Annotated in this window: 45 protein-coding genes and 3 pseudogenes (1 of these 48 running past the window's edge); 32 read left to right on the top strand and 16 right to left on the bottom strand. The window is 59.2% G+C overall.

What is annotated here, in order from left to right; translation table 11 throughout:
* The 3 genes from BW43_RS02725 to BW43_RS02735 form a co-directional block, all read left to right on the top strand.
* Positions 1-1,101: ribonucleotide-diphosphate reductase subunit beta (locus BW43_RS02725; protein ID WP_032891080.1), on the top strand; the 1,101-nt coding region annotated here is incomplete at its 5' end.
* Between the two features lie 196 nt (positions 1,102-1,297).
* A complete protein-coding gene (locus BW43_RS02730; protein ID WP_032891079.1) occupies positions 1,298-2,014 on the top strand; it encodes an HNH endonuclease in 717 nt (238 codons plus the stop codon).
* A 71-nt stretch (positions 2,015-2,085) separates the two neighbouring features.
* A complete protein-coding gene (locus BW43_RS02735; protein WP_032891078.1) occupies positions 2,086-2,730 on the top strand; it encodes an HAD-IB family hydrolase in 645 nt (214 codons plus the stop codon).
* Between the two features lie 410 nt (positions 2,731-3,140).
* On the opposite strand, the gene BW43_RS02740 is transcribed toward BW43_RS02735, so the two are convergent.
* Positions 3,141-4,100 carry a LysR family transcriptional regulator gene (locus BW43_RS02740; protein WP_032891077.1) on the bottom strand — a complete coding sequence of 320 codons (960 nt, stop codon included), beginning with the start codon at positions 4,098-4,100 and terminating at the stop codon, positions 3,141-3,143.
* Positions 4,101-4,293: 193 nt separating this feature from the next.
* Here BW43_RS02740 and argH point away from each other — a divergent pair, with 193 nt between their 5' ends.
* The 7 genes from argH to BW43_RS02775 all read left to right on the top strand — a co-directional run bounded on the left by argH (position 4,294) and on the right by BW43_RS02775 (position 11,151).
* Complete coding sequence (gene argH, locus BW43_RS02745; RefSeq protein WP_032891076.1) at positions 4,294-5,721, top strand: argininosuccinate lyase; 1,428 nt, start codon at positions 4,294-4,296, stop codon at positions 5,719-5,721.
* A gap of 106 nt (positions 5,722-5,827) precedes the next feature.
* The gene (locus BW43_RS02750) at positions 5,828-6,706 is read left to right on the top strand and encodes an amino acid ABC transporter permease (protein ID WP_025859372.1); all 879 of its coding nucleotides are present in this window, start codon (positions 5,828-5,830) and stop codon (positions 6,704-6,706) included.
* A 24-nt stretch (positions 6,707-6,730) separates the two neighbouring features.
* Complete coding sequence (locus BW43_RS02755; RefSeq protein WP_010208290.1) at positions 6,731-7,495, top strand: amino acid ABC transporter ATP-binding protein; 765 nt, start codon at positions 6,731-6,733, stop codon at positions 7,493-7,495.
* Between the two features lie 25 nt (positions 7,496-7,520).
* Positions 7,521-8,342, top strand: a complete 822-nt coding sequence (locus BW43_RS02760; RefSeq protein ID WP_032891075.1) for an ABC transporter substrate-binding protein — start codon at positions 7,521-7,523, stop codon at positions 8,340-8,342.
* A 150-nt stretch (positions 8,343-8,492) separates the two neighbouring features.
* Positions 8,493-9,662, top strand: coding sequence for an MFS transporter (locus BW43_RS02765; RefSeq protein ID WP_032891088.1), 1,170 nt, complete (start codon positions 8,493-8,495; stop codon positions 9,660-9,662).
* A gap of 54 nt (positions 9,663-9,716) precedes the next feature.
* The gene (locus tag BW43_RS02770; RefSeq protein ID WP_032891074.1) at positions 9,717-10,664 is read left to right on the top strand and encodes a hypothetical protein; all 948 of its coding nucleotides are present in this window, start codon (positions 9,717-9,719) and stop codon (positions 10,662-10,664) included.
* Positions 10,665-10,770: 106 nt separating this feature from the next.
* Positions 10,771-11,151 (top strand): helix-turn-helix transcriptional regulator, encoded by a 381-nt coding sequence (locus tag BW43_RS02775; RefSeq protein WP_032891073.1) that lies wholly within the window; start codon positions 10,771-10,773, stop codon positions 11,149-11,151.
* Between the two features lie 108 nt (positions 11,152-11,259).
* On the opposite strand, the gene BW43_RS0127815 is transcribed toward BW43_RS02775, so the two are convergent.
* Together BW43_RS0127815 and BW43_RS02780 are read right to left on the bottom strand one after the other, a co-directional pair.
* The gene (locus BW43_RS0127815) at positions 11,260-11,778 is read right to left on the bottom strand and encodes a hypothetical protein (protein WP_081797863.1); all 519 of its coding nucleotides are present in this window, start codon (positions 11,776-11,778) and stop codon (positions 11,260-11,262) included.
* A gap of 339 nt (positions 11,779-12,117) precedes the next feature.
* Entirely contained in the window at positions 12,118-13,179 is a 1,062-nt protein-coding gene (locus BW43_RS02780) for an MBL fold metallo-hydrolase (protein ID WP_032891071.1), read from the bottom strand.
* A gap of 123 nt (positions 13,180-13,302) precedes the next feature.
* Between BW43_RS02780 and BW43_RS02785 the strand changes: the two genes are divergently transcribed.
* From BW43_RS02785 to BW43_RS02800, 5 genes and pseudogenes are all read left to right on the top strand, one after another.
* The gene (locus BW43_RS02785) at positions 13,303-13,929 is read left to right on the top strand and encodes a TetR/AcrR family transcriptional regulator (protein ID WP_032891070.1); all 627 of its coding nucleotides are present in this window, start codon (positions 13,303-13,305) and stop codon (positions 13,927-13,929) included.
* Between the two features lie 191 nt (positions 13,930-14,120).
* Positions 14,121-15,179, top strand: coding sequence for a diguanylate cyclase (locus BW43_RS02790; protein WP_032891069.1), 1,059 nt, complete (start codon positions 14,121-14,123; stop codon positions 15,177-15,179).
* Positions 15,180-15,329: 150 nt separating this feature from the next.
* Positions 15,330-16,136, top strand: a pseudogene (locus tag BW43_RS29695) (PAS domain-containing protein); the annotation flags it as partial.
* A gap of 18 nt (positions 16,137-16,154) precedes the next feature.
* Positions 16,155-16,736: a methyl-accepting chemotaxis protein gene (locus BW43_RS29690; RefSeq protein ID WP_371260759.1), complete on the top strand. Its 582-nt coding sequence runs from the start codon at positions 16,155-16,157 to the stop codon at positions 16,734-16,736.
* Between the two features lie 84 nt (positions 16,737-16,820).
* A complete protein-coding gene (locus BW43_RS02800; protein WP_032891067.1) occupies positions 16,821-17,339 on the top strand; it encodes a DUF1003 domain-containing protein in 519 nt (172 codons plus the stop codon).
* Here the strand turns inward: BW43_RS02800 and BW43_RS02805 are convergent.
* Positions 17,336-18,220, bottom strand: a complete 885-nt coding sequence (locus BW43_RS02805) for a LysR family transcriptional regulator (RefSeq protein WP_032891066.1) — start codon at positions 18,218-18,220, stop codon at positions 17,336-17,338. The genes BW43_RS02800 and BW43_RS02805 overlap by 4 nt on opposite strands.
* An 80-nt stretch (positions 18,221-18,300) precedes the next feature.
* Here BW43_RS02805 and BW43_RS02810 point away from each other — a divergent pair, with 80 nt between their 5' ends.
* Both BW43_RS02810 and BW43_RS02815 read left to right on the top strand, forming a co-directional pair.
* Positions 18,301-19,002: a CTP synthase gene (locus BW43_RS02810; protein ID WP_032891065.1), complete on the top strand. Its 702-nt coding sequence runs from the start codon at positions 18,301-18,303 to the stop codon at positions 19,000-19,002.
* A complete protein-coding gene (locus BW43_RS02815) occupies positions 18,999-19,322 on the top strand; it encodes an antibiotic biosynthesis monooxygenase (RefSeq protein WP_032891064.1) in 324 nt (107 codons plus the stop codon). The genes BW43_RS02810 and BW43_RS02815 overlap by 4 nt, the downstream gene beginning before the upstream one ends.
* Here BW43_RS02815 and BW43_RS02820 read toward each other — a convergent pair.
* On the bottom strand, positions 19,319-19,642 hold the full coding sequence (locus BW43_RS02820) for a DUF2025 family protein (RefSeq protein WP_032891062.1): 324 nt from the start codon (positions 19,640-19,642) through the stop codon (positions 19,319-19,321). The genes BW43_RS02815 and BW43_RS02820 overlap by 4 nt on opposite strands.
* A gap of 232 nt (positions 19,643-19,874) precedes the next feature.
* On the opposite strand from BW43_RS02820, the gene BW43_RS02825 reads away from it, so the two are divergent.
* The 3 genes from BW43_RS02825 to BW43_RS02835 all read left to right on the top strand — a co-directional run bounded on the left by BW43_RS02825 (position 19,875) and on the right by BW43_RS02835 (position 22,766).
* Positions 19,875-21,002, top strand: a complete 1,128-nt coding sequence (locus tag BW43_RS02825) for a glycerophosphodiester phosphodiesterase family protein (protein ID WP_032891060.1) — start codon at positions 19,875-19,877, stop codon at positions 21,000-21,002.
* Positions 21,003-21,097: 95 nt separating this feature from the next.
* On the top strand, positions 21,098-21,412 hold the full coding sequence (locus BW43_RS02830; protein ID WP_032891059.1) for a PepSY domain-containing protein: 315 nt from the start codon (positions 21,098-21,100) through the stop codon (positions 21,410-21,412).
* A 181-nt stretch (positions 21,413-21,593) separates the two neighbouring features.
* A complete protein-coding gene (locus BW43_RS02835) occupies positions 21,594-22,766 on the top strand; it encodes a GAF domain-containing sensor histidine kinase (protein WP_032891057.1) in 1,173 nt (390 codons plus the stop codon).
* Here the strand turns inward: BW43_RS02835 and BW43_RS02840 are convergent, their stop codons facing one another.
* Complete coding sequence (locus tag BW43_RS02840) at positions 22,767-24,395, bottom strand: methyl-accepting chemotaxis protein (protein WP_032891055.1); 1,629 nt, start codon at positions 24,393-24,395, stop codon at positions 22,767-22,769. It abuts the gene before it with no gap.
* A gap of 260 nt (positions 24,396-24,655) precedes the next feature.
* On the opposite strand from BW43_RS02840, the gene BW43_RS02845 reads away from it, so the two are divergent.
* A complete protein-coding gene (locus BW43_RS02845; RefSeq protein WP_032891053.1) occupies positions 24,656-25,675 on the top strand; it encodes a transporter in 1,020 nt (339 codons plus the stop codon).
* Positions 25,676-25,939: 264 nt separating this feature from the next.
* A complete protein-coding gene (locus BW43_RS02850) occupies positions 25,940-27,556 on the top strand; it encodes an inorganic phosphate transporter (protein WP_032891052.1) in 1,617 nt (538 codons plus the stop codon).
* 63 nt (positions 27,557-27,619) lie between these two features.
* Here BW43_RS02850 and BW43_RS02855 read toward each other — a convergent pair whose 3' ends face one another.
* From BW43_RS02855 to BW43_RS02865, 3 genes are read right to left on the bottom strand one after another with little or no spacing between them, the layout of a single operon-like run.
* On the bottom strand, positions 27,620-28,594 hold the full coding sequence (locus tag BW43_RS02855; RefSeq protein WP_032891050.1) for a biotin-dependent carboxyltransferase family protein: 975 nt from the start codon (positions 28,592-28,594) through the stop codon (positions 27,620-27,622).
* Positions 28,591-29,469 carry an allophanate hydrolase subunit 1 gene (locus BW43_RS02860; RefSeq protein ID WP_032891048.1) on the bottom strand — a complete coding sequence of 293 codons (879 nt, stop codon included), beginning with the start codon at positions 29,467-29,469 and terminating at the stop codon, positions 28,591-28,593. The genes BW43_RS02855 and BW43_RS02860 overlap by 4 nt, the downstream gene beginning before the upstream one ends.
* A gap of 59 nt (positions 29,470-29,528) precedes the next feature.
* Positions 29,529-30,284: a 5-oxoprolinase subunit PxpA gene (locus BW43_RS02865; RefSeq protein ID WP_032891046.1), complete on the bottom strand. Its 756-nt coding sequence runs from the start codon at positions 30,282-30,284 to the stop codon at positions 29,529-29,531.
* Positions 30,285-30,389: 105 nt separating this feature from the next.
* Between BW43_RS02865 and BW43_RS02870 the strand changes: the two genes are divergently transcribed.
* A complete protein-coding gene (locus tag BW43_RS02870) occupies positions 30,390-31,307 on the top strand; it encodes a LysR family transcriptional regulator (protein ID WP_032891044.1) in 918 nt (305 codons plus the stop codon).
* On the opposite strand, the gene BW43_RS02875 is transcribed toward BW43_RS02870, so the two are convergent.
* Positions 31,304-32,200 (bottom strand): LysR family transcriptional regulator, encoded by an 897-nt coding sequence (locus tag BW43_RS02875; protein ID WP_032891043.1) that lies wholly within the window; start codon positions 32,198-32,200, stop codon positions 31,304-31,306. The genes BW43_RS02870 and BW43_RS02875 overlap by 4 nt on opposite strands.
* A 108-nt stretch (positions 32,201-32,308) precedes the next feature.
* On the opposite strand from BW43_RS02875, the gene BW43_RS02880 reads away from it, so the two are divergent.
* Positions 32,309-33,067: an SDR family NAD(P)-dependent oxidoreductase gene (locus tag BW43_RS02880; RefSeq protein WP_032891041.1), complete on the top strand. Its 759-nt coding sequence runs from the start codon at positions 32,309-32,311 to the stop codon at positions 33,065-33,067.
* On the opposite strand, the gene BW43_RS02885 is transcribed toward BW43_RS02880, so the two are convergent.
* Positions 32,966-33,478 carry a multidrug/biocide efflux PACE transporter gene (locus BW43_RS02885; RefSeq protein ID WP_032891040.1) on the bottom strand — a complete coding sequence of 171 codons (513 nt, stop codon included), beginning with the start codon at positions 33,476-33,478 and terminating at the stop codon, positions 32,966-32,968. The genes BW43_RS02880 and BW43_RS02885 overlap by 102 nt on opposite strands.
* 88 nt (positions 33,479-33,566) lie before the next feature.
* On the opposite strand from BW43_RS02885, the gene BW43_RS02890 reads away from it, so the two are divergent.
* From BW43_RS02890 to BW43_RS02900, 3 genes are all read left to right on the top strand, one after another.
* Positions 33,567-34,424 carry a LysR family transcriptional regulator gene (locus tag BW43_RS02890; RefSeq protein ID WP_032891038.1) on the top strand — a complete coding sequence of 286 codons (858 nt, stop codon included), beginning with the start codon at positions 33,567-33,569 and terminating at the stop codon, positions 34,422-34,424.
* A gap of 124 nt (positions 34,425-34,548) precedes the next feature.
* Entirely contained in the window at positions 34,549-35,058 is a 510-nt protein-coding gene (locus tag BW43_RS02895; RefSeq protein ID WP_032891036.1) for an N-acetyltransferase, read from the top strand.
* Between the two features lie 175 nt (positions 35,059-35,233).
* Positions 35,234-36,415, top strand: a complete 1,182-nt coding sequence (locus BW43_RS02900; RefSeq protein ID WP_032891034.1) for a hypothetical protein — start codon at positions 35,234-35,236, stop codon at positions 36,413-36,415.
* Positions 36,416-36,456: 41 nt separating this feature from the next.
* On the opposite strand, the gene BW43_RS02905 is transcribed toward BW43_RS02900, so the two are convergent.
* Positions 36,457-36,936, bottom strand: coding sequence for a GyrI-like domain-containing protein (locus tag BW43_RS02905; protein ID WP_032891033.1), 480 nt, complete (start codon positions 36,934-36,936; stop codon positions 36,457-36,459).
* A 195-nt stretch (positions 36,937-37,131) separates the two neighbouring features.
* On the opposite strand from BW43_RS02905, the gene alaC reads away from it, so the two are divergent.
* A complete protein-coding gene (gene alaC / locus BW43_RS02910; protein ID WP_032891031.1) occupies positions 37,132-38,343 on the top strand; it encodes an alanine transaminase in 1,212 nt (403 codons plus the stop codon).
* A gap of 158 nt (positions 38,344-38,501) precedes the next feature.
* On the opposite strand, the gene BW43_RS02915 is transcribed toward alaC, so the two are convergent.
* Positions 38,502-39,854: a GntP family permease gene (locus BW43_RS02915; RefSeq protein WP_032891030.1), complete on the bottom strand. Its 1,353-nt coding sequence runs from the start codon at positions 39,852-39,854 to the stop codon at positions 38,502-38,504.
* Between the two features lie 84 nt (positions 39,855-39,938).
* Positions 39,939-40,472, bottom strand: coding sequence for a gluconokinase (locus BW43_RS02920; RefSeq protein WP_032891028.1), 534 nt, complete (start codon positions 40,470-40,472; stop codon positions 39,939-39,941).
* A 212-nt stretch (positions 40,473-40,684) separates the two neighbouring features.
* On the opposite strand from BW43_RS02920, the gene BW43_RS02925 reads away from it, so the two are divergent.
* From BW43_RS02925 to BW43_RS02940, 4 genes are all read left to right on the top strand, one after another.
* Positions 40,685-41,716: a LacI family DNA-binding transcriptional regulator gene (locus BW43_RS02925; protein WP_163033195.1), complete on the top strand. Its 1,032-nt coding sequence runs from the start codon at positions 40,685-40,687 to the stop codon at positions 41,714-41,716.
* A 121-nt stretch (positions 41,717-41,837) separates the two neighbouring features.
* Positions 41,838-42,470, top strand: a complete 633-nt coding sequence (locus BW43_RS02930) for a glutathione S-transferase family protein (RefSeq protein ID WP_032891026.1) — start codon at positions 41,838-41,840, stop codon at positions 42,468-42,470.
* A 10-nt stretch (positions 42,471-42,480) separates the two neighbouring features.
* Positions 42,481-43,218, top strand: a complete 738-nt coding sequence (locus tag BW43_RS02935; RefSeq protein WP_032891087.1) for an NAD(P)-dependent oxidoreductase — start codon at positions 42,481-42,483, stop codon at positions 43,216-43,218.
* Positions 43,219-43,360: 142 nt separating this feature from the next.
* On the top strand, positions 43,361-43,867 hold the full coding sequence (locus tag BW43_RS02940) for a hypothetical protein (protein ID WP_032891024.1): 507 nt from the start codon (positions 43,361-43,363) through the stop codon (positions 43,865-43,867).
* Between the two features lie 81 nt (positions 43,868-43,948).
* On the opposite strand, the pseudogene BW43_RS29685 reads toward BW43_RS02940, so the two are convergent.
* A pseudogene (locus tag BW43_RS29685) lies at positions 43,949-44,353 on the bottom strand (methyl-accepting chemotaxis protein); the annotation flags it as partial.
* A 138-nt stretch (positions 44,354-44,491) separates the two neighbouring features.
* Positions 44,492-44,948 (bottom strand): annotated as a pseudogene (locus tag BW43_RS29680) (PAS domain-containing protein) (its annotated part continues 320 nt past the right edge of the window); the annotation flags it as partial.

Here is a 44,948-nt window from a genome sequence, read left to right as displayed (position 1 = left end):
GACTCCGCCGCCATCGTGCGCGCCAAGGCTGCCCTGGACAAACTCGACGTCGCCGAAGGCCTCGCCGAACTCGAAGGCACCTCCGCCCGCGTCGCCGTTGACGAAAAACGCATGATCAACTGCCGCGCCGACCTCAACCAACTCGTGCCCTTCAAGTACGACTGGGCCTGGCAGAAGTACCTCGACGGCTGCGCCAACCACTGGATGCCGCAAGAGGTCAACATGACCGCCGACATCGCCCTGTGGAAAAACCCCGAAGGCCTGACCGACGACGAACGCCGCATCGTCATGCGCAACCTGGGCTTCTTCTCCACCGCTGACTCCCTTGTCGCCAACAACCTGGTGCTGGCCGTGTACCGCCTGATCACCAACCCGGAGTGCCGCCAGTACATCCTGCGCCAGGCCTTCGAAGAAGCAATCCACACCCACGCCTATCAGTACTGCATCGAATCGTTGGCCATGGATGAAGGCGAGATCTTCAACATGTACCACGAGATTCCATCGGTCGCTAAGAAAGCGGCTTGGGGCCTGAAGTACACCCGTTCGATCTCCGATCCGAAGTTCGAAACCGGCACCGTTGAGACCGACAAAGAACTGCTGCGCAACCTCGTTGCTTACTACTGCGTGCTGGAAGGCATCTTCTTCTACTGCGGCTTCACCCAGATCCTCTCCATGGGTCGCCGCAACAAAATGACCGGCGTGGCGGAACAGTTCCAGTACATCCTGCGCGATGAGTCGATGCACCTGAACTTCGGTATCGATGTGATCAACCAGATCAAAATCGAAAACCCACACTTGTGGGATGCCGAGATGAAGGAAGAAGCGACCCAGATGATCCTGCAAGGGACTCAGCTGGAGATTGAATATGCTCGCGACACCATGCCGCGCGGCGTATTGGGCATGAACGCGGCGATGATGGAGGATTACCTCAAGTTCATCGCTAACCGTCGCCTGTCGCAGATCGGTCTTAAAGAAGAGTATCCAGGGACCACTAACCCGTTCCCGTGGATGAGCGAAATCATGGACTTGAAGAAAGAGAAAAACTTCTTCGAAACCCGTGTGATCGAGTATCAGACTGGCGGCGCGCTGAGCTGGGATTGATTCCTTAGCACAGCAACACCAAAGAGCCCTGACTTGTTCGGGGCTTTTTTATGCAAGCTCACTAAAGACTCTCCTTACAAAGCAGCGAATTTACCAAAGTAGCTGACCGCCAAATCCTTCTGACTCGTAGGAAATTTCGTAGACGCAATAATGGCTACTCAGTATCGTCCGAGGGTTTTCTACCCTCGGCGGTTGTATGGATACACAAAAAGCTAATACCGGATGGAGCGATGAGGAGCTTGAAGCTTCCGTTGATGCTTATCTCAAGATGTTGAAGCTGGAGGACGCTGGCCAGCCATATAAAAAATCAGTCGAACACGAGCTTTTACGCGTCGGTGCGCTGAGCGCTAGGTCATCTGCGTCAGTCGACTATCGTATGCGCAATATTTCTGCCGTATTTGAGACGCTGAATCAGAAACCTATTGCTGGTTACACAGCTGCAAACAATGTCGGCTCGGGAATCGTCTCTCGTATCATTCGGATACTTGCGCAGCGGGGCATCGTTGAATCTCAAGACAACGCCCCAACGTTTGATGAAGGGCTACTGGAGCGGCGTGCTGTAAAGCTTCAAAGCAAATCTATCAAGACTAAGCCCGAAGGCATCGCGGCCCCCCAACAAGTCAGTACCACCAGTACATCCTACGTACGCGACCCGGAAGTACGGGCCTGGGTACGTCAGCAAGCTGCAGGTATTTGCGAAGGTTGCGGGCTGCTTGCGCCGTTTAATCTAGACGATGGCTTGCCATTTCTTGAAGTACATCACGTCAAGCACCTGGCCCAGAAGGGTTCGGATCGCATCACCAATGCTGTAGCCTTGTGCCCCAATTGCCATCAGCGTTGTCACCGGTCGAGTGACCGGGAGGCTTTCACCGAGGGGCTTTACGCCAAGGTCGGAAGATTGGCACGGGAGTAAACTCCTGCTGTCACACCTGATGCACGCTCAAAAATACTAGATAGGACCGAGGCCAACCCGTGAACCCAGACATGCTCGAAGCCGGCCCCGCTGACGCCAAAGTACTTTCCGTCTTTGACTTCGACGGCACCCTGACCCACCACGACAGTTTCGTGCCCTTCCTCAAGTTTGCCTTTGGTACCGGCGAGTTCTATGGCCGGATGGTCAAGCTGGCGGTGCCTGGGCTGCGCTTTTTGGTTCGGCAGATCAGCCGGGATGAGTTGAAAGCGCAGTTGATCCGCACCTTTATGACAGGGGTGGAGAAGACGTGGGTGCAACAGAAGGCCGAGGAGTATTGCCAGCGCAATTGGGCGCGGTTGATGCGCCCGGCCGGGGTGTTGTCGGTGGAGCAGGAGTTGGGCTCCGGCGCGGAGGTGACATTGTGTTCGGCTTCGCCTGCGTTAGTGTTGCAGCCGTTTGCCAATCGACTTGGGATCAAGTTGATTGGCACCGAGCTTGAGGTAGTCGACGGGGTGTTGACCGGCAAGCTCACCGGGAATAACTGCCGGTGTGAGAACAAGGTGCTGCGGCTTGAGGCGGTGTACGGAGACCTGGGGGAGTATCGGCTCCGGGCCTGGGGCGATACGCGCGGGGACCGGGAGTTGTTGGCGGCGGCGCAGGATGCGCATTTTCGGCATTTTCATGCGAAGAAGAAGCGGGCGAAAGCGCTGCGCTGACCATATTGTGGTGAGCGGGCTTGCCCCGCGCTGGGGCGCGTAGCGGCCCTAAAACCAAACGCCGCATGCTGTCTGACAGCATGCGGCGTTTTTATTGGGACTACTGCGTAGCCCAGCGCGGGGCAAGCCCGCTCACCACAGGTTGGTCAGACACTGGTTTTGAGGTCTACGCCCAACGCCGTCGCAAAGGCTTTTACCATCGGGCTGCGCGGGGCGTTTCGGCATTTTCATGCGAAGAAGAAGCGGGCGAAAGCGCTGCGCTGACCATATTGTAGTGAGCGGGCTTGCCCCGCGCTGGGGCGCGTAGCGGCCCTAAAACCAAACGCCGCATTCTGTCTGACAGCATGCGGCGTTTTTATTGGGACTGCTGCGCAGCCCAGCGCGGGGCAAGTCCGCTCACCACAGGTTGGTCAGACGGCGGTTTTGAGGTCTATGCCCAACGCCGTCGCAAAGGCTTTTACCATCGGGCTGCGCGGGGCGTTGTGGCGCAGGATGAGGTTGAAGGCGGTGCTCAAGTGAACTTGCTCCGGGCACAGTGCGCGAAGGCGCCCTTCTCTTAGCAAGGGCTTGGCGTAGTGTTCGGGCAAGAAGCCGAGGAAACGACCAGTAAGGATCAGGATCGCGACGGCTTCGACTTGCGAGGCGGAGGCGGACTGGCTGTCGTAATTGACGAAGTTAGTCTTGTCGCGATGGATCGCATAACGATGGTTGACCACTTCATATTGGCGCAGTACCTCCGGCGTAATGTCGCTCGCAGTAAAAAGCGGGTGTCCTACAGCGCAGTAGGCGTGAGCCTTTTCTTCGTACAGCGGGAAGTAATCGAACTCTTCACGGCGCTGGTACACGGGAACGATACCGACGATCAACCGCCCTTCCACCACGCCGCGTTCAACTTCGTCCAACTGTGAAGCCTGTAGGCGCAATCTTATTTTTGGTGATTCGCTATATAATTTTCCCAATGCGGTAATAAGCGGGGAATTAACATCCGACACGGTGTTATCAATAACCCCGACACTAAGGTCACCAATAAGCTCGTTTTGCGCCGAACTAAGCTTGTCTCTGAAACTGTCCACCGAGGTAAATAACTCGATGGACGCTTGATACACTAACTTCCCTTCTTCGGTCAGCCCGAAGCCTTCTCGACCCCGTGTACACAGGCGCATGCCGATACGAATCTCGAGGTCAGAGATCTGTTTACTGATGGCCGCCAGCCCCACGTTCAGCTCGTTTTGCGCAGCACTGAAGCCGCCGGCTTCGACCACGGCCATGAATACCCGCAGCAATTTGAAGTCCAGTCCGCTCAGTTGCAGCGGTGGTCTTGTGCCCGGTTTGGGTGGCAGGTTTCCAGAAGTGGAAAGTGGAGTTTCCATAATACGCGTTGACCTCAAGTACCATATTCAACAGGCTTCAACCCAATCCTTGAACATAGCCAGGCGGCGATAATGAACATAAACATCCGCCCTTGGCAACCTTGAATACGGCGCGTCAGACGCTGATTCAGTTTAGTTGAAAACCTTTTTTTACTGCCTCCGACTCTTCTAAAAACAAGCGTGAGGAATACCCATGTCTCAGTCCACCGACCGCCTTTGGGGCGCTCGTTTCAAGACCGGTCCGTCTGCTGCGTTGGCCGCGTTGTCACGTTGCCCTGAGCGCTATTTTCGCCTGACGCCCTACGACCTGGCGGGCTCACGCGCCCATGCCCGTGAGTTGCAGCGCGCCGGTTTGCTGGATGAGTCAGAGACCCTGCGCACCCTCGAAGCACTCGACCAAATCGGCGATGACTTCGCCGCCGGCCGCCTGCATCCAACCCTGGATGACGAGGACGTACATACCTTTATCGAACGCGTCTTGACCGAACGCCTGGGCGCCTTGGGCGGCAAGCTGCGCGCCGGACGTTCGCGTAATGATCAAACCGCCAACGATTTGCGCCTTTTCCTACGCGACCATACACGCACCATCACCACTGAAGTGTTGGGTTTGCAGCAGGCGCTGGTGGAACAGGCCGAGCAGCATATCGAGAGCATCTGCCCTGGCTTCACCCATTTGCAGCAGGCCCAACCCATCGTGTTCGCCCACCACTTACTGGCTCACGCCCAGTCGATGCTGCGCGATGTGCAGCGTCTGGTGGATTGGGATGCACGTACGGCGTTGTCGCCATTGGGCGCCGCAGCAATGGCGGGCTCGGCGATTGCGCGGAGGCCGGAGCATTCGGCCAAGGAAATGGGCTACACCGGGCCGTGTGAAAACTCGATCGACGCTGTGGCCAGCCGCGACCATGTGGCGGAGTTCCTGTTTGTAGCGGGCATGCTCGGGGTGAATATTTCGCGGCTGTCGGAGGAGTTTTGCCTGTGGTCGTCGCGCCAGTTTCGCTGGGTGGTGTTGGACGATGCCTACGCTACCGGCAGCTCGATCATGCCGCAGAAAAAGAACCCGGACATTGCCGAACTGGCCCGGGGCAAAGCTGGGCGTTTGATTGGCAACCTGACCGGGTTGATGTCGACGCTCAAATCCTTGCCGCTGTCGTACAACCGCGATTTGAGTGAAGACAAACACAGCGTGTTGGACAGTGTGGACACGTTGCTGCTGGTACTTCCAGCCATGGCGGGGATGGTGGCGACCATGAAAGTCCAGGTGGACGAACTGCGGCGCCAGGCACCGATGGGTTTTACCTTGGCGACCGAGGTGGCGGATTGGCTAGCCACCCGTGGTGTGCCGTTCAAGGAGGCCCATGAGATTACCGGCGCGTTGGTACAAGCCTGTGAGAAGCATGAGATTGAGTTGTGGGAAGCCTCACCGGCGATGTTGGCCGAGGTGGATGCTCGGCTGCTGCCTGAGGTGCGGGATTGCTTGACCCTGGAAGCGGCGATTGCGGCACGCAGTGGCTGGGGTGGGACGGCACCGGAGCGGGTTCGAGAGCAGATTGGGCGTTTGAAGATTGCATTGGCGGCTCAGCAGCAGTGGGCTGAGAGCTATCAGGGCTTTCGGATTTAAGCCTGTCAGAGGTGTGGTGCGGGGGCTGACGCTTTCGCGAGCAAGCCCGCTCCCACATTTGGACCGAGTACATCAGTAGTAGCGTCATCAGTTTTGGAGAATCACCATGAACCAAACCCCGGCCGAGCGCTTGGAAATAGAGCGCAAGCTGTCCGAGAACCAGTTCGACATAACCCAGTACGAACACGTGCCGCGCCGCTATTACGGACGGATGTTTTTTGCCACGTTGATAGTGATTGTGTTGGCCGCACTGTTGCGCGCCTTCGCCAATGGCCAGATCGAATGGTCCTACATCGGTCAGTTCCTCACGTCTGAGGCCATTCTATGGGGCCTGGTGAATACCATCGTCATGTCGATTCTGGCGATGGCGCTGGGTGTGGTGATCGGCGTGATCACGGCAATCATGCGCATGTCGGCCAACCCGATCCTGCGCTATGTGGCCATCACCTACACCTGGCTGTTCCGCGGTACACCGCTGATTTTGCAGCTGTTGCTGTGGTTCAACCTGGCGCTGATTTTCCCGGTAATCGCGATTCCCGGCCTGTTCAGCATCGACACCGTTGACCTGATGACGCCGTTCGTGGCCGCCCTGCTCGGCCTCAGCATCAACCAGGGTGCCTATACCGCCGAAGTGGTGCGCGCCGGTTTGCTGTCAGTGGACACGGGCCAGTACGAAGCCGCCAAGTCCATCGGCATGCCGAGCTTGCAAGCGCTGCGTAGGATCATTCTGCCGCAGGCCATGCGCGTGATCATTCCGCCTGTAGGCAACGAGTTCATCAGCATGGTGAAAATGACCAGCCTGGCCAGCGTCATCCAGTACTCGGAGCTGCTGCACAACGCGCAAAACATCTACTACGCCAACGCCCGGGTCATGGAGCTGCTGATCGTTGCCGGTATCTGGTACTTGGCGGTGGTGACTGTTCTTTCATTTGGCCAGAGCCGCCTGGAGCGTCGTTTCGCTCGCGGCGCCGGCAAGCGTTCGTAAGTTTGGGTTGAGGAGATTTGCCCCATGAGAAGCATCGTCAAGGCCGTCAACCTGAACAAGTATTACGACCAGTATCACGCGCTGCGCGACATCAATATCGAAGTCGAGCAAGGCGAAGTGATGTGCATCATCGGCCCGTCCGGGTCGGGTAAAAGCACGCTGCTGCGCTGCGTCAACCAACTGGAAAAAATCGATAAGGGCGGCCTGTGGGTCGACGGCGAACTGGTGGGATACCGGGTCGTCGGCAACAAGCTGCATGAGATGAACGAATCGCAGATCGCCCGACAGCGCCTTGCCACCGGCATGGTGTTCCAGCGCTTCAATTTGTTCCCGCATATGACCGTGTTGCAAAACATCATCGAAGGCCCGTGCCAGGTGCTCAAGCGCTCGCCCAAGGAAGCCATCGAAGATGCATTGGAACTGCTGGCCCGCGTGGGCCTGGCGGACAAACGCAATGCCTATCCGGTGGAATTGTCCGGCGGCCAGCAGCAACGCGTGGCGATTGCCCGTGCGCTGGCGATGCGTCCCAAGCTGATGTTGTTCGACGAACCCACGTCAGCCCTCGACCCGGAGCTGGTAGGAGAAGTGCTGTCGGTGATGCGCGATTTGGCCACCACCGGCATGACCATGATCGTGGTCACCCATGAATTGGGCTTCGCCCGTGAAGTGTCCAACCGCATGGTGTTTATGGACGCCGGCCAGATTGTGGAAGCCGGCAGCCCCGAAGAAATTCTAATAAGCCCACAAAACCCGCGTACCCAAAGCTTTATTTCTGCCGTTCGCACTTAACTAAAAAACTAACGAGAACGCCCCCATGAAAAAATTGTTTATCCCAACGATGCTCGCAGGCCTGATGGCCTCCACCTGTGTATTCGCGGCCTTGCCGGCGGCCATCAAGGACAAGGGTGAGATCAGCGCGGCTATCGTGCCGAATTACCCGCCGATGGATTTCAAGGACCCGGCCACCAATAAACTCACCGGCTTTGACTTCGACCTGGGCAACGCTCTGGCCGAGCGCCTGGGCGTGAAGATCAAGTGGCAGGAAACCGGCTTCGAGCAAATGCTCAGCGGCCTGACCACCAAGCGCGTGGACATCGTGCTGTCGGGCATGTCGGACACCGCCGAACGCCAGAAATCCGTAACCTTTGTCGACTACTTCACCAGTGGCCCGCAGCTGTACACCCTGGCCAAGCGTGAAGAGATCAAGGAACTGACTGACCTGTGCGGTAAAAAAGTCGGCACCAGTCGCCGGACTACTTGGCCGTCGGAAATTGCCGCGTGGAGCAAGGAAAACTGCGAAGCGGCGGGTAAACCGGCAATCGTGGTGATCGGGACTGAAGGTTCGGCGGATGCGCGGGCGCAGTTGCAGCAGAACCGGTTGGATGCGGCGATGCAGGGCAGCGAGACGATTCCTTATCTGATGTCGTTGGATAAAGGTAAGTACAAGCCGGTTGGGCTGGCGATTTCCAAGCAGTTCACCGGGCTGGGGATTGAGAAAAGCAACACTGAGCTGGTGACCGCGATCAGTGAGGCGCTGCAGGGCATGATTGATGATGGGACCTACGGCAAGATTTTGAAGAAGTGGGATCTGGAGCAAGGGGCGGTCGAGAAGATCACCATTAACGCTGGCCAATAACTTGGTCTAAAAAAATGTGGGAGGGGGCTTGCCCCCGATGGCGGTGGTTCTGTCACCTGATGCTTGGCTGTACACCGCTATCGGGGGCAAGCCCCCTCCCACACTGGATTTTTGTTGTTCAAAAAAGATAACAAGGACATCCGACCCACCGTGGCCACCTACTCCCTGGTAATCCGCCGCCTGATGATTTGCTCGGTGACCATCGTGGTCAGCCGCTCCATGACCAGCCCGTTGCTGGCCCTGCTGCTGAGCACGCGCCTGGGCCTCAACCAGCAGGACATCGGTCTGCTGATGGGGATCGCCGTGTTTATCGCCACGCTGCTGGGCCTGTACGGCGGCTACATCATCGACCGCCTGGAAAAGCGCAAGCTGCTGATCCTGGCCATGCTCTCCAGCGCCATCGGTTTTCTGTTGCTGACCTTTGCCAGCAACCTCTACCTGACCACACTGACCCTGGTAATCACCGAAGCCGCGTCGGCGCTGTTCCTGATTGGCTCCAAAGCGATCATCAGCGAAAACCTGCCAGTGGGTGAGCGTGCCAAGGTGTTTTCCCTGCGCTACACCCTCACCAACGTCGGCTACGCCACGGGCCCCATGGTGGGTGTAGTAATTGCGGGGCATATGCAGTTGGCGCCGTTCCTGATCGCCAGCGCAATTGCCTTCTGCAGTGTGTTCCTGATGATCGGCATCCCACCGACTCAACGGGACGAAAGCAACAAACCGCTGAGCTTTCTCAGCACCCTGCGCACATTGCGCAGCGACCGTACATTGATTCTGTTCACCGGTGGCAGCCTGTTAAGCACCATTGTCCACGGGCGCTACACCCTGTATCTGTCGCAATTTCTGCTGGTGGCCTACAAGCCTGCGCAGGCTCTGAAGATTCTCTCGGCGGTGCTGGCATGCAATGCCATTACGGTGATTTTGATGCAGTACCAAATAGGCCGGTTTCTCAAGCGTGAACAACTGCGCTACTGGATCGTGCTGGGTACGTTGCTGTTCATTGCCGGGTTGATCGGTTTCAGCCTGGCGGACAGCTTGGTCACCTGGTGCCTGGCGATGTTCGTATTCACCTTGGGCGAGATGATCATCTACCCCTCGGAATTCCTGTTCATCGACACCATCGCCCCCGACACCCTGCGCGGCAGTTACTACGGTGCACAGAACCTGGCCGCCTTTGGCGGAGCGTTGAGCCCGGTGATTTGTGGGTACTTGCTGATCAATGCGGCGCCCACCAGCATGTTCTATGCCTTGGGCGCACTGACAGCTGTGGGTGGCACCTTGTGTTTCCTGAGTGGGCGGCGGGTTGCAGGTTCTTGCTGATATTTACATGGGATCCCGCTATTAATAGCGAAACTTCTCACGGACCCGAGCCTCATGAAATTCGACACGGCCTACAGTTTGAGTCTCGATGACAAGCTGTCGATCTACGACGTGCGTGACCTGAATTTCGACGAAACTGCCGTATACGACTCCGACACTGACCATTTCCTCTGCCCCAACGATGCGTGCCGAGGGACGTTCGATACGGGCAATGCGTTGAGCACATTCAATGCAAAAAACGTCAACTATGTGCGCACGCCGCACTTCAAGAACAAAACCAGCACCCAGCATATCGAGGGCTGCCGCTATGCCAGCACGCACAGGGGCGCTGCGGGGGAAACTGAAGACGAGCGCGAAGACCATTTCCCGTCGGAATTTGTACTGACCCGACGAACGTACCCGCGCAACACTCCGGTGACCGGTGCCGAAGCTCAAATCCCAGCGTCACCTGCGAAAACACCTTCAAACCGAACCAGCACGTCCGTCAGTTCCAGCGACACCACCCCGGATAAAACCAGCGTATTCGCCCACCCGGTGGAATGTTACGTGTCCAACATCGACGACAAGGACAAGCTCAAGCGCATGCCGCTGAAAATCGGCGATCACACCGCGACCTACTGGACGTTTTTCAAGAAGATCGAATACCTGCAAGACAGCAAGGGCCTGATCTATTGGGGCAAGATCAAGGCGATCAAGGACTACACCAGCAGCTTTCGCATCGACTTCGAAAAGAAGGTGTGGCTCGACAAGAAGCCTTACTCGGTCAACGTTTATCTGAGCAAAAAACTCATCGAAAACTACCGCAAGCGCACGGCGTTCCTAGAACAGATCAAGGCGGCAGTGGACAGCGAGCGTGCGCTCTATTGCTTCTTCTACGGGGTGACGCCAGAGCTCAAGCATGTGCCCAGCAAGAAGAATCCCGAGCAAACGTTCGGGGTGTTCAGCGCGGATATCGAGAACCTGGATCACCTAATTATTCGGGAGGCGCCGGGGTTGGAATAGTCAGTGGTAAAAAGCCATCGAAAAAATCCAGTTGATGAGCGGTCAAAACAACTGTACAAAAACACAGTATAGTTTGTCCTCCCCCGTCGAACCCTGGAGAAACCCCATGTCCTCTCTGGCAATGAGCTCTTTCGTAGAACAGCAGATCGTCCTGCACCAATTCACCGCCAAACACAGCGCACAGGCCCGCGCGATGCTGGGCTGGAGTCGGGAAGACCTGGCCCGTCATGTCGGTGTGGCGGTGGAGGCTATTCAACGGTTTGAAAGCCAGGGTGACAGCGATGATGCAACGCGCCTGGCGCTGGCGTTTCGGCTGGAGGCTGAAGGGCTGGTATTTTTCCCAGGCTTTGCGCCGGGCTGGGGAATGAGTGCGCGCCGCCTTAATATCACGCCACCTGAACCCGTGGCACAGGGCATCATGTCTCGGCTGATGGGCTCAACCACCGCATCAATAGACTCTCCCAATGCCCAGCCGAATGGTGCGTAAAGCCTATCCAAGTCAGCGGACCAGCCGGCACCTTTAACCAGGTCTCATGCCGGCGCACGCTACGTAGGGAGATCAACGAGTGGGATTGCCCGACGCCACAGTCAGCCCCTACCGTGCATCTGCATGGCCACGAACACTGCGATACCCCTGCACCAGGACTGCCAGTGAATCCTTCGACCATCTTGCACCGTAGAACCACAACGTAGCCCCGGCTCCCAAAGGCTCGCCCAGCCTTGGGTATCCACTCCAACAAGCCTGATGGAACGCGGCACTCTGACTGTCCGAGACCAGCGCATCCAGCCGATGCTCAGTCATAAGGTCGTCGATTTCGTTACGCGTGTGGAGGTCGAATTGCAGCGAGCCATCGACCTGTTGTGCAGACACCGGTACAAGGAGCGCCCCGGCCTGTCGTAATTGCTCCAACGCTCGCAGGAACGGCGCCCGATGCTTGAGGGGTTCTTGATCACCGTTGCGCTCATATCGGTCGGCAAAACCTACGCGCCGGCCAGCCAGCATGCTGAGGGCAGTAAAAGTGCTGTTGTTCTGCACCAGAGGCACCTCCACCATCACCGGTCCCTCGGGTTCGATGCCGCTCAAGGCAATCAGCGTCAATGAGGGGTCACGCACGGGTTTTATCGGCAGGGCCGGCGCGTTATATCCGGGGATCAGGACGCCATCCCTGGGATGGACTTGAACGTGTGGATCGCCACAAAAAGCGATGTTGCGGGGAGGGGGCTGCTCAGAGGACGGAGCGTGGCACGACGTTGCCCGACCGGCTATATCCATGAGTGCAGCCAGCGGCTGCCCTAACTGGCAAACCGCCTCTGTTCGCGGATGTTTACTGCATTTTTTTTCCACCAAAACTACCCCCTGAACCGTGATTTTCCGGGGATCATCGCATCCTTCACTGGCGTGTGTCGCAGCCCTGAAACAACATGAAAACTCCTTTTTCCCACACCTCTTCCATCAGCTCAAAAGCTGCTCTTGTGCATCTTTTTGAGTTTCAACTTCCAGCCACCATGCATACCCACGCTCAGGCTGATTCAAGCTGAATGCCTGGCCCATGGGTGGCGTAGTGATCGACACATTACGCTCCCAAGCCAGCGCCATGATGCGGTCAAACGGTTCATGCCAGGCATGAAACGCCAGGTCGAAGGTACCGTTGTGGATCGGCAGCAACCAGCGGCCCTTGAGGTCGATGTGCGCTTGTAGGGTTTGCTCCGGCTGCATGTGCACATGGGGCCAGTCAACGTTGTAAGCACCGGTTTCCATCAGCGTCAGATCGAACGGGCCGTATTGCTCGCCGATGCGCTTGAAGCCATCGAAGTAACCCGTGTCACCGCTGAAGAAAATCCTCCGCGCACCGTCGATCATCACCCACGAACACCATAGGGTCTGATTGGCATCAAACAGGCCACGCCCGGAAAAGTGCTGAGCCGGCGTGGCCACAAAACGGATGCCGTCTACCTCGGTGCCCTGCCACCAGTCCAGTTGGCGAACCTTGCTGGCGTCGACACCCCACTTGATCAAAATGTCACCCACGCCAAGCGGTGCTAGAAAATGACGGGTCTTGTTGGCCAATTGGACGACAGCCTTGCGGTCCAGATGGTCGTAATGGTTGTGGGAAAGAATCACCGCTTCGAGATCAGGCAGCTCTTCAAGGCTGATCGGCGGCTGATGGAAGCGTTTGGGGCCGGCCCAACTGAATGGGGAGGCACGCTCGGCGAACACCGGGTCGGTCACCCAGAACTTACCGCGCATTTTCAGCAATACAGTGGAATGCCCCAAGCGAAATACGCTGTGATCAGGCGCCGCCAACAGTTGCTCGCGCGTCAGCGGCTCTACCGGAATCGCCCCCACCGGTCGCGTGGTGCGCGGCTTGTTAAACACCATGTTCCAAAAAATACGCAGCGTTTTGCCAAGCCCGCCATGTTGCACAGGGGCGTCGTTGCTGAAGTGCGCCTTGCCCTGCTCTGCTGGCTTGAGCGCTGCAGACGTGCGGTCGACGCGGGGTGAGATGGTGGCCATTGCAGAGTGACTCCTACGGTCCGCTCATAAATTACACTGCACAGTGTAGTTTCAAGATTGCAACAAAACAGGGAGCAAGTAAACTACCGAGTGTAATTTTCCTTCAAGAGCTGAGCGCCATCCATGACTGCCCCTCAACGCCTCACCGACCGTAAACGCCAAGCCATCGTGGCTGCTGCCATCGCTGAGTTTCGCGATAACGGTTTCGAGGTCACCAGCATGGACAAGATCGCCGCCACCGCCGGCGTTTCTAAGCGCACGGTGTACAACCACTTTCCCAGCAAGGAAGAGTTGTTCGCCGAGATTCTCCACCAGCTCTGGGCCAGCAGCGTCGCTCAGCTTGACGTCTGCTATGCCAGCGACCGCCCGCTGCGTGAGCAATTGCGCGGATTGCTGGAGGCAAAGATGAAGATGATGTCGGACGCCAACTTCCTCGATCTCGCCAGAGTCGCCATCGCGGCTACCATTCATTCGCCGGAACGTGCGCAAGACATGGTTACCCGCCTGAGCCAGCGCGAAGAAGGCTTCACCCAGTGGGTGCGCGCCGCCCAGGAAGACGGCCGTCTCTCCTGCACCGACCCGGCATTTGCCGCCCATCAGATCCAGAGTCTGCTCAAAGCCTTCGCATTCTGGCCGCAGATTACCCTCGGCCAACCAACCTTGGACGCAGCCAACCAGGCCAGCGTGATCGAGTCCGCCATTGACCTGTTCCTGGCCGGCTACGAAGTCAGGCCCACACCCGCCCAGTAATGCCTGTTGTGTAAGCGACACTTAAGGTCGTATTTGACGCTTTCGCCCTCTGTTTTGCGTAAATGGCCTGGAAGGACACTGATTATTCCCACGGGAATAACTGACAATATTCATCGGCCTTATCCGATCAACGGTTCATCCAGCGAACGTGCGCCTTCATATAGGTAGAAAAGCAGCTCAATCAGGACTTTATGGAAAACAGACAAGGCAAAGGACTCTCGTTTGCCAGGCGCATCTACAGGCCCAGAATCATCGGCTCTGCCATGTGCAGCATCAGTGTAATAGCCGCCCTGTATCCGTTGGCGATGCCGGGGTGGGTCTGGGCAGCGCTGTTGGCCAATGGTTTTGTCTGGCCGCACCTCGCGTATCAACTGGCGACCCGCGCCAAAGTCCCCTACGACGCCGAGCGACGCAATCTGGTGTACGACGCGTTATTCAGCGGCTTTTGGGTCGCGACGTTGCAGTTCGCGCCGTTAACCACCGTGACCTTGCTGTCCATGGTGTCTATGAACAACGTCGCCGCCGGCGGCAGATACCTGCTGTTACGCGGAGCACTGGCGCAACTGCTCGGCGCCGGCGTCGCTGTTTTGCTGTTTGGCCTGCACTTCAACCCTGGCATCAGCGTGGTCCAGGTCTACGCGTGCCTGCCGATGCTGACCTTCTACCCCATGGCCATCGGCATGATCTGCTATCAATTGGCGATCAAACTCTCGGACCACAAACGCGCCCTCCGTGCCTTGAGCCGCATCGACAGCCTCACGGGATTACTCAATCACGGGTCCTGGAAAGACTTGCTGCACCTCAAGTTCCACAAGTGCCAGCAACAACAAACCCACGGCACCATTGCGCTGATCGATATCGATCACTTCAAACAGATTAACGACACTCATGGCCATATCGCCGGCGACGCCGTGCTGCGCCAGTTGAGCTTGGAATTAAGGCGCCACTTGCGGGAAAACGACTTGGCTGGACGTTACGGGGGCGACGAGTTCTGTGTGATTCTTCCGCGAATGAACCAAGAAGAAGCCGCACAGGTGATGGAGCGCATGCGCGAAACCTTCAGCAACTACCGCGCCCCACACATCCCAGAGCTGCGCGTGAGCCTGAGCATTGGCTTGGCGGACTTCCAGCCCTCCTTCACCAGCGCCGCTATGTGGCTGAATGCGGCAGATCGAGCGCTATATGCAGCGAAAGATAACGGCCGCAACCGAGTGAATGTCAGCGACGAAAGAGTCGCCTATTCGGCCTGATGCAGCCTCCAGCGCACCCGCGGAGATAGCACAGAGCCACCATCTGTCGCCTACCCAAAAAAGGTCCTGCCCTTGGGGCGAACTTCTTGGCAATCTGATCACTCTGAATCCCTTGTTCCACCTCCCTCTGTCGGCAGCAGGAAGCCGACAATGAGCACGTCAACCGTAGGCCGAGCGCCGTACGGGGCAGGCGCCTATACATGGAAAACTCAGACTCTGCCTGCCCGAGCCGCCACCATGCTATTCAACACCCATAAAAAAACCATCAACGCCCTGCAGCACACGGTTTCCCACCAAGCCAGCATGCTGGATGCCATCGAGCGCTCCATGGCGGTGATCGAATTCGATCCGCAAGGCAATGTATTGCGGGCCAATGACAATTTCCTCAACACCATGAGCTATCGCGCAGAGCAAGTTGTGGGCAAGCCCCATCGAATGTTCTGCACACCGGCGTTCGCCCGCAGCGCCGAGTATGACCAGTTGTGGTCGAACCTGCGCAATGGCCAATTTCAATCCGGAACGTTCGAACGCCAGGCGAGCAATGGGGAATCGGTGTGGCTGGAAGCCAGCTACAACCCAGTCCGTGATGAGGCAGGGCACGTGATAAAGGTGGTTAAGTTCGCCTTGGACGTGACCCCGCGCCTGCAAGCCGAGAGCGAAGCCAGCGCCAAATTGGAGGCGATCGACCGGGCCATGGCGGTGATCGAGTTCAACCTCGACGGCACCATCATCACGGCCAACGCTAACTTCCTGCAGCGCATGGGCTATAGCCTCGCGCAAATCCAGGGCAAGCATCATCGCCTGTTCTGTTCTGCGGAGCTGGCCAACAGTTCGGCCTACACCGAGTTCTGGAAGCGCCTCAACCAAGGTGAGCTGTTCAGCGGCCAATTCGAACGCGTGGATAAGAACGGCCGGACGGTGTGGCTTGAAGCCAACTACAACCCGGTATATGACGCCAGCGGGCGCCTGTGCAAAGTGGTGAAATTCGCCTCGGACGTGACCGCCAAGGTGGAGCAACATGCCGCCGATGCGGCGAGCGCGTCTCAGGCGTATCACATTTCCCTGAACACCCAGGACATCGCGGAAAAAGGCGCCGAAGTGATTCAGCAAAGTGCCAACGGCATGCGCGAAATTGCCTCAGACATCGACGGTTCTTCGCAACTGATCGCCAAGCTGGGTGAGCGTTCGCAGCAGATCACCGCCATCGTCAACACCATTGGCGGCATCGCCGACCAGACCAACCTGTTGGCGCTCAACGCGGCCATCGAGGCGGCGCGCGCGGGTGAGCAAGGGCGTGGGTTTGCCGTGGTGGCCGATGAAGTTCGGCAACTGGCCGCACGCACAAGCCGTTCGACGGCGGAAATTTCCAGCATGATCGCAATGATCCAGAACGAAACGCGCCAAGCCATCGACAGTATGGACGGTACCCGCGACCGTGCAGCCCAGGGCGTGGACTTGGCCAACCGCGCCGGGACCGTGATCCTGCAAATACGCCAAGGCACTAACGAGGCATTACAGGCGGTGAGTGCGTTTGCCAATGACCGTGTCCGCCACTAAGTAGGATTTGGGTTATTCATGTGTAAGACAGGTCGCCAGGACTATAGTGAACCAACGTCTTAACCGTGATGACCCGAGCCCGCCATGACCCCAGAGAAGCCTGAAACCGCACCTATTGACCACATGCGTTTCCACCGCCCCCACGCTCACCTGGCGCCGACTTTCGGTAACGATACCTTCGCGCTGAAGGCCGAAGCCTTCGCCCGTTTCTTCGGCACCCCGACCTTCCTCGGCGCGCAAACCGCGATTGTGGTGCTGTGGGTGGTTCTGAATGCGACCGGCATCACTCACTTCGACGTGTACCCGTTCATCCTGCTCAACCTGGCGTTCAGCCTGCAATCGGCCTATGCCGCGCCGCTGATCCTGTTGGCCCAGACTCGCCAGGCTGCGCGAGACAAGGCGCAGTCAGACGCCGACGCACAGCATCGCGAAGCCTTGGCCACTGCCAATACCGAACGCCAGGCCCAGGCCGCGCAGACCACCAAACAGCTGCTGGAATTGCTGGAGCAAAACACCCGACTGACGGAGATGACCAAGCAACTGACCGAGCATATCGAAAGCCTGACATGCGAAATGCATGAGCACTTCGTACGAAAAACCTAACGATCCGGCAACCGTACATGCTGTCCCAACTCATCAAACAACGTGACCACCGAGCGCAATGCCCGGCAATCGGGACGTGTGAGCAACCACAGCGCCGTGTCATACCCTGCCAATGCAGGGCCCAGTGGTTGCAGACCCTCATCAAGCAGAAAGTCCGGCAACGCCGCCACACCCATTCCCGCCCGTACCAATTCGGTCACCGACAACATGCTGTTGCAGCGATAGCTGGGCCGAATTCCCGGCAAGTGTTCGCGGCGCCAGGCGACGGTGGGATGATCGGGCAGGAAGTCATCCGGCGCGATCCAGGTCAGGTCGGCCAGTTCACGGCCTGCATGACGGCGGGCATAGTCGGCGCTTGCGTAGACTTGGTACGACACGGTGCCGAGGCAACGTCCTACGAGATGCTCAGGCGGAGTCTTGGTCAGGCGTAGGGCGATATCTGCATCGCGGCGGCTGAGGTTGGCGAAATCATTGGAGGTGCTCAGTTCCAGGATCAGCGCAGGGTAGTCCGGCATGAACTGCGCCAATGCTGGCAGCAACAGACCTTGCAGCACCGAGTCAGTACAGGTCAGGCGCACTGTGCCGCTGATCACCTCGCCCCCCTGCTCCACGCCGATGCGCGCCGCTTCGAGGGCCAGTTCGGCGCGTTCAGCCTGCTGCGCCAAGTTGTTGGCCAGGCTGGTGGGCAGGTAGCCGGCGCGGCTTTTTTCAAACAGTGTCTGGCCCAGCGCCGCCTCCAAGCGTCGTATCGCGCGAAACACTGTGGACACATCCACTCGCAACAACGCTGCCGCCCGCGCAAGGGACCCACCGCGCACAAGCGCAAGGATCAGCGAAAGGTCAGGGTAGTCAATTGAATAGTGCGTCGGTGCATTGAGCATATGGGAAAACGCCAATATTGATTGCGTGAACGCCAATCTATAGTGCGCCTCAGCCCACAACAAGCCATGGAACGCACACGATGAAAGCCACCCCCTTACGCCTCGCGCTGATTGGCGATTACAACCCGCACGTCACCGCGCACCAAGCCATTCCCGTGGCCCTGCAACGGGCGGCCGATACGCTGGGCATGACTGTTGATGTGCACTGGCTCGACACCGACACCCTGCCTGAATCCCTGCACGACTTCGACGGTTTCTGGTGTGTACCCGCCACCCCTTACCGGGATACCGACGGCGCACTCCGGGCGATCCGCTTCGCCCGCGAGCAGCGCCGACCGTTGCTCGGCACCTGCGGTGGTTTTCAACATGCATTGCTGGAATATGCACGTAACGCGCTGGGTTGGGTCGACGCCGAACACGGTGAAGTGGCTCCTGACGCAAAACGCGCCGTGATCACACCCTTGACCTGCGCGCTGGTGGAGTCGACCGACACCGTACGTTTAATGCCCTACACGCGCATCGCCGAGGCCTACGGCACCCTTGATCTTGAAGAAGGTTATCGTTGCCGTTACGGGGTGAACCCCGAATTCGCCAACGCGTTGCTGGAGGGCGACCTGATCGCCACCGGCCACGACTGCGCAGGGGACCTGCGAGCAGTGGAATTGCTCGGCCATCCTTTCTTCGTCGCCACCCTGTTCCAGCCCGAACGCGCGGCGCTCAAGGGCATCGCGCCGCCCCTGGCGATCGCCCTGCTCAAGGCGTGCCAGGAGCAATCGGCATGATCGCCAAGACACCCACCCCGCCCTACTACGCAGTGATTTTCAGCTCACTGCGCACCGAGGGCGATCACGGCTACGGCGAGGCCGCCGCACACATGCTGGAACTGGCACGGCAGCAACCTGGTTTTCTGGGCGTGGAATCGGCGCGGGAAGATGGCCTGGGGATTACCGTGTCGTACTGGAGCAGCGAAGCGGCAATCCTGGCGTGGAAGCAGCAGGCCGAGCACCGGAACGTGCGTGAGCAGGGCCGCGCCACCTGGTACTCGGCATTTCAGACAAGGGTGTGCAAGGTGGAGCGGGCCTACGGTTTTGAAGCGAACTAGCTCACAAGACTGCGCAACGCACTGATCTGTGGAATCTCAACCCGACGCATATACACGCGCAGCGGCTCAGTAATGTTGATGCGGTCATCGATGTTTTGGTCCAGCAGCAGCTGAATGCGTTCACGCGATAGGGTCATGGTCTGCTCGGGGGCGGGCAGCCAGACAAATTCGGCGGTAGGAATGATCCCGTCATCGGCCACGTCCATGCCGAAGGAGTCTTCGCTGAAACGTACGATGTACTGGCCAGTCTTGCGATTAAGGCCCACAAATCCGTGGAGTTGGTCGGCGGCCTGGCAGATAAGCTCGGAAGTGATGCGCATGGTAAACCTCACTGAAAAGTCCCACAGGGACTGGAAAGATGGTTTACACGCGTGGCGGAAAGTACTGCCCTCTAGCGGGGCGGCTGCGGTCAAGAGTACTGCAATGCCTGGCAAAAAAACCGAGAAAATTGACGGGTGCGCACGTTAATGTCGGTTTGGTGATAGCGCCTTTCGCAATCAATTGTTAAAAAGGAGGCCTTCTAAAAGCTACCTCCACGAAAGGACTTCGCATATGCCTGTCACGTTTACCAAGAGCGCCCTGCTGCTGGCCCTGATGCTCGGCCTTGGCCAGGCGCAGGCTGCCGACCCGATCAGCCCGGCTGAATTGGCAACCAACGAAGGCATTCCCCACCCTGCCGTGATCGCTCACCGAGGCGCCTCCTACGACGCTCCGGAATCCACCGCCGCCGCCTACAAAGTTGCGCGCGACCTGGGTGCCGACTACCTGGAACTGGACCTGCAGCGCAGCAAGGACGGCGTGTTGTTCGCCCTGCACGACAACAACCTGCAGCGCACCACCGATGTGGCCACCAAGTTTCCCGAGCGTAAAGACGCGCCGGCCAACGAATTCACTTGGAAGGAACTGCAAAGCCTCGATGCCGGCAGTTGGTTCAACGCCGCCTACCCGGACCGTGCGCGTCCAGGCTTCGTCGGTCTGAAGATCCTGAGCCTGGACGACATCATCAAGATCGCCGAAGGCAATCCGCAGCACAAACCCGGCCTGTACATCGAGACCAAGGAGCCCAAGCAGTTCCCGGGCATCGAAGCCGACCTCAAAAACAAGCTGTTGGATAAAGGCTGGTTGAGCTCCGCCGGCTCCAAGCTGGGCAAGAGCAACACCGGCGTCGGCCAGGGCAAGGGCCGCGTAGTGCTGCAAACCTTCGAGACCGCCAGCCTCAAAGAGCTGCAGAAAGAAATGCCGAACACCCCGAAGATCCTGCTGTTGTGGGTGGGTGAAGGCAGCATCGAGCCGAAATCCAAGCAGACCTTCGCCGAATCCGGCGAGCCGACCAAGGCCGCCTACTACGCCAAGCAAGAACCGAAAGACGCCGCCGAGTTCGAAAAATGGGTCGACGAAGCCAAGAGCCTCGGCGCCATCGGCACCGGCCCATCCGCCGAGCTGACCGACCACGGCGACCAGAGCTATTCGGACCTGGTGAAGCCTGAAATGAACAAGCTGACCCACGACAAAGGTCTGCTGGTGCATGTCTACACCGTGGATGAGCCAGTGGATTTCGAGAAAGTGATGAAAGCCGGCGTCGACGGCATCTTCACCAACCGCGCCGCCGAGCTGCTGAAGTTCTACAAGCGCTGGCCGTCGTCCAGCGTGCAGGATTTGCTCAACGACTATAAGTACTGAGGCATCGTTGGTGTCAGTGCGCCATTAAGGATGAATTAAGTTGCGCCAGTTAATCTGGCGCCACTTAAACAGCTCACCAAAGAAGGACATACACCATGAAAACTTTGACCACTTTGTTCGCCGCAACTGCCCTGACGCTGACTGCCGGCCTGGCCCAAGCGGATGTTCGTCCGGATCATATTGAAGGCCTGGTCAAATCCGGCGCAGTGATGCCTTTTGACAAGCTCAACGCCGCGGCCGTAGCCACTCACCCTGGCGCGACAATTACCGACACCGAGCTGGACAACAAACACGGTGTAGCCGATCAATATGTCTACGACGTAGACCTGACCGACACCGCTGGCAAGAAGTTTGAAGTCAAGCTCGATGCCAAGACCGGTGCCGTGCTGGAAAACAAGCAAGACACCTGAGTTGAATCCTCAAAACCGCGCCACCTTCGGGTGGCGCGGTTTTTTTATGGGCGCTCGTCAGTAATGCCTGGAAAAAGCGCCGTCGCTATGAATCAAATTCCCCCGACTCAATTCAAGGTCGTTAGACTTCCCCGCATCAGCCAGGGCATTACGCCATCGCACAGCACACCGAGAACACGTCATGGAGCAAAAAGCCGTCGACATTGCCACCATTGGCCGAATCAGTGCCGTTCCCGCAATGCTCCAAGTGATCAGCGACATGACTGGCCTGCGCTTTGCCGCCGTTGCGCGGGTGACCGACGAAACCTGGACCGCCTGCGCTGTACTCGACCGCCTGGGATTCGGCCTCGGCGTCGGAGGCGAGTTGGACCTGACCACCACCATTTGCCACGAGATTCGCGGTTCCCATATCTCCGTGGTGATCGACAAGGCCAGCGAAGACCCGATCTACCACGACCACCACACACCGCGCCTGTACCACTTCGAAAGCTACATTTCGGTGCCGGTATTCCGCACCGACGGGCGCTTCTTCGGCACGATCTGCGCCTTGGACCCCAATCCCGCCATGCTGCGCAGCAGCACGATCCGATCGACCATGGAATCGTTTGCGCGGGTGTTGTCATTGCAGATCGAAGCCGAAGAAGCCGCGCAGCAAACACAAGCGCAATTGCAGGAAGAACGCAGTACCGCCGAACTGCGCGAGCAATTTATCGCCGTGCTCGGCCATGACCTGCGCAACCCGTTGTTTGCAATTAACTTCGGTGCCGAACGACTGCTGCGTAAATACCCGGACCCCGCCACCGATACCCTCGTGCGGCACATTCTCACCAGCGGCCGACGCGCCGCGCAGTTAGTGGAAGACGTGCTGGATTTCGCCAGGGGCCGCATGGGCAGCGGCATTCCACTGAACATCGGCGACTGCCAGGGGTTACAGGCGGCGTTGCAGCATGTGGTATCGGAAGTGCAGAGCGTGCACCCGCAGCGCGAGATTCGTGCGGATATCGGTGATCTGCAAGGGGTCAGTGGCGACCGCGACCGCTTGGCGCAGTTGCTGTCTAATCTGGTGGCCAATGCCATTCACCATGGCAGCCATGACGGCCCGGTGGAGGTGCGCGCGCAGGTTGAGGACGACCATTTCCACCTGTCAGTGAAAAACGCCGGCCAGATAAGCGCGCAAGCCTTGCCCCGGCTCTTTGAGCCTTACTCACGCCCAGCGACGAACACGCCCCAGGCCGGCCTGGGCCTGGGGTTGTATATCGTCAAGCAGATTGCCGAAGCTCATGGCGGTGAACTCAAAGTGTCCACCACCGCGGAGCACGGCACGATGTTTAGCTTCAGCCTGCCAACCGGCTGATCAGGCGCCCAGGCGCGCCGTCACCTCATTCAACTCACCGGACAAACCGCGCAGATTGTGGCTCGCGGCTTCGGTGCGTTGCACGTTGTCGAGGTTGGCCGTGGCCACGGTGGTGATCTGGGTGATATTGCGCGAGATGTCCTCGGCGACCGACGTCTGCTCCTCGGCCGCCGTGGCGATCTGGCGGTTCATGTCGCGGATCGCTTCCACCGCCTGAGTGATGTGGTCGAGCATGGCGCCGGCCTGGCTGACTTTTTCCACGCTGTCATCGCTGCACGACTGGCCGCTGACGATCGCCTCGGCCGCATCGATCGCGCCGGTCTGCACCGCCTGAATAATCTGGTTGATCTCGATGATCGACGCGGCCGTGCGTTGCGCCAGGCTGCGGACTTCATCGGCGACGACTGCAAAACCACGCCCCGCCTCGCCCGCCCGCGCCGCCTCGATAGCGGCGTTGAGCGCCAGCAGGTTGGTTTGCTCGGCGATGCCGCGAATCACTTCCAACACTTTGCCGATACGTACGCTGTCAGCTTCCAGGCGTCGGATGATGGTGCCGGTGTTGAGGATTTCCGTGCGCATCTGGCCGATGGTAGCGATGGTGACCTTCATCACTTCACCGCCTTCGCGGGCCGAGTGATCTGCCTCGTCGGCCGCGCGCGAGGCACTGGCAGCGTGGCGTGCGACTTCCTGGGCTGTGGCCGACATTTCGGTCATGGCCGTGGCCACTTGGTCGGTACGGTTGAATTGTTCTTGGGTGCCGGTAGCCATCAGGCCGGCAATCGAGTTCAACTCGCCGCTGGCGCTGACCAAGTCGGTGGCGCTGCGCTGCAAGCGGCTGAAGGTTTCAGCGAGGAAGTCGCGCAGCGTATTCGCGGCGGCGGCCAGGTGGCCCAGTTCATCCTGACGACGGCTGGCCACGCGCTCGGCAAAGCGGCCGTGGCTGAGTTGCGTGACGTAGTCGATCAAGCCACGAATCGGCAGGATCAGGTTGCGGTTGATCAGCCACAGGCTGAACAGGCCGATCAGCACACCAGACAGCAACATAATCGCCAGCCCCACCAGCACGGTGCGCTCGGCGTAGGCACTGATGGCCTGAGATTGCTGGCTGCCTTGGGCACGCAGGTCGCTGACCAGAGCGCTCATCTGCTCACTGGCGGCGCGGTCTACGCCTTTGACTGCCGTATCTCCGACGGTTGCATCACCACCCGCCGCCATATAGGCATCACGGCCCTTCTGATAGGCCACGCCCAGTTGCTGGTGCTCCAGGCGCAGGGTTTCGATGCGTCGGCTCAACGGCGCGTCGCTGCTGGTCTGGGTGACCAGGCGAGCGAGGATACTTTGCACATCGCGCTGCCGGTCCTGGAACTGGCCCCAATATTTCTCCATATCCTGAGGCTGCTTGCCGCGCAGCAGCACGTTTTTCCATTCCTGCACCTGCACCTTGAACTGCAGGTTGGCTTCGTCGATCAATTGCGAAGTGAGCAACGGCCCGTCAATCAAACTGCGATAACTCTGCACCCCGTTGGAGAGGAAGTTGAAACAGGCCAGGGCGATCAACAATATCGCCAGCAAGCTGCCACCGAGCAGCGACAGGATTTGTGCTCTCAAGGAGGTTCGCAAAACATTCATCGGGGAAAGCCTCGATACAGGTAAGTGGCGTGTGCACGCCTTGACCTCCCTGTCGACAAAGACACCGCACATCCCTAACGGTTGTTAATGAGCTGAATCGGCCGGAATAGAGCCTTCTTGAAGGGATTCGGACAAATGGTCAATAAAATGTCACGAATGCGAAATAAACCAACGACTGTCATAAAAATGTCAAACAACCCTGTAATTATTCGCCACGCGACCTGTGAAATGTCCTACAGGCCTTTTCTCTGCGAGCCTCCATGAATCACAGCATCGATCACAGCCATCAGGACTCCGATCTGTTTGGCTTGCTTTACGGTTTTCGTTTTCGCCCAGGTGTTAAGGGGGAGCAGATTGACTCGGCTACCGCCCTGGCGGCATTGAAGCAACCGCAGGACCCGGAGGAGTTCTTGTGGCTGCACTTGAACCTCGCCCACGCCGCCTGCGAGCGCTGGATGCAGGCGCACCTGGAACTGCCTGAAGAGTTTTTCGAGGCCCTTCACGAGGGCTCGCGCTCCACCCGCATCGAACACGTCGACTCGGCCTTGCTGGCGGTGGTCAACGACGTGGTGTTCAACTTCAGCAGCATGGTCTCGTCGGATATTTCCACGCTGTGGGTATGCGCTCGCAGCCGCCTTTTGATCAGCGCGCGGCTGCAACCGTTGCACTCGGTGGACAAGTTGCGCTCGTCGGTAAAGGCCGGAGAACACTTTCGCTCGCCACTGGAACTGTTGGTGCATTTGCTGCGCGACCAGGGCGAAGTACTGACGCAGATCGTGCGCAAGACCAGCATCAGCGTCGACCATATCGAAGACCAATTACTGTCCTCGCGCCTGTCCACCAACCGCGCCGAACTGGGTGCCGCGCGCCGGGTGCTGGTGCGCCTGCAACGCTTGCTGGCGTTGGAGCCGGGCTCGTTGCTGCGCCTGCTCAACCGACCGCCGCAATGGCTGCAAAAGGAAGACGTGAAGGAGTTGCGCAAATCCACCGAAGAGTTTGCGCTGATCATCAACGACCTGACGGCTCTGGGCGAACGCATCAAACTGTTGCAGGAAGAGATCGCCGCCAATCTCAACGAACAAAGCAGCCGCACACTGTTCACCCTTACGGTGGTGACGGTGCTGGCACTGCCGATCAACATCATCGCCGGTTTTTTTGGCATGAACGTCGGCGGCGTGCCGCTTTCACAAGACCCGGAAGGCTTCTGGATTTTGGTGGCGCTGGTCGCGACCTTTACCTTGATTGCCGGGCGTTGGGCGTTTCGCAGATTTTCAAATTGAAATGAGATCCGCTGTGGGAGGGGGCTTGCTCCCGATGAGAGTGTGTCAGCCAACACCTCTGCCAGCCCTGCCGCCGCTATCGAAGCCTCGCTGAAGCTCGACATCTCCCACAGGGATCGGTGGTGTCTATGAGTTTCGCGGCTGTGTGCGCTGCAAGACAGACTAATGGCGTGCCTGATTGACCAAACACTGACCTGCGGCAGCACCGTTGTAACATTCTGCAATGACTATGAACGACATCCTTCATCACCTGGATGCTCCGGCATGGCCACCCCTTCCCTGACTGCCTCCACGCACTCATCTTCCGTCGATTCAAAACCGCGCCTGGACAAGAAACCTGGCCTGGTGACCGTGATCATTTTCTTCGCCGTCCTCGCCATGGGACTGTTGTTCACCGCCTACAGCCTGATGCATGACATGCACGAACTGGGCACGGTGGTCACCACCTGGACGCCGTTCCTGCTGCTGGGCGTCGCGTTGTTGATCGCTCTGGGCTTCGAGTTCGTCAACGGTTTCCACGACACCGCCAACGCCGTCGCGACGGTGATCTACACCAACTCGCTGCCACCGCATTTCGCGGTGGTGTGGTCGGGCTTTTTCAACTTCCTCGGCGTGCTGCTCTCCAGCGGCGCGGTGGCGTTTGGCATCATCGCCCTGCTGCCGGTGGAGCTGATTTTGCAGGTGGGCTCATCGGCCGGTTTCGCGATGATCTTCGCCCTGCTGATCGCTGCGATCCTGTGGAACCTCGGCACCTGGTGGCTGGGTTTACCGGCCTCGTCCTCCCATACGCTGATCGGCTCGATCATCGGCGTCGGCGTGGCGAATGCCTTGATGCACGGACGTGACGGTACCAGCGGGGTAGATTGGGCCCAGGCGACCAAGATTGGTTATGCGTTGCTACTGTCCCCCTTGATCGGCTTTGCGTTTGCAGCCTTGTTGCTGCTGGCCATGCGCGCCTTTGTGAAGAACCGATCGCTGTACAAGGCGCCCAAAGGCAACACTCCGCCGCCGTGGTGGATTCGTGGCATGTTGATCGCCACCTGCACCGGCGTGTCGTTCGCCCACGGCTCCAACGATGGGCAGAAAGGCATGGGCCTGATCATGCTGATTCTGGTCGGCACATTGCCCATGGCCTATGCGTTGAACCGCACCATGCCCGCCGAGCAGTCTTTGCAGTTCGCGGCGGTGGCCGAAGTGACCCAGGCCGCCCTGATGAAAACCACGGCGCAGGCATTGCCCGGCGACCCTCGCCCCGTCCTGTCGACCTACGTGCGCACCAAGCAAGCCACACCGGACCTGGTGCCGGCCCTCGCCGCGCTCACCGGGCATATCGGCGAAGAAGTCAAAGGCTACGGTTCCCTGGCCAAAGTCCCCGCCGAGGCGGTCGGCAACGTGCGTAACGACATGTACCTGACCAGCGAAACCATTCGCCTGATGGACAAGGGCAAGGTCGGCAATTTCGACGCCGACACCCAAGACAAACTGCAGCTGTTCAAGCAACAGATCGACAACGCCACGCGCTTCATTCCGCTTTGGGTGAAGATCGCGGTGGCCATTGCGCTTGGCCTGGGCACCATGGTCGGCTGGAAGCGCATCGTGGTCACGGTGGGCGAGAAAATCGGCAAGACCCACATGACCTACGCCCAAGGTGGAGCGGCGGAAACAGTGGCGATGCTGACCATCGGGGCCGCAGATATGTATGGGTTGCCGGTGTCGACAACCCATGTGCTGTCATCCGGTGTGGCGGGGACCATGGTGGCCAATGGTGCTGGGTTGCAGATGCGGACGATCCGCAATTTGCTGATGGCGTGGGTGCTGACGTTGCCGGCGGCGATTCTTCTGTCTGGCAGCCTCTACTGGCTGTTCACCCAACTTTTCTGACACAACATAGATTGAAACTGTGGGAGGGGGTTTGCTCCCTCCCACAGTTGGATGTGTGTTGTGTCAGTTGTTGAAGAGTCCCGTCATGGCCTTGAGCCGCTTCTTGTACACCCGCCGCGCCTCAAGGGCCTCCTCCAGCGTCACCGCCACAAAACCCGCGCGCTGGTTGGGCTGCATCTGCCCGATCAAATCCAGATCGGCACTGATCACCGTGCCGATCATCGCGTAGCCTCCGCCCGACACCGCATCTCGATGCAACACAATCGGCTCCAGCCCCGCCGGTACCTGGATCGAACCGATGGGGTAGCAACTGTCGACAATATTCGACGGATCCGAGCCCGCCCCAAACGGCTGTTCCCGTGGTTCAAAGCTCAACGCGCTACCGCCCTTGAAGCGATAGCCGATACGGTCCGCTTCGGAACCCACGGTCCACGGTTCGGCGAAAAAACTGCTTTTGGCGGCATCGGTCAGGCGCTCGTAATACAGGCCAGGCACCACACGCAGGGTGATATCGCCCCCTACCGACCGGCGCAAGGCCATCGGCAAACTGTTGCCCGCCCGGCCCTGCCCGCAGAGCTCACCGATGGGCAATTCATCACCCTCCTGCAAGCGCCGACCTTTAAACCCACCAAGCGCGCCCAGGGTGTAAGTGGAGCGACTGCCGAGCACCACGGGCACATCAATGCCGCCGGCCACCGCCAGGTAAGTCCGTGCGCCGGCCTTGGGAAATTCGAAACGCAGCACCTGCCCGGCACGCACCTGGAACGCGGTGTCCTGATGCACCACTTCACCGTCAAGGCGCGGCGACATGAGCGCGCCGCTGAGTGCCACCAACGCATCCTGTTGGAATTCCAATTCAGGCCCGATCAAGGTGCATTCCAGGCCCGCCGCACCGACCGGATTGCCCACCAGATGGTTGGCCGCGCTCAGCGCGTATTGGTCCAGCGCCCCCGACGGCGGAATGCCCAAGTGGTAATAACCTTCGCGGCCAAGGTCCTGCACAGAGGTGGCGAGGCCGGGTTTGAGGACTTTGATCATGCCAGCGCCTCCTGCAGGGTTTTCGGATAGCCCATCGGGTCGGCCAGAAAGGCGTCGAGGGAAAATTCCACCGGGCGGATGCGCAGGTCGAAACGTCCTGCGTCCACCTCGGCGACGGCCAGGTCGTAGGCATCACGTTCTATGGGTTTGAACTGCACGATGTCACCGGGGCGAAAGAACACCATGTGCTCCTTGAGGTAGGCCAACTGCTGCGCCGGGTCGTAGATCGGTGCCGGGGTCACGCCGAACATTTGGTAACCGCCAGCGCCGCGCACCGAGTAGATACACCCAAAGCAGCCACCATGGCCGAGGGTGAGTTTGGGCGTGTCGGTGCGCGGGCGCAGGTATTTGGGCACCTGCAACTGCCGCTCACGCTCGACCATTTGGAACATGAACGGCAGACCCGCGACAAACCCGACCATCGACACAAACCACGGCGCGCCGCTGTGAGCGGCGATAAACGCGTCCACATCCGCCAGACCATTGATGCGCGCGGCGTACTCCAGGTCGGTGCCGCTGGGGTCTTGATGGCGATCGCGAAAACGCATCAGGGTTTCATGGGTCCAGGGGTCGTTGTACAGCACCGGGATTTCGATGATGCGCGTGCGCAAGGTGCGTTCGGCCACGGCCTGGGCTTCGGCGCTTTGCACGGCGTCGAGCAACACATGGGGCGCGATGCGGTCGGGGTCGAAGCGGATCTGGAACGAGGCATTGGCCAGGCACACATCCAGCACGCCTTCCAGCGCCAGGCGCTCCACCGCTCGGGTCACCGCCATGCCCTTGAAAAAGGCCTCCAACGACATGCTGTCGCTGACCTCGGCAAACAGGTGTTCATCACCGCCGAAGCTGTAGCGGATGGGGGTCGTTTCAGCCATGTCGCTTCCTCTTGGAATGGTTATGGAAAGGCAGGCAAAAAAGTAAGGGGTCGATCTTATTAGGGTGTTTTGACCGTGATACCCGCCTGGTCCAAGGCTTCGCGGGTGGCTTCCACCAGTTCCAGGGCGCCGGGAGTGTCGCTGTGCAGGCAGATGGAATCGAATTCGATAAACAGGTCTTCGCCTTCTACGGTGCGCACCAACCCCGTCTGACAAGCCCGCAGGACACGTGCCGCCACCGTTGCAGGATCAAGCGCGCGAACAGTGCGAGTAAACACGATGGAGCCCGTCAGATCGTACTCACGATCGGCATAAAATTCCCGGACCACCGGTTGCCCCAACTCCTTGGCCACCCGCCAGATCACCGAGTTGGGCATGCAGTACAGCAACAGCGTCGGTTCGATGAGTTGCAGGTTTTGCACCAGCAGCCGGGCCGCTTCTTCGTCACGGGCCAGGTGCATGTAAAGCGCGCCGTGAGGCTTGATATGTTGCAGCGTCACGCCTTGGGCGCGGGCGATTTCCCGCAGGGCACCGAGTTGGTAGAGGATATCGTCCACCAGTTCCTGGGCCGGTGCGTTGATATGCCGACGGCCAAAGCCGACCAGATCACGAAAGCCGGGATGGGCGCCGATGGCCACGCCCAGTTGCTTGGCGCGTTCTACGGTGCGGCGCATGGTGCCGGGGTCGCCGGCGTGGAAGCCGGTGGCGATATTGGCCGAGCTGATGTAGGCCATCAGCTCCGCGTCGACGCCATCACCGATGGTCCAGGGGCCGAAACCTTCGCCCATGTCCGAATTGAAATCCACTGCCTGCATCGGGGTCGCTCCGCCAGAAATGATGTTGGAAAAGTAGGCTGCGCCTTGACCCCTTGGGAAGATCTATTATCAGATGCCCTATCTTCTGAAAAACAGATATCGCTCATGTCGCTGACCTTGCGCCAAATCCGCTACTTCGTCGCCACCGCTGAGATCGGCCAGATTTCCCAGGCGGCGATCCACCTGAACATCTCGCAGTCGGCGGTGACCACGGCGATCAAGGAGTTGGAGGCGATGCTCGGCGTGCAACTGTTTGTGCGCTCGGCCCAAGGCATGAACTTGACCGATGCCGGGCGGCACTTTCTCAACCGCGCCTATGTGATTGTGCGCAGCGTGGACGATGCGCTGAACAGTCCATTGCCCGACTACCGCGCCAGCGGCGTCCTGCGGGTAGCGGCCAGTTACACCGTGCTTGGTTACTTCCTGCCCCATCACTTGCAGCGCATGGAGCATTGGCATCCGGACGTGACCATCGAGGTCTTCGAGCAGGAACGCCAGGCGATCGAACAAGGTCTGCTAGACGGCCAGTTCGACATGGCCGTGGTGCTCACCGCCAACCTGACTCACCCGGCGATCGTTTCCGAGATTCTGTTCAACTCGGAACGTCGCCTGTGGCTGCCCAGCCATCACCCATTGTGCGAGCGCGGCGCCGTGAGCCTGGCGGATGTCGCGCAGGAGCCCTACATCCTGCTGACCGTCGATGAAGCCGAACACAGCGCCATGCGCTATTGGGAACAGGCCGGGCAAACGCCTAAGGTGCGGCTGCGCACCAGTTCGGTGGAGGCAGTACGCAGCATGGTCGCCAATGGCAGCGGCGTGGCGATTCTGTCGGACTTGGTGCACCGCCCGTGGTCACTGGAAGGCAAGCGCATCGAAACCCTGACCGTCACCGACCCGGTCACGCCCATGAGCGTCGGACTGGCCTGGCACCGCGAGCGGGCATTTACCCCGGCGATGCAGGCGTTCCGGGATTACTTTCACGACGCGTTCCTGGCGCCGCAGCAACTGTCGGCGCGCCGTTAAAGATGGGCTTGCAGGGTGGCCGCCAACCAGTCCATGAACACGCGCACCCGCAACGGCAAATGCCGCTGGCCCGCGTAGAGCAAGGACACATCCAGCGGCGGCGCCGGGTAGTCCGGGAGCAGGGCAACCAACTCGCCACTGGCGAGCAAGTCACGAATACCCAAGGCCGGCACCTGAGTAATGCCAAAACCGCCCAGGCACGCCACGCGATACGCATCTGTGCTATTGACCGTCACCCGCCCGGCCATGGGGATGCGCTGCACCTTGTTGCCTTGCTGATACTCGAAACCGGCCGAGCGTGAACCCAACGGCCGCACGTAATGCACCAATTGATGCTGCGCCAGATCGGCCAAGGTCGCGGGCACGCCGTAACGTTGCACGTAACCCGCGCTCGCGCAGTTGATCATCGGCATGCGGCACAGCACGCGTGCGACCACGCTGTGGTCCGGCTGGGCGCCGACGCGCAGTACGCAGTCGAAGCCTTCGGCGAGCAGGTCGACCTGGCGGTCGGTGCAACTGATCTCCAACTCGATCAACGGGTGCGCGTCCATGAACTGCGACAAGCGCGGCAGGATCAGTTCCCGCGCCATCACGTTGGGCATGTCGACGCGGATGCGCCCGCTCAGTTGCGCTTCGTCCTGGCGAAACAGCCCTTCGAGTTCCTCCATATGCGCGAGCAGGTCCTTGCTGCGCTCGTACAACACGCGCCCGTCCTGGGTCGCCTGCACTTTACGTGTGGTGCGCTGCAACAGACGCGCGCCGAGCAGTTCTTCCAGCGCCTGCACATGCTCGGACACCGTGGAACGCGGCAGCCCCAGACTCTCGCCCGCCTGGGTAAAACTCGACAGTTCGGTGACCCGCACGAAGGTGCGCAGCAACTCAAGTTTGTTCATGGGATTGTTCGCCTTATCCGGCCAGTGATTCCGGTGTAGCCCTGTTTATCACGTTAGCAGCGGACAAATACACTCAGTCCCACGTTCACATCTGAAGAGGACTGCACCATGACCCGCAAAATCGCATTGATCACCGGCGCCAGCCGTGGCTTGGGTAAAAACGCTGCGTTGCACCTGGCGGCGCAAGGCGTAGACATCATCGGCACCTATCACAGCAAGGCCGACGAGGCGCAGGCATTGGTGGCCGAGATCGAACAATTGGGTGGCCGCGCCGCCATGCTGCAATTGGATGTGAGCCAAAGCGCAACATTCGAAGGTTTTGTCGGCGACGTGGCCGGCGTGCTCAAGGATGTTTTCGCACAGGATCACATCGACTTTCTGATCAACAACGCCGGGATCGGCATTCACGCCAGTTTTGCCGAGACCACCGAAGCCCAGTTCGACCAACTGGTGGCGATCCAATTCAAGGGCCCGTTTTTCTTGACGCAGAAGCTGTTGCCGTTGATCCGCGACGGCGGCCGCATCCTCAACGTCTCCAGCGGCCTGGCGCGTTTCAGCCTGCCGGGCTATGCCGCCTACGCGGCGATGAAAGGCGCCATGGAGGTGCTGACCCGCTACCAGGCCAAAGAGCTGGGTGGGCGCGGGATCAGCGTCAACATCCTGGCCCCTGGCGCGATCGAAACTGACTTCGGCGGCGGCGCTGTACGCGACAACGCCAACCTCAATGCCATGGTCGCGAGCAACACCGCCCTGGGCCGCGCCGGCTTACCGGACGATATCGGTGGAGCGATTGCCAGCCTGCTGGCCGACGGCAGCCACTGGATCACCGGCCAGCGCATCGAGGCGTCGGGCGGAATGTTTCTGTAGGAGCTTGTCGCGCAGTACGTCATAGCCCCAGTGATACACATAGGTGTACGGCAGGAAGAACAGCAATACACCTATGTCGAGGATAAATGCCTGCATCAGGCTGATGTTCAGCCACGCCGCAATCAGCGGTACGCACACCAAAATCAAGCCACCTTCAAACATGAGCGCGTGCAACACACGGGTCCAGCCATTGTTGGCCAGTTGCAGGCGTGCCTTGAGTCGGTCGAACAGGCCGTTGAAGATCACGTTCCAGGTCAGCGCCATCAGGCTGATCGCCAGGGTGACCATGCCCATTTCCAGGGCGGGTTTGTCCATGATCCACGCCAACAAAGGGGTGCAGATCAACAACGCCAGGGCTTCGAAACCAACAGCCTGGCAAACGCGTTCAGTGATGGATTTGGTAGGGTTCATGACCCGTCTCCGAGAGTGACGACGGTTGCCATCATTACCCTTTTAATCGATACTTCATAACCAATAACCATCGATCAAGGCGATAGTCATGGCCTCTAATGAAGTGCTGCAGGCGTTTGTGCAGGCGGCCACACAAGGCTCGTTTTCGGCGGCGGCGCGCAAACTGGGCAAGAGCCAGTCCACCGTCAGCGCGGCGGTAGCCAGCCTGGAGATTGACTTGGATGTGGTGCTGTTTGATCGCAGCAGCCGCAAGCCGACGCTCACGCCCGCCGGCCTGGTGTTGCTGCAACGCGCCGAGCAAGTCCTGGAAGCCAGCAGTCGCCTGTCGCTGGCCGCGAGTCAGTTGGCCATGGGATTGGAGCCGAAAGTCACGATTGCCATGTCCGATACCTATCAATCTGAGCGTTTCGAACTCGCACTCAAGGCCTTCGAGCAGCGTTACCCGGACCTTGAACTGGAATGGCTGATCGCCGAGTGCGAAGACTTGATCGCGCTGGTGCAGAGCGGTCGTGCGCAGATCGCGTTTGTCGAAGCCCAGGCGCATTACCCACCCGACCTCAGCCGCGCGCCCGTGGCTGAACGCACGGAAATCGCGCTGTTCGTCGCGCCCGAGCATCCGTTGGCCACGCTGCCGAACGTCGACGCGCAGCGCTTGCAGCAACACCGCGAACTTCGGCTGGCGAGCATCATCAACCCGAATGAAACCCGCCCCAGCGGCCGCGTTTGGTCGGCGCCGAGTTTTCTGATGCTGATGGAAATGGCCCAGCTCGGTTTCGGTTGGGCCGAGCTGCCGCGTTGGCTGGTGGAACGCTTTGGCAACACTGGGCTGGTGGAACTCCCAGTGCGCGGTTGGCCGCGACTGGTAGCGGTGGATGCGCTGTGGTCGCGGCAGTATCCACCGGGACCGGCGGGCAGCTGGATGCTGGCGCAGATGCTGGATGAGTGATCAGGCTCAGAGTATGTGGTGAATTGGCGCGCCTCGCTCAGGGCCAGCGCGCTCATCACTAAGCACTGTGTCGCCCTCAAACCCGCTAGACTGCGCGCTTCCTTGCAGCCGTTCGGACGTTCCGATGCAAACCCGCCTTGTCGCTTACGAGGCGCTCACTGCTGTGCAACGACAGCAAGCCAGCGCCATCGAAGTTCATCCCGAACAACTGCCGTTTTGCGGCGATATGTATTGCGCGCTCAATTCGCTGCTGGCCAAACCAAGCCCAGGCGTCAAAGGGTTCGCCCTGCTGGCCGATGACATTCCGGTGGCCTTCCTCTTGCTCAAACGCCCACCTTGCCTGCCCCATTGGGCCGATGCACACAGCGCCACGCTGCATGCGTTCCAGGTGGATCGGCGGCAACAAGGCAGAGGGTTCGGCAAGGCGTGTTTGCAGGCATTGCCGGCGGCAGCGATAGAGACGTGGCCACAGATCAAGGCGCTGGAGTTGTCGGTGGACACCGACAATGTGGCGGCGATGGGGTTGTATCTGGGCGCGGGATGGGTAGACAGCGGGGAGGCGTATAAGGGGCGAGTTGGGTATGAGCGAAAGTTAAAGTGGGTGTTTGGACGAGACGACCCCAGCCTGCTTTAAATATCCCAACGCCGATAAATCGACCACTCTGGCCCACCCTCCCTGGCTGTCCACTGTCAAAGTTCACAGCTATACAGGCGTTGCCGATTGCTCTGTACTGGAATGCCAAGGTAGTCGCTCAAGCGGTGCAACGAGCAGGCGTGGAAACGCTCAACGCCCAGCACGGAGACCCTCCATGAATACTCCACCGAGCAACAATACGCTTAACACTGCGGGGAGCCCGGATCTTTCCTTTGGCACCCCTCCACTCAAAGACGGTACCGTTATAAACACCCGCACCGCAGGGATCTCCCGAGTCCTCGAAGACGGTTCAACCATCACAGCAGGACCGTATAGCGAGCCGGATGGCCCCTTCATTGGCATCACCAAACAAACGCCTACGGGAGAGAACGACGCTCGATTCGGGCGAGGGCTGACGGCGATGCAGCAACGCCAAACCTTCATCGACATGCTCATTCAGCCTAATGGCAGGCAACTGTTACTGGCCACCCATATCAACAATGTGGCGGTCTCTATCAGTCGATTCAACGAAGCAAACGGCAATTCAGACTTCAGGTTCGGCAATAATGGCGAGGTGGTGCTGAATAAGCGGATTGAGTTGAATTTAAACAGCAAAGCCGGTTTAGCTTTACAGTCCGATGACAAGATCATTTGTGTATTTAATGACGGTACAAGCAGTTTTATCTATCAACTCAGCAGTTCCGGCCAGGAACTCAACTTCGGCTTTTTAGATCCGCTTGAAGAGCGCGGCGCCCTTATGGGCCCAGTATTGACCACTGAGAGGGGGTTTTTGATTGCGGGCTCTATAAACGGCAAGGCCCTTATTAAAGGATTCACACATGCTGGAGAAGCGGACACGGCTTTTGGTAACGCAGGTTACGTCCAATTGGAGCTTTCAGGTACCGGGGAAAAACAGGCCTCAGCGCTGGCCAAAGGACCCGATGGCCGGATAGTTGTCGTCGGCGGTGAGCACCGGTTGCCGCGCAAGCAGAACTTCGTGACGAGCCTGCTTGCCAACGGCCAACCTGATCCGCAGTTCAATGGCGGAATCCCCAAGGAGAACGATGCTCGTCATGGAAGTTATGACAGCGTGACGGTTCAACCCGATGGGAAAATCGTCGTCTTGTGGCGCAATACAAACGGCAGCCTCGTCGAACTGACCAGGTACACCGCGACTGGGCAGTTGGACCTCACCTTTGGCGATCAGGGTGTGGCCGATGCATGGCGCGACCCGCAATCAAGACCCCAAATCTCCAACATCAACAAGCTTGAATGGGTAAATGCGGGTGAAACACTGCAAACCAGCGGTGTGCTGGAAGGTGTCCACTCCTTCATCGGCCGCCTGCTCAGCCAGTGATACCCACGACTGAGCTGCCAACGCAGCTCAGTCGTGTGACATCAGGCCTTGACTACCGGCAACCAGATCTCCACCGTCCCCGTGCCTTTCCTCACGTCAAAATCAGCGCTGTAGCGTTCAAAATCCGGCCCTGCCACTTTGTAGCCCGAATGTGGCAACCACTCGAACATGATGCGCTCGTACGTCTGTTCCAAAGCCTGCACCGGTCCGTAATGCGGGAAAACCGCATAGTTGAGCGGTGGAATTTCAATGGCTTCGAAGTTGCTCGGGACGTCGCTTTTGCTCGGGACTTCCACCCCCGCCATGTAATCGAATTCGCCGTGATTGGGGTTATGGCAAACGCCATAGGTCACACCGCCGATGCGCTTCTTGATGTCCTTGATGCAGGTGTCGAACAACTCCCACAACTTGGGAATATCGCCCACCGTCGCCTTGGAATAACGCCCTTGTACCCCAGCAATCACCAAGGCCTTGCCTGCTTCCATTCGTGGCTCTAACGGTTGTTTTGTCTGCTGATCCATACGAACAGTCTCCTTCTTATGAGGGAACAAACCCGCATCGAGTATAGGGGCATATCCGTGCCGTACTCCATGCAGAAAATTTTCCTACGCATATGGACAACTGGCCATCATCGACCGTATTGTCTGCTCCGCAGGCCACCGCAGTGGCCGACGTCGCTCGGACGGTTCCGGGCGCTTACGTACTTCGAGGCAACAATGGCCGACCAAGGTTCGCCGCGCCGCTTTGCGCGCATAGATCGACTCCCCCCTTACGTTTTCAATATCACTGCCGAGCTGAAGATGGCTGCGCGTCGGCGCGGCGAAGACATCATCGACTTGAGCATGGGTAACCCCGACGGTGCCACGCCTCCCCATATCGTGGAGAAAATGGTTACCGTCGCCCAGCGTGAAGACACCCACGGCTACTCCACCTCCAAAGGCATTCCACGTCTGCGCCGGGCGATTTCGCGCTGGTACAAAGACCGCTACGAGGTGGACATCGACCCCGAGACGGAAGCCATCGTCACCATCGGTTCCAAGGAAGGCCTGGCGCATTTGATGCTGGCCACCCTGGACCAGGGCGACACGGTGCTGGTGCCCAACCCGAGCTACCCGATTCATATCTACGGTGCCGTGATTGCCGGCGCCCAGGTGCGTTCAGTGCCGCTGATTCCGGGCGTGGACTTCTTCGCCGAGCTGGAACGGGCGATTCGTGGGTCGATCCCGAAGCCGAAGATGATGATCCTCGGCTTCCCGTCCAACCCGACTGCGCAGTGCGTGGAGCTGGATTTCTTCGAACGGGTGATCGCCCTGGCCAAGCAGTACGACGTGCTGGTGGTGCATGACCTGGCCTACGCCGACATCGTCTACGACGGCTGGAAAGCCCCATCGATCATGCAAGTGCCGGGGGCCAAGGACATTGCGGTGGAGTTTTTCACCCTGTCCAAGAGCTACAACATGGCTGGCTGGCGCATCGGTTTCATGGTGGGCAACCCGGAACTGGTCAACGCCCTGGCACGGATCAAGAGTTACCACGATTACGGTACCTTCACCCCGCTGCAAGTCGCCGCGATTGCTGCGCTGGAAGGCGATCAACAGTGCGTGAAAGACATCGCCGAGCAGTACCGCCAGCGCCGCAATGTGCTGGTCAAGGGCCTGCATGAGTTGGGCTGGATGGTCGAGAATCCCAAGGCGTCGATGTATGTCTGGGCGAAGATTCCCGAGGCGTATGCCGCCATGGGTTCGCTGGAATTTGCCAAGAAGCTGCTGCTGGAAGCCAAGGTCTGCGTGTCGCCGGGGATTGGATTTGGCGAGTATGGGGATGATCATGTGCGCTTTGCGCTGATCGAAAACCAGGACCGGATTCGCCAGGCGGTGCGCGGGATTCGCGGGATGTTCCGGGCGGATGGGCTGGTCGCTAAAGCCTGACCCGATCCACCTGAACAAATGTGGTCAACATGTGGGAGGGGGCTTGCCCCCGATAGCGGAGGTTCAATCACTGCATCTGGTGACTGACCCACCGCCATCGGGGGCAAGCCCCCTCCCACATTTGCATTGGGTTTTCACCCTTGCTGCTGGTGTGTCTGTTAGACCACCAACGACAGCAGCATGATGAAGATCAACGCCACCACAGACAGAATGGTTTCCATCGCCGTCCAGGTCTTGAACGTCTCGGCCACGGTCATGTTGAAGTACTGCTTCACCAACCAGAACCCCGCATCGTTGACGTGAGACAGGATCAACGAACCCGCCCCCGTCGCCAGCACCAACAGCTCACGGTTAACCCCAGGGATCATCCCCACCACCGGCACTACGATGCCCGCGCCGGTAATGGTCGCCACGGTCGCCGAACCGGTCGCAATACGAATCACCGCCGCCACCAGCCAGGCCAGCAGGATCGGGTTGATCTGCGCATTCACCGCCATATGGCCGATCACATCACCCACGCCGCTGGTCACCAGCATCTGTTTGAAGCCACCACCGGCACCGATGATCAGGATGATCGCGGCCGTCGGCGCAAGGCTGGCGTCGAGCAGCTTGAGGATTTGCTTGGAGTGAATGCCCTGGCGGCTGCCAAAGGTGTACAGCGACAGCAGGAGCGCCAGCAGCAAGGCGGTGATCGGGTGACCGATCATGTCCATCCAGTTGCGCACCACGTTGCCTTCGGCAAAGGCGATGTCGGCGAAGGTTTTGAGCAGCATCAGAAACACCGGCAGCAGCACGGTGACCAATGTGATGCCGAAGCTTGGCAACGACTTGTTGTCGGTCTCGCGGGCCAGTTGATCCACCAGTTCCTGGGAGGGATTACCGGGGATGTACTTGGCGATGAACGTACCGAAGATCGGGCCGGCAATGATGGCGGTCGGCAGTGCGACGATCAGGCCATACAGGATGGTCTTGCCGATGTCCGCGCCAAACACGCCGATAGCCAGCAGCGGGCCCGGGTGCGGTGGCACCAGGCCGTGCACTGCCGAGAGGCCTGCGAGCAGCGGGATGCCGATCTTGATCAGCGACACACCTGTGCGGCGCGCGACGATAAACACCAGCGGGATCAGCAGCACAAAGCCGATCTCGAAGAACAGCGGGATGCCCACCAGGAACGCGGCGAACATCATGGCCCACTGGACCTTCTCTTTGCCGAAGGCGCGGATCAGGGTCTGGGCGATCTGATCGGCACCGCCGGATTCGGCCATCATCTTGCCGAGCATGGTGCCCAGCGCGAGGATGATGCCGACAAAGCCGAGCACCCCGCCGAAACCGTCCTGGAAGGCCTTGATGATCTTGTCCACGGGCATGCCCGAGGTCAGGCCGAGGAAGCCGGCCGCGATGATCAGTGCAATGAACGGGTGGACCTTGAACTTGGTGATCAGAACGATCAACCCGATGATAGTGACGACTGCGTCTAGCAGCAGGTACGACTCGTGGGACATGCCAAACATGGGGGGTCTCTCCTGTTTGTTGTTGTTATTAAAGCGGGTGTTGAATTTCTTGCCGGGGATAGCGCTATCTTTTCCGGCAAAAAATTAATGAGTTCGTTCAAAGCCGTGTTGCAGCCACCAAGCGTTGGTCTGCTCGGCCAACGCCTCGACACTGTCTTCACTGGCGTTGAGGGCCAGGGTCAGTGGCTCGCCTTTGGGCGATTCAAGGGTGGCGAACTGGCTGTCGATCAGGCTTGCCGGCATGAAATGGCCGGGGCGATGGGACACGCGGTCCGAGGCGACTTCACGGGTCAGTTCCAGGAATACGAAACCCAGACCTGGCGCGGCTTCGCGCAGGTGGTCACGGTATTTCTTCTTGAGAGCCGAACAGGTGAGCACCGGATGTTCACCCGCTTTAAGCGAGCGGCGCAGTTCATCGCACAGGATGTCGAGCCAGCCGGCGCGGTCGTCGTCGTTGAGGGGGTGGCCGGCGCTCATCTTTTCGATGTTCGCGGCAGGGTGAAAGCTGTCGCCTTCAATGGCGGTGGCGCCGTTCAGCCGGCACAAGGCCTCGCTGACACTGGTCTTGCCACAGCCGGCAACACCCATGATGACCAGGGCGGTAACAGGTTGACTCATGAAACACCTCAAGACGCAGATAGCGCTACCTTCGCACACCGTAAGGCACGTGCAAAAACAGGCTTTTCCCGCGCCGTCTTGTCATTTTTATGGAGTGACGCGTGCATCCGCTCCAATCATTTGAACCGGATCAGGCAACCCAAAGTTCAATAATTTGCAGCCATTTGGAGACAGCGCTACCTTAGTGCCTCGATTTTTGTTTGGCAAGCCGCCTGATGACCTCTAAGAACGATAAAAATACGCGCACCACGGGTCGCCCGACCCTCAACGAAGTTGCCCGCCTGGCTGGCGTCAGTCCGATCACCGCTTCACGCGCCCTGCGCGGCATCAGCACTGTGGCCATCGAACTGGTAGAAAAAGTCCAACAGGCAGCTGCCGAGCTCAACTACGTAGTCAACCCCGCAGCCCGCGCCCTGGCCTCAGCTCAAAGCCATTCGGTGGTGGTGTTGGTACCGTCGTTGTCAAACCTGCTATTTATCGAAACCCTCGAAGCCATCCATCAGGTGCTACGGCCTAAAGGCTTTGAAGTGCTGATCGGCAACTCTCACTACTCCCGCGATGAAGAAGAAAACCTGCTGCGCAACTACATGGCCTATCAGCCACGGGGCTTGCTGTTGACGGGCTTCGATCGCACCGAAAGCGCCCGACGAATGGTCGAGGCCAGCAATGTGCCTTGCGTTTACATGATGGACCTGGACCCTAACGCTGGCGTGAATTGCGTGGGCTTCTCGCAATTGGCCGCCGGTGAAACAGCCGCGGCGCATTTACTGTCCCGTGGCCGCAAGCGCCTGGCCTATATCGGCGCGCAATTGGACCAACGTACCTTGCTGCGTGGCGAGGGTTTCCGCCGCGCCCTGCAACAGGCCGGAATGTACGACCCGGCGCTGGAGCTGCTGACACCGCGTCCTTCTTCCGTGGGCCTGGGCGGTGAGTTGTTCCTGCAGTTGCTGGCCGCCCATCCGGACGTGGATGCGATCTTCTTCGGCAACGACGACCTGGCCCAAGGCGCGCTGCTGGAAGCCCTGCGCCATGGCATCAAGGTGCCAGAGCGCGTGGCGGTGCTGGGTTTCAACGATTTGCCCGCGTCGTCCTTTATGGTGCCGCGCCTGAGCAGCATCAGCACGCCACGCGAAGCCATTGGCCGCCGTGCGGCGGAGCATCTGCTCACGATCATGGCGGGCAACAAGGTCGCCAAGCCGGTAGTGGACATGGGCTTTGAGTTGCAGGTGCGGGAAAGCACCTGACCTTCAAGCCGAACGTGATCCATCGAGGGAGCTAGCCTGCCGGCTCCCTCAATTTGACCGCGCTCGCTTAACCTCCCCGGCCCCTGCTAGATTGTCCCTTCTCCACTGCCAGGGAAGCACCATGGGACACTCACTGAAAATCTTGGGCCGCACCTCTTCCATCAACGTACGCAAAGTCCTGTGGACATGCCACGAACTGGGCATCGAATACGTACGCGAAGATTGGGGCATCGGCTACACCCCCACCCAATCCCCCGAATTCCTGGCCCTGAACCCTAACGCGCAAATACCTGTGCTCATCGACGACCACGGCGTGCTGTGGGAATCCAACACCATCTGCCGCTACCTGGTCAGCCTCTACCAACGCCACGACCTCTTGCCCGCCGAACCCGCGCCACGGGCCAGGGTGGAGCAGTGGATGGACTGGCAAGCCACCGAGCTCAACCCTTCCTGGGGTTACGCGTTCCAAGCGCTGGTGCGTCAGAGTCCTGAGCATCAGGACCCGCAACGAATCGCAGCCGGCGTACAGGGCTGGAATGACAAGATGGGCCTGTTGGAACAACAGCTGACCAAAACCAACGCTTACGTCACCGGCGACGAATTCACCCTCGCCGACGTCCTTATCGGCCTTTCGGTGCACCGCTGGCGCATGACGCCCATGGAGCATCCGCCCTACCCCGCCATCGCAGCGTATTACGAACGCCTCAGCCAGCATCCGGGCTTCCAGACCTTCGCCCTCGACGGCCACAACTAAGGACATGCACGTGAAAGGACTCAACATACTGCTCACCGGCGCCTGCGGCAGAATCGGCAAGACGTTTTTCGAAGCCTCGAAAGACCGCTACCGCTTCACGCTTACAGACCGCGTAACGCCGGATTTTGACCTGGGCGACCATCGCTTCGTACACGCCGACTTGAGCGATAAATCCGCACTCGTCGCGCTGCTCGATGGCATCGACGTGATCGTGCACCTGTCGGGCATCCCCCATGCCAGCGCCTCGTTCGACGAACTGCTGCCAAACAACATCCTCGCCACCACCTACCTGTTCGAAGCTGCCGTGGCCGCCGGGGTAAAGCGTCTGGTTTTCGCCAGCAGCGCCCAGACCATCGAAGGCTACCCGGTGGATCGGCAGATCACGCCTGGCATGCCAGTGCTGCCCGCCAATCTGTATGGTGTGAGCAAATGCTATGGCGAGGCGCTGTGCGGCTACTACGCGGCGAAAACGCCACTGTCGACCATCGCACTGCGCATTGGCGCCTTTGAATTCCCCGAAAGCCACGACCTGAACAACGCCCGCGACCTCAGCGCTTGGCTCAGCCCACGGGATGCGGTGCAATTGCTGCAACGTTCGGTTGAAACTAAAGACGTAAAGCACTTGATCGCCCACGGCATTTCCAATAACCGTTTCAAGCGTCTGGACTTGAGCGAAACCACGCGTGTGCTGGGCTATCAACCGGTGGATGATGCGTTTCAGACATTCGAGATTCCCATCACCTACTGAGTTGCAGGCGGCAATGGCTGGCCGTCGATGGGCCAGCACTTGCCGCAACAGCCGAGCCGCCCCCAGCAAAACCTGGGCTTTTGCGCCCGGCACGCTATTTGCTCCAGCTGTAGCACCGTACATTTCCTCCAGGTGCCCGATCATGCTGGTTAACAACAACACCCAAGCCGTATCGACCGTCCAACAGCTCAAACGCCCCGATATGGATCCAGCCAACGCTGCCGCCAGTGCGCTGTACAGCGGCGCCGTTCAAGCCGCGCAGCAAAGTGTGACCGTACCGGTCGCGCAGAAGGACCTGGACAAAGCCACCGACCGTATCGACGAAGCCTTCGCCAAGACCCGCGTGCAGTTGCAAGCCTCCACCACGGCAACCACCTCCTCGACCGAGACGCCTGCCACCACATCCACCTCTGGCGCGCGCTCTGAATTCACGGAGTACATGAGCAAAACCCCGGCCGAACGCATCCGTGAGCAGTTGCTCAAGGAGCAGGGTTTGACTGAGGCGGATGTACAGAACATGTCCCTGGAAAAACAGGACGCGATTTCCAAGCAAGTGGCCGACCGGTTGAAGCAGCAACAAGAGCAGCAAGTAACGGCGAAAGCCACTGATCCTGCGCACTCGGTGAAAGAAACCCTGGCGGCAATCTAAGCCACACTTCGGATCAACCTGTGGGAGTGCTTGCGCCCTCCCACAGGGATTGGCTTTCCAAATTGGAAATGGATAGGTTGGCTATTGCAGTTGAAGGGTCGAATTGAACTGCCCGATCGCATCCACCACATGCCGTGACCCTTCCTGAATCTCCAGGATAACCTGCCCCGCCTCATTCGCCAGTTCCACCCCCAACCCCGTACGGCTCAAGCTCGACTGCATGCTCGACACTGCGCTCAACGACAGATCATGGTTCTTGCGCACCACCTCCACAATCTCCACCGTCGCGTGGCTGGTACGTGCGGCGAGGCTGCGCACTTCGTCGGCCACCACCGCAAACCCGCGTCCGTGCTCACCGGCTCGTGCCGCTTCAATCGCGGCGTTGAGCGCCAGCATATTGGTTTGCTCGGCAATGCTGCGGATGGTCTGCACAATGGCGCCAATGATGTCCGACTGCTTGCTCACCGCGTCGATGCTCTGTGCCGCCTGGTTCAAATTGTGAGAAATCTCTTCGATGATCTGCACGGTTTGCTGCACCACCTCCGATCCTTTGCGCGCGCAGGCGTCGTTTTGTACCGAGGTGGCGTGAGCCGAATCGGCGGCGGTGCGCAGGGTGGTCACTTGGTCGGTGATGTCGCTGGCGAATTTCACCACTTTGTACAGGCGCCCGTTGGTGTCGAAAATCGGGTTGTAGGACGCTTCCAAAAACAGGGTTTTGCCGTATTTGTTTTTGCGCTCGAAGCGGTGCGAGTGGTATTCGCCGCGATTGAGAGATGCCCAGAAAGCTTTGTATGCCGGCGACTCCACTTCGCTGCGATGGCAAAACAGGCTGTGGTGCTGGCCGACGATTTCATCCAGTGAGTACTGCACGGTCTTCAGAAAGTTGTTATTGGCCTTGAGAATCTGGCCTTGAGGGGTGAACTCGATCATCGCCATGGAGCGGCTGATGGCATCGATCAGGCTCTGGTTTTCATGTTCATGGTGGACCCGCGCGGAAATATCGGACGCGACTTTGATCACACTCTGTACGTGGTTGTCGCTGTCCAGCACAGGCATATAGCTGGCTTCGAGCCACACCTCC

It is taken from the genome of Pseudomonas sp. RIT357, from assembly GCF_000632245.1.
Classification (GTDB): domain Bacteria; phylum Pseudomonadota; class Gammaproteobacteria; order Pseudomonadales; family Pseudomonadaceae; genus Aquipseudomonas; species Aquipseudomonas sivasensis.
Note: the sequence above shows the minus strand (reverse complement) of the source record. Positions and strands in the feature narration are given on the sequence as shown.

What these genes read in the sequence shown, in the direction of transcription:
- BW43_RS02860 (WP_032891048.1), bottom strand. Translation starts at nt 29,469, where the DNA reads ATGGCTGAAACGACCCCCATCCGCTACAGCTTCGGCGGTGATGAACAC.
- BW43_RS02875 (WP_032891043.1), bottom strand. Translation starts at nt 32,200, where the DNA reads ATGAACAAACTTGAGTTGCTGCGCACCTTCGTGCGGGTCACCGAACTG.
- BW43_RS02760 (WP_032891075.1), top strand. Translation starts at nt 7,521, where the DNA reads ATGAAAAAATTGTTTATCCCAACGATGCTCGCAGGCCTGATGGCCTCC.
- BW43_RS02835 (WP_032891057.1), top strand. Translation starts at nt 21,594, where the DNA reads ATGGAGCAAAAAGCCGTCGACATTGCCACCATTGGCCGAATCAGTGCC.
- BW43_RS02890 (WP_032891038.1), top strand. Translation starts at nt 33,567, where the DNA reads ATGGCCTCTAATGAAGTGCTGCAGGCGTTTGTGCAGGCGGCCACACAA.
- BW43_RS02865 (WP_032891046.1), bottom strand. Translation starts at nt 30,284, where the DNA reads ATGCAGGCAGTGGATTTCAATTCGGACATGGGCGAAGGTTTCGGCCCC.
- BW43_RS02940 (WP_032891024.1), top strand. Translation starts at nt 43,361, where the DNA reads ATGCTGGTTAACAACAACACCCAAGCCGTATCGACCGTCCAACAGCTC.
- BW43_RS02800 (WP_032891067.1), top strand. Translation starts at nt 16,821, where the DNA reads ATGACCCCAGAGAAGCCTGAAACCGCACCTATTGACCACATGCGTTTC.
- BW43_RS02815 (WP_032891064.1), top strand. Translation starts at nt 18,999, where the DNA reads ATGATCGCCAAGACACCCACCCCGCCCTACTACGCAGTGATTTTCAGC.
- BW43_RS02900 (WP_032891034.1), top strand. Translation starts at nt 35,234, where the DNA reads ATGAATACTCCACCGAGCAACAATACGCTTAACACTGCGGGGAGCCCG.
- BW43_RS02755 (WP_010208290.1), top strand. Translation starts at nt 6,731, where the DNA reads ATGAGAAGCATCGTCAAGGCCGTCAACCTGAACAAGTATTACGACCAG.
- argH (WP_032891076.1), top strand. Translation starts at nt 4,294, where the DNA reads ATGTCTCAGTCCACCGACCGCCTTTGGGGCGCTCGTTTCAAGACCGGT.
- BW43_RS02820 (WP_032891062.1), bottom strand. Translation starts at nt 19,642, where the DNA reads ATGCGCATCACTTCCGAGCTTATCTGCCAGGCCGCCGACCAACTCCAC.
- BW43_RS02750 (WP_025859372.1), top strand. Translation starts at nt 5,828, where the DNA reads ATGAACCAAACCCCGGCCGAGCGCTTGGAAATAGAGCGCAAGCTGTCC.
- BW43_RS02785 (WP_032891070.1), top strand. Translation starts at nt 13,303, where the DNA reads ATGACTGCCCCTCAACGCCTCACCGACCGTAAACGCCAAGCCATCGTG.
- BW43_RS02870 (WP_032891044.1), top strand. Translation starts at nt 30,390, where the DNA reads ATGTCGCTGACCTTGCGCCAAATCCGCTACTTCGTCGCCACCGCTGAG.
- BW43_RS02830 (WP_032891059.1), top strand. Translation starts at nt 21,098, where the DNA reads ATGAAAACTTTGACCACTTTGTTCGCCGCAACTGCCCTGACGCTGACT.
- BW43_RS02930 (WP_032891026.1), top strand. Translation starts at nt 41,838, where the DNA reads ATGGGACACTCACTGAAAATCTTGGGCCGCACCTCTTCCATCAACGTA.
- BW43_RS02905 (WP_032891033.1), bottom strand. Translation starts at nt 36,936, where the DNA reads ATGGATCAGCAGACAAAACAACCGTTAGAGCCACGAATGGAAGCAGGC.
- BW43_RS02845 (WP_032891053.1), top strand. Translation starts at nt 24,656, where the DNA reads ATGAATCACAGCATCGATCACAGCCATCAGGACTCCGATCTGTTTGGC.
- BW43_RS02780 (WP_032891071.1), bottom strand. Translation starts at nt 13,179, where the DNA reads ATGGCCACCATCTCACCCCGCGTCGACCGCACGTCTGCAGCGCTCAAG.
- BW43_RS02840 (WP_032891055.1), bottom strand. Translation starts at nt 24,395, where the DNA reads ATGAATGTTTTGCGAACCTCCTTGAGAGCACAAATCCTGTCGCTGCTC.
- BW43_RS02915 (WP_032891030.1), bottom strand. Translation starts at nt 39,854, where the DNA reads ATGTTTGGCATGTCCCACGAGTCGTACCTGCTGCTAGACGCAGTCGTC.
- BW43_RS02805 (WP_032891066.1), bottom strand. Translation starts at nt 18,220, where the DNA reads ATGCTCAATGCACCGACGCACTATTCAATTGACTACCCTGACCTTTCG.
- BW43_RS02775 (WP_032891073.1), top strand. Translation starts at nt 10,771, where the DNA reads ATGTCCTCTCTGGCAATGAGCTCTTTCGTAGAACAGCAGATCGTCCTG.
- BW43_RS02790 (WP_032891069.1), top strand. Translation starts at nt 14,121, where the DNA reads ATGGAAAACAGACAAGGCAAAGGACTCTCGTTTGCCAGGCGCATCTAC.
- BW43_RS02740 (WP_032891077.1), bottom strand. Translation starts at nt 4,100, where the DNA reads ATGGAAACTCCACTTTCCACTTCTGGAAACCTGCCACCCAAACCGGGC.
- BW43_RS02855 (WP_032891050.1), bottom strand. Translation starts at nt 28,594, where the DNA reads ATGATCAAAGTCCTCAAACCCGGCCTCGCCACCTCTGTGCAGGACCTT.
- BW43_RS02735 (WP_032891078.1), top strand. Translation starts at nt 2,086, where the DNA reads ATGCTCGAAGCCGGCCCCGCTGACGCCAAAGTACTTTCCGTCTTTGAC.
- BW43_RS02770 (WP_032891074.1), top strand. Translation starts at nt 9,717, where the DNA reads ATGAAATTCGACACGGCCTACAGTTTGAGTCTCGATGACAAGCTGTCG.
- BW43_RS02730 (WP_032891079.1), top strand. Translation starts at nt 1,298, where the DNA reads ATGGATACACAAAAAGCTAATACCGGATGGAGCGATGAGGAGCTTGAA.
- BW43_RS02850 (WP_032891052.1), top strand. Translation starts at nt 25,940, where the DNA reads ATGGCCACCCCTTCCCTGACTGCCTCCACGCACTCATCTTCCGTCGAT.
- BW43_RS02810 (WP_032891065.1), top strand. Translation starts at nt 18,301, where the DNA reads ATGAAAGCCACCCCCTTACGCCTCGCGCTGATTGGCGATTACAACCCG.
- BW43_RS02885 (WP_032891040.1), bottom strand. Translation starts at nt 33,478, where the DNA reads ATGAACCCTACCAAATCCATCACTGAACGCGTTTGCCAGGCTGTTGGT.
- BW43_RS02895 (WP_032891036.1), top strand. Translation starts at nt 34,549, where the DNA reads ATGCAAACCCGCCTTGTCGCTTACGAGGCGCTCACTGCTGTGCAACGA.
- alaC (WP_032891031.1), top strand. Translation starts at nt 37,132, where the DNA reads ATGGCCGACCAAGGTTCGCCGCGCCGCTTTGCGCGCATAGATCGACTC.
- BW43_RS02880 (WP_032891041.1), top strand. Translation starts at nt 32,309, where the DNA reads ATGACCCGCAAAATCGCATTGATCACCGGCGCCAGCCGTGGCTTGGGT.
- BW43_RS02825 (WP_032891060.1), top strand. Translation starts at nt 19,875, where the DNA reads ATGCCTGTCACGTTTACCAAGAGCGCCCTGCTGCTGGCCCTGATGCTC.
- BW43_RS02920 (WP_032891028.1), bottom strand. Translation starts at nt 40,472, where the DNA reads ATGAGTCAACCTGTTACCGCCCTGGTCATCATGGGTGTTGCCGGCTGT.